The 56,849-nt window shown below is 61.0% G+C and carries 47 protein-coding genes and 6 pseudogenes (2 of these 53 running past the window's edge); 24 read left to right on the top strand and 29 right to left on the bottom strand.

The genetic code is table 11. The annotated features are described in order from the left end of the window. The 4 genes in view from D8767_RS16295 to D8767_RS16280 are tightly spaced (each overlapping or abutting the next) and all read right to left on the bottom strand, a layout consistent with a single transcriptional unit that may run on beyond the window. Positions 1 to 901, bottom strand: the 5' portion of a protein-coding gene (locus tag D8767_RS16295; protein ID WP_016714217.1) for a lysylphosphatidylglycerol synthase domain-containing protein. It extends 59 nt beyond the left edge of the window; only the first 901 of its 960 coding nucleotides appear in the window; its start codon is at positions 899 to 901; its stop codon lies off the left edge, out of view. Beyond that, the gene (gene clsB / locus D8767_RS16290; protein ID WP_122048341.1) at positions 901 to 2,103 is read right to left on the bottom strand and encodes a cardiolipin synthase ClsB; all 1,203 of its coding nucleotides are present in this window, start codon (positions 2,101 to 2,103) and stop codon (positions 901 to 903) included. The genes D8767_RS16295 and clsB overlap by 1 nt, the downstream gene beginning before the upstream one ends. Next, on the bottom strand, positions 2,100 to 2,873 hold the full coding sequence (locus D8767_RS16285; protein WP_016714215.1) for an endonuclease/exonuclease/phosphatase family protein: 774 nt from the start codon (positions 2,871 to 2,873) through the stop codon (positions 2,100 to 2,102). Before D8767_RS16285 ends, clsB begins: the two co-directional genes overlap by 4 nt. Beyond that, positions 2,870 to 3,790, bottom strand: coding sequence for a DUF72 domain-containing protein (locus tag D8767_RS16280; protein ID WP_016714214.1), 921 nt, complete (start codon positions 3,788 to 3,790; stop codon positions 2,870 to 2,872). Before D8767_RS16280 ends, D8767_RS16285 begins: the two co-directional genes overlap by 4 nt. Positions 3,791 to 3,955: 165 nt before the next feature. Between D8767_RS16280 and D8767_RS16275 the strand changes: the two genes are divergently transcribed. Together D8767_RS16275 and D8767_RS16270 are read left to right on the top strand one after the other, a co-directional pair. Continuing rightward, on the top strand, positions 3,956 to 4,336 hold the full coding sequence (locus D8767_RS16275; RefSeq protein ID WP_016714213.1) for a low affinity iron permease family protein: 381 nt from the start codon (positions 3,956 to 3,958) through the stop codon (positions 4,334 to 4,336). 82 nt (positions 4,337 to 4,418) lie between these two features. Next, a complete protein-coding gene (locus D8767_RS16270; protein WP_219857509.1) occupies positions 4,419 to 4,583 on the top strand; it encodes a DUF6021 family protein in 165 nt (54 codons plus the stop codon). 150 nt (positions 4,584 to 4,733) lie between these two features. On the opposite strand, the gene D8767_RS16265 is transcribed toward D8767_RS16270, so the two are convergent. After that, positions 4,734 to 5,273 carry a type 1 glutamine amidotransferase domain-containing protein gene (locus tag D8767_RS16265; protein ID WP_016714211.1) on the bottom strand — a complete coding sequence of 180 codons (540 nt, stop codon included), beginning with the start codon at positions 5,271 to 5,273 and terminating at the stop codon, positions 4,734 to 4,736. A gap of 166 nt (positions 5,274 to 5,439) precedes the next feature. On the opposite strand from D8767_RS16265, the gene D8767_RS16260 reads away from it, so the two are divergent. Together D8767_RS16260 and xth are read left to right on the top strand one after the other, a co-directional pair. Then, a complete protein-coding gene (locus tag D8767_RS16260; protein WP_016714210.1) occupies positions 5,440 to 5,682 on the top strand; it encodes a hypothetical protein in 243 nt (80 codons plus the stop codon). Beyond that, on the top strand, positions 5,679 to 6,476 hold the full coding sequence (gene xth / locus D8767_RS16255; RefSeq protein ID WP_016714209.1) for an exodeoxyribonuclease III: 798 nt from the start codon (positions 5,679 to 5,681) through the stop codon (positions 6,474 to 6,476). The genes D8767_RS16260 and xth overlap by 4 nt, the downstream gene beginning before the upstream one ends. Positions 6,477 to 6,521: 45 nt before the next feature. On the opposite strand, the gene D8767_RS16250 is transcribed toward xth, so the two are convergent. The 4 genes and pseudogenes from D8767_RS16250 to D8767_RS16235 all read right to left on the bottom strand — a co-directional run bounded on the left by D8767_RS16250 (position 6,522) and on the right by D8767_RS16235 (position 9,266). Then, positions 6,522 to 6,770 carry a hypothetical protein gene (locus D8767_RS16250; protein WP_080578119.1) on the bottom strand — a complete coding sequence of 83 codons (249 nt, stop codon included), beginning with the start codon at positions 6,768 to 6,770 and terminating at the stop codon, positions 6,522 to 6,524. A gap of 78 nt (positions 6,771 to 6,848) precedes the next feature. After that, positions 6,849 to 7,313 (bottom strand): hemerythrin domain-containing protein, encoded by a 465-nt coding sequence (locus D8767_RS16245; protein WP_016714208.1) that lies wholly within the window; start codon positions 7,311 to 7,313, stop codon positions 6,849 to 6,851. A gap of 355 nt (positions 7,314 to 7,668) precedes the next feature. Continuing rightward, positions 7,669 to 8,016 (bottom strand): annotated as a pseudogene (locus D8767_RS16240) (short-chain dehydrogenase); the annotation flags it as partial. Further along, a complete protein-coding gene (locus tag D8767_RS16235; RefSeq protein WP_016714206.1) occupies positions 8,013 to 9,266 on the bottom strand; it encodes a zinc-dependent alcohol dehydrogenase in 1,254 nt (417 codons plus the stop codon). The gene D8767_RS16235 and the pseudogene D8767_RS16240, both read right to left, overlap by 4 nt. Before the next feature lie 304 nt (positions 9,267 to 9,570). Here D8767_RS16235 and D8767_RS16230 point away from each other — a divergent pair, with 304 nt between their 5' ends. Beyond that, entirely contained in the window at positions 9,571 to 9,960 is a 390-nt protein-coding gene (locus D8767_RS16230) for an NUDIX domain-containing protein (RefSeq protein WP_050545243.1), read from the top strand. Between the two features lie 15 nt (positions 9,961 to 9,975). Here D8767_RS16230 and D8767_RS16225 read toward each other — a convergent pair whose 3' ends face one another. From D8767_RS16225 to D8767_RS16210, 4 genes and pseudogenes are all read right to left on the bottom strand, one after another. Next, positions 9,976 to 12,174, bottom strand: coding sequence for a xanthine dehydrogenase family protein molybdopterin-binding subunit (locus D8767_RS16225; protein WP_121757654.1), 2,199 nt, complete (start codon positions 12,172 to 12,174; stop codon positions 9,976 to 9,978). After that, positions 12,171 to 13,172, bottom strand: a complete 1,002-nt coding sequence (locus D8767_RS16220) for a xanthine dehydrogenase family protein subunit M (RefSeq protein WP_016714203.1) — start codon at positions 13,170 to 13,172, stop codon at positions 12,171 to 12,173. The genes D8767_RS16225 and D8767_RS16220 overlap by 4 nt, the downstream gene beginning before the upstream one ends. Next, positions 13,169 to 13,696: a (2Fe-2S)-binding protein gene (locus D8767_RS16215; protein WP_016714202.1), complete on the bottom strand. Its 528-nt coding sequence runs from the start codon at positions 13,694 to 13,696 to the stop codon at positions 13,169 to 13,171. The genes D8767_RS16220 and D8767_RS16215 overlap by 4 nt, the downstream gene beginning before the upstream one ends. A 117-nt stretch (positions 13,697 to 13,813) precedes the next feature. Continuing rightward, positions 13,814 to 14,557 (bottom strand): annotated as a pseudogene (locus tag D8767_RS16210) (thiamine pyrophosphate-requiring protein); the annotation flags it as partial. 273 nt (positions 14,558 to 14,830) lie between these two features. Between D8767_RS16210 and D8767_RS16205 the strand changes: the two are divergent. Beyond that, on the top strand, positions 14,831 to 15,328 hold the full coding sequence (locus D8767_RS16205; protein ID WP_016714200.1) for a hypothetical protein: 498 nt from the start codon (positions 14,831 to 14,833) through the stop codon (positions 15,326 to 15,328). A 126-nt stretch (positions 15,329 to 15,454) separates the two neighbouring features. Here the strand turns inward: D8767_RS16205 and D8767_RS16200 are convergent, their stop codons facing one another. The 4 genes from D8767_RS16200 to D8767_RS16185 are packed head-to-tail and all read right to left on the bottom strand — an operon-like array spanning position 15,455 to position 17,922. Next, positions 15,455 to 16,693: an MgtC/SapB family protein gene (locus tag D8767_RS16200; RefSeq protein ID WP_029380304.1), complete on the bottom strand. Its 1,239-nt coding sequence runs from the start codon at positions 16,691 to 16,693 to the stop codon at positions 15,455 to 15,457. Further along, positions 16,678 to 17,499: a helix-turn-helix domain-containing protein gene (locus tag D8767_RS16195; RefSeq protein ID WP_016714198.1), complete on the bottom strand. Its 822-nt coding sequence runs from the start codon at positions 17,497 to 17,499 to the stop codon at positions 16,678 to 16,680. Before D8767_RS16195 ends, D8767_RS16200 begins: the two co-directional genes overlap by 16 nt. A gap of 2 nt (positions 17,500 to 17,501) precedes the next feature. Then, on the bottom strand, positions 17,502 to 17,750 hold the full coding sequence (locus D8767_RS16190) for a hypothetical protein (RefSeq protein ID WP_033724122.1): 249 nt from the start codon (positions 17,748 to 17,750) through the stop codon (positions 17,502 to 17,504). Beyond that, on the bottom strand, positions 17,728 to 17,922 hold the full coding sequence (locus D8767_RS16185; RefSeq protein ID WP_016714197.1) for a hypothetical protein: 195 nt from the start codon (positions 17,920 to 17,922) through the stop codon (positions 17,728 to 17,730). The genes D8767_RS16190 and D8767_RS16185 overlap by 23 nt, the downstream gene beginning before the upstream one ends. 203 nt (positions 17,923 to 18,125) lie before the next feature. Between D8767_RS16185 and D8767_RS16180 the strand changes: the two genes are divergently transcribed. Next, a complete protein-coding gene (locus D8767_RS16180) occupies positions 18,126 to 19,052 on the top strand; it encodes a universal stress protein (RefSeq protein ID WP_016714196.1) in 927 nt (308 codons plus the stop codon). 27 nt (positions 19,053 to 19,079) lie between these two features. Here the strand turns inward: D8767_RS16180 and D8767_RS16175 are convergent, their stop codons facing one another. Then, the gene (locus D8767_RS16175) at positions 19,080 to 19,628 is read right to left on the bottom strand and encodes a GNAT family N-acetyltransferase (RefSeq protein ID WP_016714195.1); all 549 of its coding nucleotides are present in this window, start codon (positions 19,626 to 19,628) and stop codon (positions 19,080 to 19,082) included. A gap of 186 nt (positions 19,629 to 19,814) precedes the next feature. On the opposite strand from D8767_RS16175, the gene D8767_RS16170 reads away from it, so the two are divergent. Genes D8767_RS16170 through D8767_RS16160 form a run of 3 tightly spaced genes read left to right on the top strand, consistent with a single transcriptional unit; the run spans position 19,815 to position 22,763 of the window. After that, a complete protein-coding gene (locus tag D8767_RS16170) occupies positions 19,815 to 20,729 on the top strand; it encodes a universal stress protein (protein ID WP_016714194.1) in 915 nt (304 codons plus the stop codon). 2 nt (positions 20,730 to 20,731) lie between these two features. Beyond that, complete coding sequence (locus D8767_RS16165) at positions 20,732 to 22,099, top strand: MBL fold metallo-hydrolase RNA specificity domain-containing protein (RefSeq protein WP_016714193.1); 1,368 nt, start codon at positions 20,732 to 20,734, stop codon at positions 22,097 to 22,099. Between the two features lie 55 nt (positions 22,100 to 22,154). Further along, entirely contained in the window at positions 22,155 to 22,763 is a 609-nt protein-coding gene (locus D8767_RS16160; protein WP_016714192.1) for a hypothetical protein, read from the top strand. Between the two features lie 176 nt (positions 22,764 to 22,939). Here the strand turns inward: D8767_RS16160 and D8767_RS16155 are convergent, their stop codons facing one another. Further along, complete coding sequence (locus tag D8767_RS16155) at positions 22,940 to 23,509, bottom strand: GNAT family N-acetyltransferase (RefSeq protein WP_016714191.1); 570 nt, start codon at positions 23,507 to 23,509, stop codon at positions 22,940 to 22,942. Positions 23,510 to 23,743: 234 nt separating this feature from the next. Between D8767_RS16155 and fnr the strand changes: the two genes are divergently transcribed. The 3 genes and pseudogenes from fnr to D8767_RS16135 all read left to right on the top strand — a co-directional run. Further along, positions 23,744 to 24,475, top strand: a complete 732-nt coding sequence (gene fnr, locus D8767_RS16150; protein ID WP_033724126.1) for a fumarate/nitrate reduction transcriptional regulator Fnr — start codon at positions 23,744 to 23,746, stop codon at positions 24,473 to 24,475. Positions 24,476 to 25,375: 900 nt separating this feature from the next. Beyond that, entirely contained in the window at positions 25,376 to 25,936 is a 561-nt protein-coding gene (locus D8767_RS16140) for an Hsp20/alpha crystallin family protein (RefSeq protein WP_016714188.1), read from the top strand. Between the two features lie 87 nt (positions 25,937 to 26,023). Continuing rightward, a pseudogene (locus D8767_RS16135) lies at positions 26,024 to 26,356 on the top strand (xylulose-5-phosphate phosphoketolase); the annotation flags it as partial. Between the two features lie 89 nt (positions 26,357 to 26,445). Here D8767_RS16135 and D8767_RS16130 read toward each other — a convergent pair. Together D8767_RS16130 and D8767_RS16125 are read right to left on the bottom strand one after the other, a co-directional pair. Then, entirely contained in the window at positions 26,446 to 26,871 is a 426-nt protein-coding gene (locus tag D8767_RS16130; RefSeq protein ID WP_016714186.1) for a potassium channel family protein, read from the bottom strand. 27 nt (positions 26,872 to 26,898) lie between these two features. Then, positions 26,899 to 27,354: pseudogene (locus D8767_RS16125) on the bottom strand (cell division protein FtsH); the annotation flags it as partial. Positions 27,355 to 27,441: 87 nt separating this feature from the next. Here D8767_RS16125 and D8767_RS16120 point away from each other — a divergent pair. The 4 genes and pseudogenes from D8767_RS16120 (at position 27,442) to D8767_RS16105 (ending at position 31,377) form a co-directional block, all read left to right on the top strand. Next, positions 27,442 to 27,696 (top strand): hypothetical protein, encoded by a 255-nt coding sequence (locus D8767_RS16120; RefSeq protein ID WP_024086880.1) that lies wholly within the window; start codon positions 27,442 to 27,444, stop codon positions 27,694 to 27,696. A 5-nt stretch (positions 27,697 to 27,701) separates the two neighbouring features. Beyond that, positions 27,702 to 29,984, top strand: coding sequence for a heavy metal translocating P-type ATPase (locus D8767_RS16115; protein ID WP_029380302.1), 2,283 nt, complete (start codon positions 27,702 to 27,704; stop codon positions 29,982 to 29,984). A gap of 110 nt (positions 29,985 to 30,094) precedes the next feature. Then, positions 30,095 to 30,364 (top strand): annotated as a pseudogene (locus D8767_RS16110) (TCP-1/cpn60 chaperonin family protein); the annotation flags it as partial. A gap of 122 nt (positions 30,365 to 30,486) precedes the next feature. Next, positions 30,487 to 31,377, top strand: coding sequence for a universal stress protein (locus D8767_RS16105; RefSeq protein ID WP_016714180.1), 891 nt, complete (start codon positions 30,487 to 30,489; stop codon positions 31,375 to 31,377). Positions 31,378 to 31,392: 15 nt separating this feature from the next. Here D8767_RS16105 and D8767_RS16100 read toward each other — a convergent pair whose 3' ends face one another. From D8767_RS16100 to D8767_RS16090, 3 genes are all read right to left on the bottom strand, one after another. Continuing rightward, positions 31,393 to 32,352: a ribose-phosphate pyrophosphokinase gene (locus tag D8767_RS16100; protein ID WP_016714179.1), complete on the bottom strand. Its 960-nt coding sequence runs from the start codon at positions 32,350 to 32,352 to the stop codon at positions 31,393 to 31,395. A 218-nt stretch (positions 32,353 to 32,570) separates the two neighbouring features. Then, positions 32,571 to 33,560, bottom strand: coding sequence for a universal stress protein (locus D8767_RS16095; protein WP_029380301.1), 990 nt, complete (start codon positions 33,558 to 33,560; stop codon positions 32,571 to 32,573). 147 nt (positions 33,561 to 33,707) lie between these two features. Further along, positions 33,708 to 34,283 (bottom strand): bifunctional pyr operon transcriptional regulator/uracil phosphoribosyltransferase, encoded by a 576-nt coding sequence (locus D8767_RS16090; RefSeq protein ID WP_016714177.1) that lies wholly within the window; start codon positions 34,281 to 34,283, stop codon positions 33,708 to 33,710. A gap of 271 nt (positions 34,284 to 34,554) precedes the next feature. Here D8767_RS16090 and D8767_RS16085 point away from each other — a divergent pair, with 271 nt between their 5' ends. Continuing rightward, on the top strand, positions 34,555 to 35,748 hold the full coding sequence (locus tag D8767_RS16085; RefSeq protein WP_016714176.1) for a sodium:proton antiporter: 1,194 nt from the start codon (positions 34,555 to 34,557) through the stop codon (positions 35,746 to 35,748). A 301-nt stretch (positions 35,749 to 36,049) separates the two neighbouring features. Here the strand turns inward: D8767_RS16085 and D8767_RS16080 are convergent, their stop codons facing one another. Further along, positions 36,050 to 36,781, bottom strand: coding sequence for a Crp/Fnr family transcriptional regulator (locus D8767_RS16080; protein WP_063977190.1), 732 nt, complete (start codon positions 36,779 to 36,781; stop codon positions 36,050 to 36,052). Positions 36,782 to 36,872: 91 nt separating this feature from the next. Then, positions 36,873 to 45,506: a GH36-type glycosyl hydrolase domain-containing protein gene (locus D8767_RS16075; protein ID WP_029380299.1), complete on the bottom strand. Its 8,634-nt coding sequence runs from the start codon at positions 45,504 to 45,506 to the stop codon at positions 36,873 to 36,875. A 198-nt stretch (positions 45,507 to 45,704) separates the two neighbouring features. On the opposite strand from D8767_RS16075, the gene D8767_RS16070 reads away from it, so the two are divergent. The 3 genes from D8767_RS16070 to D8767_RS28770 all read left to right on the top strand — a co-directional run bounded on the left by D8767_RS16070 (position 45,705) and on the right by D8767_RS28770 (position 47,730). Beyond that, positions 45,705 to 46,928 carry a PAS domain-containing sensor histidine kinase gene (locus D8767_RS16070; RefSeq protein WP_016714173.1) on the top strand — a complete coding sequence of 408 codons (1,224 nt, stop codon included), beginning with the start codon at positions 45,705 to 45,707 and terminating at the stop codon, positions 46,926 to 46,928. 364 nt (positions 46,929 to 47,292) lie between these two features. Further along, positions 47,293 to 47,493: a hypothetical protein gene (locus D8767_RS16065; RefSeq protein ID WP_100213984.1), complete on the top strand. Its 201-nt coding sequence runs from the start codon at positions 47,293 to 47,295 to the stop codon at positions 47,491 to 47,493. 75 nt (positions 47,494 to 47,568) lie between these two features. Then, complete coding sequence (locus D8767_RS28770) at positions 47,569 to 47,730, top strand: hypothetical protein (protein ID WP_155738407.1); 162 nt, start codon at positions 47,569 to 47,571, stop codon at positions 47,728 to 47,730. A gap of 1,034 nt (positions 47,731 to 48,764) precedes the next feature. Here D8767_RS28770 and D8767_RS16055 read toward each other — a convergent pair. Continuing rightward, positions 48,765 to 49,679, bottom strand: coding sequence for a LysR family transcriptional regulator (locus D8767_RS16055; RefSeq protein ID WP_003253946.1), 915 nt, complete (start codon positions 49,677 to 49,679; stop codon positions 48,765 to 48,767). A 206-nt stretch (positions 49,680 to 49,885) separates the two neighbouring features. Between D8767_RS16055 and D8767_RS16050 the strand changes: the two genes are divergently transcribed. The 3 genes from D8767_RS16050 to D8767_RS16035 all read left to right on the top strand — a co-directional run bounded on the left by D8767_RS16050 (position 49,886) and on the right by D8767_RS16035 (position 54,156). Continuing rightward, the gene (locus tag D8767_RS16050) at positions 49,886 to 50,908 is read left to right on the top strand and encodes a zinc-dependent alcohol dehydrogenase family protein (RefSeq protein ID WP_016714170.1); all 1,023 of its coding nucleotides are present in this window, start codon (positions 49,886 to 49,888) and stop codon (positions 50,906 to 50,908) included. 516 nt (positions 50,909 to 51,424) lie between these two features. Beyond that, on the top strand, positions 51,425 to 52,804 hold the full coding sequence (locus tag D8767_RS16040; protein ID WP_016714169.1) for a hypothetical protein: 1,380 nt from the start codon (positions 51,425 to 51,427) through the stop codon (positions 52,802 to 52,804). Beyond that, positions 52,804 to 54,156 carry a GntR family transcriptional regulator gene (locus D8767_RS16035; RefSeq protein ID WP_028698755.1) on the top strand — a complete coding sequence of 451 codons (1,353 nt, stop codon included), beginning with the start codon at positions 52,804 to 52,806 and terminating at the stop codon, positions 54,154 to 54,156. Before D8767_RS16040 ends, D8767_RS16035 begins: the two co-directional genes overlap by 1 nt. Positions 54,157 to 54,220: 64 nt before the next feature. On the opposite strand, the pseudogene D8767_RS16030 reads toward D8767_RS16035, so the two are convergent. Both D8767_RS16030 and D8767_RS16025 read right to left on the bottom strand, forming a co-directional pair. Then, a pseudogene (locus D8767_RS16030) lies at positions 54,221 to 55,523 on the bottom strand (MFS transporter). A gap of 66 nt (positions 55,524 to 55,589) precedes the next feature. Then, a protein-coding gene (locus D8767_RS16025) for an L-fuconate dehydratase (protein ID WP_016714166.1) crosses the window boundary here: on the bottom strand, positions 55,590 to 56,849 show its 3' portion. The gene runs 54 nt beyond the window's last position; only the last 1,260 of its 1,314 coding nucleotides appear in the window; the start codon falls outside the window, past its right edge; the stop codon is at positions 55,590 to 55,592.

Raw genomic sequence — 56,849 nt, 5'->3', positions numbered from 1 at the left:
GGATCAAGTAGGTCACCACCGCCAATAGCAGCGGGATCAGGTAGTACAACGTCCGATAGCCGAGCAGTGCGGCAACCAGGGTGCCTTGCCCTAGCTGGCCATGGAGCAGCGCCAGGAATACGGCTTCCAGTACGCCGAGCCCGGCGGGAATGTGAGCGACCACCCCGGCGACGCAACTGATCAGCAACACACCCAGCACCGAGGGATAGAACAGCTCGGGCGGCAACAGCAGGTCAATCAGCGCTGCCATCAGCGCCCAGTTGCTAGCGCCCAGTGCCACCTGGCAGAGCGCCATACGCAGGCTCGGCAGGGTGACTTCGTGCCCGCGCAGCGCCCACGTGCGCCGCGTGGCGAAGGCACAGGCGCACAGGTAAGCCAACGCTACCGCCACCATCAATACGCCGATCAGGCGCAAGCCGCTGGCACCCACCGCCCAGCTTTCCGGCAGTTTGACAAAGCCCAGGGCGAATACCGTGCCGGCCAGCAGCAGGTAGCCCATCCAGTTGGTCAACAGCCCCAAGGTGAGGATGCGGGTGATGGTTGGGGTATCCAGGCCCAGCCGGCTGTACAGGCGATAACGCAGGGCAACGCCACCGACCCAGGTGGTGAAATTAAGGTTGAATGCATAGCAGACGAACGCTACCGGCAGCACCTGCCGGGCCGGCAGGCGGTGGCCGGTGTAGGCGCGGGCGAGCAGGTCGTAACTGGCGAATACCAGGTAGCTGCACAGGGCCAGCAGCAACCCCAAGGCCAGGGTCGAGGGCCGGTACGCCAGCAGCGACTGGCGGACTTCGTTCCAGTCCAGGTTACGCGCCAGGGTGAACAGCAGCGCGGGTATCAATACCAGGAACAGCACGGTCAGCAAGCGTTTGCCCCAGGTCTTCCAGCGTGAAGTGGCCATCAGGTCTTGCCCCCGTGGTAGTCGGCGGGGGCCTCGCCGTCGGCTTGCAGCGACTGCAGGCGCTGCCGGTGTGCCGGAAACCAGCCGGCGATCTGCGGGAAATAGCGCGTGATGTGGAAGCCCAGAAAGATCAGCGGGGCACGCCACCAGTAGCCGCGCACCATGCGCTCCAGCGTCACGGTCTTGCAGTGCTCCCGGCTCAGTTCGGTCAAGTGCTGGTACAGTTGTTCGTTGAACGCGGGGTCTTGAATCAGCAGGTTGGCCTCAAGGTTGAACGACAGGCTCAGTGGGTCGAGGTTGCTTGAGCCCACGGTGGTCCAGTGGCTGTCCACCAACGCAACCTTGCCATGAAGCGGCCGCTGGCAGTACTCATGGATGCGCACGTCGTCGCGCAACAGGTAGTTGTAGAGCAGCCGCGAGAGCGCACGCACCCAGCGCATGTCCGGTTGCCCCTGGAGGATCAGCGTCACCTCGACCCCGCGCCTGGCGGCGTTGCGCAGTTCGCGCAGCAAGCGGTAGCCCGGGAAGAAGTAGGCGTTGGCTACGACGATACGATGCCTTGCTTCACGGAAAGCCTGCAGGTAGCAGGCTTCGATATCGTTGCGATGGCACTGGTTGTCGCGCTCCACCAGCACGGCGCTGGCCGGGCCTGAAGCGATGCCGCCCGCCTGAACCCCGCTGGCGGCATCCAGCACCGGTGCGAGCATGCGGCAGGAAGAAGCATGCACCTGGGCCACCACCGGGCCGACGACCTCCACCGCGTAATCCTGCTTGGCCTGTGGGCCGAAGTCACCCAGGTGGTCGGCACTGTAATTGATGCCGCCGATGAAGGCGCGTTGCCCGTCGATCACCAGGATCTTGCGGTGCAAGCGGCGAAACAGGTTGGTGCGCATGCCTACCAGCCGTGGTTGCGGATCGAACGAATGGAAACGCACCCCGGCCTCGGTCATCGACGAGATGAAATCGTCAGGCAGGTCGGCGGTGCCGTAGCCGTCCACCGCCACCTCGACCCGCACCCCGCGCCGCGCGGCATCGATCAGGGCGTGGCGCAAGGGTTGGCCGACTTTGTCATCGTAGATGATGAAGGTTTCCAGGAGGATTTCCTCGCGTGCCTGGGCCATGGCCTCGAATACGCGGGGGTAATACTGCTCGCCGTTTATCAGCAACTCGACGCGGTTGCCGTCGCACCAAGGCAGCTTCATAGTGTCACCTGCGCCACCAGCGGGGCATGATCGGAGAGGTGGGACCACGGGTATCTGGACAAAACCCGTGCTTCGCAAGCTTGTGCGTTACGCAGGTAGATGCGGTCCAGCCGCAGCATTGGCAAGCGCGCGGGAAAGCTGCGTGCCGGTTTGCCGAAAGCCTCCGCCAGGTGGCCCGACAGCCTCGCATCTGCTTTCAGGCGCCAGTCGTTGAAGTCGCCGGCGACGATGACCGGCTCATCCGGCGGCAGGCTGTCCAGCAATGCCAGGAGCAGGCCGACCTGACGCTGACGATGCGCTTCACGCAGGCCCAGGTGTACGCAGACTGTATGCACCTGTTCATGGCCCGGCACTTCCAGCTGGCAATGCAGCAGGCCCCGTTCTTCGTTGCCATGGACCGAAACATCCAGGTTGTCATGGGCACGGATGGGGAACTTGGACAGCAGGGCGTTGCCATGGTCGCCATGGGGGTAGACCGCATTGCGGCCATAGGCGAACTGCGGCCACATGCTGTCGGCGAGGAATTCGTACTGAGGTGTCTGTGGCCACTTGGGATGGCGCTCGGCATGGTGTTGATGACTGCCATGCACCTCCTGAAGAAACACCAGGTCGGCGCCGGTCGAGCGTACCGCCTCGCGCAGCTCCGGCAAAATGAAGCGGCGGTTGAACAGGGTGAAGCCTTTGTGCACGTTGAGGGTCAGTACCGTCAGGTGATGTACGGTGGTCACCTTGTCGATGATGCAGCGGGGGGCGGGCAGTGTCGGGTTCATAGCGGCTCCTGCGGCTCGACGCCTGGTTCGGTCACCAGCTCGCCGTCAAGGCCTAGCTTGTCCAGCAGGCGGCGGGCATCGTAGGGGGCGTGGACTTTCTGGTCGTTGTCGAAGTAGCAGTAGACATCACGGGAAGTGCGTTTTGCCGGGGCGCGGCGCACCACACGCTGAGCATCCTCAGGCTGGCTGCCCGCCGCCCAGGCCTGGATGCGCAGGCGCCAGCGGCGCAGCGCCCTGGCCGTGTAGCCGCTGCTGTACAGTTCGACATCGCCATGCAGGCGCAGGTACACGAAATCGGCCGTGAGCTCTTCGACATAGGGCCATTTGCCGGCGCTGTCGGCGACCACCAGGGCAACCTTGTGCTTGCGTAGCAGGTTGATGAAGGTGTCGCAGAGGAAGCTGGGGTGGCGGATTTCCACGGCGTGGCGAAGGCGCGCATTACCCGGCACGGCAGTGCCGCCGTTGCCTTGCAGGCGTTCGGCGGCGTGTCGCGCAAGGCTGCGGGCGGCTTTGCGGTCGCGTGGCAGCTTGGCCAGAAAGTCGCTGAAGCGCTGCGCGTCGAATTTCAGGTTCGGGGGAAACTGCCACAGGAAGGGGCCCAGCTTGTCACCCAGCAGCAAGGGGCCCGATGCGAAGAAGTTGGCAAGCGCCTCGTCGATTTCGCGGAGCCTGCGTACGTGGGTGATGTAGCGCGGCGCCTTGACCGAGAATACGAACCCCTCCGGTGTCTCGTCACGCCACTTGCCATAGCGCTCGGGCGTTTGCAGTGCGTAGAACGAACCGTTGATTTCGATGCTGTTGACTGCCCGCGAGGCAAACGCCAGCTCGTCGTCCTGGCGCAGCCCCTCGGGGTAGAAGTCCTTGCGCCATGGGCCATAGCGCCATCCGGAAATTCCGATGCGAATCTCGCTCACCATAAGTCCCTGCGCTCCTGTACGTAACAGTAGCGACAGGTACCGGGACCGGATTGTTCAGTGGGATTGACGAGTGGATGGCCATGCAAAAAGGGAACTTTACCGGTATTGCAATCCTCCACCGGATGCGTGGGTTTCACTGAGGTACACCCTGAAGGAGGCTCAGCCATGAAGTTTGATCGGTTTGCACAATGGCTAGCCAAACATAGCGGGCGGCCGTTGACCTTCATTATTGCCTTGATGCTGATCATTGCCTGGGGTGTAAGCGGGCCCTTGTTTCATTTCAACGACACGTGGCAGTTGGTCATCAATACGTCGACCACGATCATCACGTTCCTGATGGTGTTCCTGATCCAGAACACCCAAAACCGTGAGAGCGACGAATTGCACATCAAACTTGACGAACTGTTGCGCACTACCCAACGGGCGCACAAGGCGTTGCTCGACCTTGAAGACATGGGGCCAGCTGAACTCCATGCGCTTCGAAAGCGATACCAGCAACTGGGGGAGCACGACGAAGCGGGGCCAGACTGGGAGGACTCTCATTGACGCGTTCAAGCACACGCCATGGGGTTGTTCAGAAAGGGGCAAGACCATGACGGTGAAAAACTCACACTTCGCAGACCAGTTGATGAACAAACCCGACGATCAGCAGCAGAAAGGCCCCCATTCTTCCGATCATGCAACAACTGATCAGGACTTGGGTTTCGACCCGGACTCTCCGGATCTGGACGACCCTCAAGTGGACCCCCAAGGCCCCGCGAAACCACCCAGAGACGTGGAAAAGAAAGCGTAAGCCTGACTACCGTGGACGAAGGCCTGCCGCACGCATCCATCTGTTGCCCGGCGCGTCTTCCACAGCTCGACATGCCTGCCATGCCGGCGCAAACGGCGCTGGTTTGTTGAACTGGCAAACCAGGTGTTTGCCAGTTCACGGGTCAGGCAGCTAGCCAGCAAGGGCTTTGATCAGTTGCTCGCTGAAGGCGGGGATATCATCCGGCTTGCGGCTGGTGATCAGGTTGCCGTCCACCACTACCTCTTCATCTACCCAGTGGCCACCTGCATTGCGAATGTCATCCTGCAACGTCTTGTAACTGGTCATCCGTTTGCCCTTGGCCAGTCCACTCGATACCAGCAGCCAGGCGCCGTGGCAGATTACCGCCAGCGGCTTGCTGGCCGAGTTGTGGCTTTTGACCAGTTTCTGGGCGCCCGGTATCAGCCGGATGGTGTCGGAATTCTGGACCCCACCCGGTAGCACGATGGCATCGTAGAGGTCGAGGTGGGCGCTGTCGAACGTCGCGTCCACCGCAAACTCGTCGGCCGGCTTGTCATGGTTCCAGCCGCGGACAGTGCCTTCCTTGTCACTCAGTATATCGGTCACGGCCCCATTTTCCTGCAAGGCTTCACGAGGTCCGGTCAACTCCACTTGCTCGAAGCCATCGGTGACCAGAAAGGCTATGCGCTTGCCACTCAGTTTTGCAGTCATCGTTCAATCTCCGTTTTCGTCAGGTGTGAATGTGGGACGTCTCGGAAGGGGTGAGAAGTTCCAACGCACTGCTTCAGCGGTAGGGAGGCTGACCGGCTGACCGTTGCAGTTGAACATTGCGCGGGGCTTGAGCTCTCACTAGCAGAGATAGAACGAGGCGGCCGTCATGAGCATCGAACGCAGCATTCCTGAACTTGAAGCCTGGTACGCGCAGTACGACGACATCAGCTACCGGCGCGAATCGCCGGACGCCTACTACCATGAACTGGTTCGCACCGCCGAGGCGCTGCGGGACGATGGTGCCATTGACTGGGATGACTGGTTGGCGCTGAAGGCACTGGCCGACGAGGCACATATTCGGGCACTGGAAGATGCCGTGCAGGCTCACGTGAGTGACCCTGACGCATGAAAGCGCTGAAGATCGCCACCTTCAATATCAATGGCATCCGCAGCCGCCTGCCCGCGCTGTTGGCCTGGCTGGAGCGGGAGCAGCCGGACATTGCGTGTTTGCAGGAACTAAAGGCGGCCGATCAGCAATTTCCTCGCCAAGCCATCGAAGCGGCAGGTTATGGCTGCCTGTATCAGGGGCAACCCTCCTGGAATGGCGTGGCGATCCTGGCGCGCGATAGTGAGCCGCTGGAGGTACGGCGCGGGCTGCCCGGCATGCAGGACGATGAGCAGAGCCGCTATCTGGAAGCTGCGGTGCACGGTGTACTGGTGAGCTGCCTTTACCTGCCCAATGGCAACCCGCAACCCGGCCCCAAGTTCGATTACAAACTGCGCTGGTTCCAGTGCCTGATCAAGCATGCCCAAACACTGCAGGGCAGCCACCATCCTGCGGTGTTGGCGGGCGATTTCAATGTGGTGCCCACCGATCTGGACATCTATAACCCGCGCTCATGGCTCAAGGACGCGCTGCTGCAACCTGAATCGCGGGCGTGTTTCGAACAATTGCTGGCGCAGGGCTGGGTCGATGCTGTGCGTCACCTGTATCCCGAGCAGCGCATCTACACATTCTGGGACTATTTTCGCAATCATTGGGCGCGCAATGCCGGGCTGCGCATTGATCATCTGCTGCTCAACCCCAGTCTCAGCCCTTACTTGAAGCGGGCGGGCGTGGATGCCTGGGTGCGCAACGAAGCCAAGGCCAGTGATCATGCGCCGGTCTGGATCCAGTTGAGCGGGCGTCGAAAGCAATGCTAGAGGGGCACGACCTTCCGCTTATCCCTGCCCATAACATAAGTGTGGTCACGCCGTCGCTTCCAGTTGTGTATTTTTTCGCCACCCTCGCAGATTCATGGCGCAGAGACAGAATTGAAGGATGATCAATGCCCACGCTTCTGCTTGCCAGCCCCACACGGCCCACAATACGTTGCTTGCAATAAAGCAGCAGAAACCTGCCTTCCTCCGCCCCGGACGGCGCGAACCGATGCACCACGCTGCCAGCACGGTCATCAACATCGCAGGCCATTCAAGTAACCCAATCCAATAATCCATGACACCTTCCGACTGATGGTGGGGTATGTGAAGCTGATTACCTGCCAGCGGCCTGAGCGCTGGCAGGTGATCGCTTGACTAAGCTGCGTGCTGCTCGCTCTTGAGCATCTTTTTCTGCATTTCCATGGTTTGCCCAAGCTCCTCGAGGGTGTCCTTGCTGAGCAGCTTCTTCGCGGTAGGGAAGAGCTCGCCTTCCTCTTCCTCGATGTGATGCTCCAGCAACTCTTTCATGACCTTGACCCGCCCCGCGAATTCGACGGTACCTGTGTCGGTATGCAGGAGGTCGGGTAAGACGAGGGCGTCGACAGTGCGGTGTTCTTCCTTGGCCTCGTAGTACATCTTCGCTTCTTCCTTGCCACCCGCTTGCTTGATGGCCGGGTAGAGTATTTCTTCCTCGAGCGCGGTGTGGATCTGCAACTCTTGCTCGATCCTGTGGAGTAACTCGGCCCGTTTCTTCACTGCGCGCTCGGTAGTGGTCGACAGCTCTTCGAGCAGCTTCTTCACGAGCTTGTGGTCCTGGATCAGTAAGTCGATAGCGTTCATGGCGTTCCTCGTCACGGATTAAATCAAGAACCTGCTCGTGGTGGAGTACACGCAGAAAGAAACGGTTCAATGCTTAAGATGGCTGGCATCCCCCTCAGGCGCGCTCGCCGAAGAAGCGAACGTGACCTCGCAATGAGACCACGCTCATTCCTCGGTACGCAGACCTCCTCTAGCTATCCCTGCGTCGTGAATGTGTGAGTGTGAAACCCACAAGGATTCCCAGCGCTGCTGCGCCGATCAGCAGTGGCGTTATGTTTTTTGGCTTCCTCCAGCCTCCGTCGATACCCCTCCTGCCATTCGAAGGCTCAAAGAGGGCCCCCGATGATTCTTTGGCTTTGGGACTGCGATTTATCCAAGCGCCACTATCAGGCACTTCTCGTTCCGTACCCGATGCACCGGGGGCAACTGGGACAATGGTGTCACTGGCCTCGATCCGTGATAGCTCAAGCGTGGTGCCATCGACCAGAGTCAACGTCAGCCCTTCGACCGTGCCTGCCTCCCGGTTTGGAAAAACGGGTTCACCTGCGGCATCCAGGCTGTCGTAGATGAAGCGGGTACCTTCAAGCCAGCCCACGGCGGTGAGAAGCTCAGGGCCGAGATAATACTTCCCGTCCTGGAAGAAGCCTGGAAACTGATGAGCGCGCTCCACGTTTTCCACGCGATAGCGTTCGCCTGATTTCATGCCTGTCGCTTGATCGATCATGTTGAAAACCCCTGTAAGTGGCGCTCAGAACTGTCAGCCTTTGCTGTATTCGTCGGAAGTGGGCCCTGAGTGCCGGGTGCAGCGCCTGGCACGAGGATGACCTTGCGGCAGTTTTCCTGCTTCTGATCGAACATCTTGTAGCCCATGGCTGCTTCTTCGAGGGCCAGGCGGTGAGTGACGATCAATTCCGGTTGTAGACGTCCTGCTTCGATGTGTTCCAGCAGTTCAGGTAGGTATTTCTGAACATGGGTCTGGCCCATCTTGAAGGTAAGGCCCTTGTCGAACGCGTCGCCGAACATGAACCCGTGAATGAAGCCCGCGTACACACCGGGCACACTCACGACGCCGCCACGCCGCACGGCAGCAATGCTCTGGCGCAATGCTTTGCCACTGCTGCCTTCAATCTTCAGGGCCGTCATTACCGTTTCGGCAGTGCTGCCCTTGGCCTCGAAACCGACCGCGTCGATCACCGCATCGACTCCGCGCATGCCTGGCGTCTGCCGGATGATGCTGTCGGCTGGATCGTCGTCCTGCTCGAAATTGATCGGTATGACCCCGTAAGCTTCGCGGGCGTAGACCAAGCGGTAATCGTTGTCATCGACCATGAAGATGGTCTGAGCGCCGAGCATTCGCGCACAGGCGGCGCTCAGCAAACCCACCGGCCCGGCGCCGTAGATCGCCACCGACGACCCTTGGCCTATTTCGGCATTGATGACGGCCTGCCAAGCGGTCGGCAGGATGTCAGAGAGAAACAGTACCTTGTCATCGGCCAGCTCGGTGGGCACTTTGAACGGGCCAATGTTGCCCTTGGGCACCCTGACGTAGTCCGCTTGGCCGCCTGGGATACCGCCATAGAGATGGCTGTATCCGAACAGCGCTGCGCCCGGGGGAATGCGCTTCTTGTTGATGATCGCGCCCCGCCCCGTGTTGGTGGTTTCGCAGGCAGCAAACAGGTCGTGCTGGCAGAAGAAGCAACTGCCGCAAGCGATTACGAAAGGAATCACTACGCGGTCGCCGACCTGGAGATTGGTGACTGCATTTCCAGTGTCCTCTACGATGCCCATGAATTCATGGCCGAAGATATCGCCAGCTTCGGTTTCAGGAATTTTGCCTCGGTAGAGGTGTAGGTCGGAGCCGCAAATGGCTGTGGCGGTGACCCTGAGGATGATGTCGTCGTCTTGCTCGATGATGGGATCAGGAACGTTGTCGACCCTGACGTCGTTTGCTCCGTGGTAAGTCAGTGCTCTCATGAAAGTCAGCTCCTGCAGCCGCGTATTTCCGTTCTCGGTATGCAGGGGAAGCCACGGCGGACAGTAAAGTTCAGACCAACACGTCAGGCGGTACTGGTTTGCTGCGTACCCGAAAACAACGCGCGACGACAGAACCGCTAGAGAAGTCCGGCCCGGGTTGTCCCGAACCGGCGCCACGCAGGCGTTTATCGGGATTTAACTTGAACATTGCCACCGTTATGTCGGTCATCTAACGGACACACGGGCGATTTACGCTCGGCAAGGACCCTGCCGGATCCAGACCGGCCAACTTCAAGGGCAGCGCATGAAGGCAATGGACACTGCAACAGCGAAACGCAAAGGCATCAAGCTGCGCGCCACCATCATCTACCGCAAGGATGGTGAGGTTTTGTTCGTTCGCAAGCGCAAGGCCAAGTGGAACCTGCCGGGTGGCCGTGTCGAGCGAGACGAAACGCCGCTTGAGGCGGCTATGCGGGAGATGGCCGAGGAAACTGGCCTCGCGTTCGACGAGCTTCGTTACCTCACTATGTTCCGGGAGGACAAGGTCATCCATTATCTGTTCGAAGCCCGAAAGGCCGACGATAAGCCACGCCCTCGAAACGAGATCGAGGCTTGCCGTTGGATCAAGGCCAGGGATGTGGCGAAGCGCCGAGTAAGGCGCCCGATCAAGACCCTCCTGAAACGCTGCGCCTGATCATCCCAAGCCGTATCACATCACTTTGTCGAGCGTGATCGGGAATTCCCTCACCCGTTTGCCTGTGGCATGGTAGACCGCGTTGGCCACCGCAGCGGCCACCCCGACGACGCCGATTTCGCCCACGCCCTTGGACCCCAGATCATTGACAATGTCATCGTGCTCTTCAACGAAGATCACTTCGATATCCCCGCAGTCTGCATTGACCGGGATGTGGTACTCCGCCAGGTTGTGATTGACGATGCGGCCCAACCGGTGGTCGGTCAACGCTGCTTCGTGCAGGGCCATGCCCACCCCCCAGACCACGCCCCCCAGGATCTGGCTGCGTGCGGTTTTGGGGTTTATCACACGGCCTGCCGCTACAGCGCTGACCACTCGGGCTACCTTGATCGTGCCAAGGTCCCCGTCGACGTGGACTTCCACGAATACCGCCGAATGGGTGGCGGTGGAGAACGGTTGGCGCCTGGCGCCGGGCTCTGCGTTGATCTGCACTTCGAACGCACCGTCGGGGGCGCTGGCGACGATGTCTGCCATGGCCAGGCGATGACTGCCCGCGTGCAAATAGCCATCGGCGAAAACGAACTGCTGCCGGGGTGTGCTGGCCACTTGGGGGTACATGTTGCGCGCATGTTCCAGCACCTTGGTGCGCAGAACATGGCAGGCCTGGCGCACGGCCGAGCCCACCGAAGACACCGTGAACGAGCCGCCCTGAAGCGGTGCGGTGGGCAGTGAGGAGTCACCCAGCATGAAGGTGACGTCCTGCACCCTCGCGCCGGCAGCGTCGGCGGCGATCTGAGTCATGACGGTATAGGTGCCGGTCCCGATATCGGTGGTGGCACTGCTGACGGTAAGGTGGCCCCGGGCATCGATGCGCGCCTTGGCACTGGCCTTCATCTGCATGGCTTCCCAGACGCCGCCAGCCATCCCCCAGCCGACTAACTGGTTGCCACTGCGCATGCTGCGCGGTTGCGGATTGCGACCATGCCAGCCAAAGCGTTCGGCACCTTGCTGATAGCACGCCAGCAATTCCTTGCTGGAGTAGGGCTTGCCTTCGTTGGCATTGTTGTCGGTGAAATTGCGCCGGCGCAGGTCAAGCGGGTCAACCCGGGCTGCACAGGCGAGCTCATCCATGGCGCACTCCAGCGCAATCATCCCGGACGCGGCCCCAGGTGCCCGCATGTCCAGCGGGGTGTACACATCGAGCGAGGCCAGGCGGTAACTGAGCGCAACGTTATCGCACTGGTAAAGCATGCCGCTCCATTCGACCAGGTGTTCGGTGAAGTCCTCGAAGCGGGAGGTCTGGCCAAGCGCATCATGAGCGATCGCCAGCAAGCGCCCGTTTGCGTCTGCACCCAGGCGCATGCGTTGCTCGGTGCGGGGCCGGTAGCCAAAGGTGAACATCTGCTGGCGGGTCAGGGTGACGCGCACCGAGCGCTTCAGGTGCAACGCCGCCATCACTGCCAGCGGCAACTGGTACTGCGGGCGCAAGCCCGAGCCGAAGGCGCCGCCGACGAACGCCGCGCGCACACGAATGTTTGCCATGGGCAGGCCGAACACCTTGTGCAGGTAGTCCTGGCAGTTCTGCGTACCTTGGGTCTTGTCGTGGATTTCCAGAGTGCCGTCGGCCTTGTAGTGCACGGTCGAGGCATGGGGCTCCATTGGGTTGTGGTGCTCGTTGGCCGTCAGGTAGGTGGCATCCACCTGCAGAGGCGCCCCGGCAAACTGCCCGGCGAAGTCGCCACGCGGCGCCGGTGTTTCGGCGGGTGCCGCATGCGATTGATGGCATGCGCCCAGGTCTGTCTGGTGAGCCTCCTGGGCATAGTCGATTTTGATCAGCGAGCCTGCATAGCGGGCCAGTTCGAGGGTTTCGGCGATCACCAGCGCCAACGGTTGCCCGCTGTAGAGCACTCGATCATTGAACAAGGGCCGAAACGGCGAGCCCTCGGCAGGGTCGGCATCGCTGTAGTCGTCGTCATAACTGGAGATAGGCGGACGATGGCCATGGTCGAGCACGGCGATAACCCCGGGCACGCGCATGGCCTGCGAGCTGTCGATTTCGAGAACCCGACCGCGGGCGATGGTACTGGACACGACGCTGCCGTGCAGCAGGCCCGTCTCGGGGTATTCGCCCGCATAGCGGGCCTGCCCGGTGACCTTCGCCACACCGTCCACGCGGTCCAGGGGCGTGCCGACTACGGGTGTGCTTGTGATCATGGTCGTGCCCCCCCGTTAGCGGCGCCGCGCGCCGCGTCATCCAATGCCCGCACGATTGCTCGCTGAGCGAGCTTCACCTTGAAACCGTTGTGGCTCAGGGGTTGTGCACCTTGCAGCAACGTTTGCGCGGCGCGGTTGAAGAGCGCTTTTGAAGGCACCTGGCCGGCCAGCAGGCGCTCCACAACCGGGTCCCGCCAGGGTTTGTGGGCAACGCCGCCCAGCGCCAGGCGCGCCTGCTGGATCACTTCGCCATCGAAGGTCAAGGCTGCAGCGACTGACACCAGCGCGAACGCGTAGGAGGCGCGGTCGCGTATTTTCAGGTAACGGTAATGGTGTTCGAACACCGGGGGTGGCAGCTCGATGCCTGTCACGAGCTCATCGAATGCCAGGTTATTGTCGCGCTCGGGGGTGTTTGCGGGCAGGCGATGGAAATCCGCGAAGGGTATCTGCCGTTCACCGGACGGCCCCTGTACGTGCACCACGGCTTCGAGCGCAGCCAATGCCACGCACATGTCCGAGGGATGGGTCGCGACACAGGCATCGCTGGCACCGAGAATGGCATGGATGCGGTTCATGCCTGTACGCGCAGGGCATCCGCTGCCAGGTTCACGTTTGTTGCAGGGGGTGCCGGTGTCGTAGAAGTAGTAGCAGCGGGTACGTTGTAGCAAGTTGCCACCGGTGCTGGCCATGTTCCTCAACTGCGGCGATGCCCCCGCCAGGACCGCGTCTGACAACAGTGGATAATGCCGCTCGATCAGCGGGTGCCATGCCAGGTCGGCATTGCTCACCCTTGCACCGATCAGTACGCCGCCGCCAGGGGTAGCGTGAATACCGTTCAGCCCAAGGCCGGAGATGTCGATCAGGCGCGCGGGGCGAACCACGTTTTCCTTCATCAGGTCGACCAGGTTAGTGCCCCCGGCGATGAAGTGCGAGCAGGCGTCAGCCAGGTTCACCGCTTCGCTGACTGAGGCGGGCTTGTGGTAGCTGAAGGGCGTCATGGGTGCTGCCCTCGTTGTGTCTTGGCCCCATTCGTCATCAACGGTAAGGCTTCTTCCACGGCTGCGACGATGTTGCCGTAGGCGCCGCATCGGCAAAGATTGCCGCTCATCTGCTCGCGAATGGCCTCGCGGGTGTCGGCACGTCCCTCGTGAACCAGCCCGACCGCAGAGCAGATCTGCCCTGGGGTGCAGTAACCGCACTGGAATGCATCGTGGGTGATGAAGGCGCGCTGCATGGGGTGCAGGACGTCGCCACTGGCCAGCCCTTCGATGGTTACCAGGTCGGCCCCGTCGCACATGATGGCCAAGGTCAGGCAGGCATTGACGCGCTTGCCATCGCGCAGCACCGTGCAGGCGCCGCATTGGCCATGGTCGCAGCCTTTCTTGGTGCCGACCAGATCCAATTGCTCACGCAGCAGGTCGAGCAAGGTGACCCAAGGATGTACCTGCAGTGTTCGGGGCTGACCATTGAGGGTCAGACAGATGGGGTGCTCCGCAGCCCCGTTTGAAGCGATCGCGGTCATGGTAGGTCCTCACGGTCAGGGTTCGCGCACTTTGCTGCGTCTCTTTTGTGCGACCGGGCCGGCAGATCAAACGTTCAGCCGGATCGCCGGGGTGCCGATCACTTCTTGCTTGACCAGCGCGCGCCAGGTTTCTACCTTGTCGCGCCAGCGCCGGTCGGTCTTGTGCTCAAGCAACGGCAACAGTGCGCGCAATGTTTCGCTGGCGTCGCCGACCAGGTTGACCTCCATCGGGCAGCGCAGGCTGAGCATGTCGGGTTGCAGGTCGATCTGCACGCCTCGCGCCTGGCCTTCCCTCGGCAAAAACTCGGAATAGGGAAAGCCGGAGCCGATCATCAGCAAGGTGTCGCAGTCGCTCATCAGCTGATAACTGGGTTCGGTGCCGAGGAGGCCGATCGACCCGGTGACCCATGGGAGGTCGTCCGGCAGCACAGCCTTGCCCAGTAGCGCTTTGGCCACCCCGGCGCCGAGTTTTTCGGCAATTGCAATGACCTGCTCTGTCGCCTGCAGTGCGCCGGCACCCACCAGTATCGCCACCTTGTGCCCGGCATTGAGCACCTCGGCGGCGCGCTGCAGGTCTTCGTCGAACGGCAGCACCCTGGGCTTGCTGTAGCCGATGCCGGAATGCACCGTACCGTGGGCCCTCGGAGGTTCGTTGTAGGGGAGGTCCTGCAGGTCGTTGGGCAGGATGACGGCGGTGACGCGGCGTTCGCCGACGGCCGTACGCACCGCACGGTCGAGCAGGTGGCGCACCTGCTCGGCGGGCGATGCCTGCTGAACGAACGCACCGGCAACGTCCTTGAACATCGACAGCAGGTCCAGCTCCTGCTGGTAGTGCCCACCCAATGCCGCCCGGGCCTGACGGGGCCTTGCTCAAGCACGTATCTATACGCGTTTCATACAGAGCCCGGACGTTCACTACTCGGCTTTTTGATCCTGATCAAGTGTGGCAAAGCTGCCAGTGCTAGTGTCCAGCTTAGTTTCGCCACGGGTTGTGCAGATGATCTGGCTCTAAAACCATCAAAGTAGGTTGCTACACATTACCCTGGTGCTATTGGTGCTGGTCTTCGGGGTTGCGGCAGGTCATGGCTGTTCTACCCAGTGCATGACTCCGCAGTAGCCCATAAGGATGTCGCTATGAGTCTGGAGGAGCATGCACACCCGTTTAAACATCTGGAGATCGCCATGTACATCACTACCAGAACGCTTGTCGCCGCACTGCTGATCGGCAGCCCGCTTCTTGCCGTGGCTGTCGATGAACACCACCCCGATCAGGCTCCGGCGGGCGCCCAAAGCCAGTCGGCGTCAGCCCAGGGCCAGGAAAAGGTCATGGCCGAACAGGTACAAAGGATGCAGGCCATTCACGACAGGATCGCTGCCGCCAAGACCCCGGAGGAGCGCCAGGCGGCCATGCATGACGGCATGCAGGCGATGAAGGATGGACTGGGCATGATGCAAAACGGTTGTGCCGGAAAGGGCATGGGTATGCACATGAAGATGATGGACCCAAAGATGATGGAAATGATGATGAAAATGCTGGATCAGCAGGCCGGCATGATGAGTTCGCCATCCAACATGAAAGACATGCCCATGCAGCGCTCCATGGAGCCGCCAGCCCCGAAGCCAGCCCAATAATCATCCGCCGCGGTTCCGGTTCCGGCCTTGCCCTGCGGAGCGCAAGCGTTCCTGGCAAGGCCTCTCAATATGATGATTATGTTGTTAGGCAATAATGTCATTGGTAGAGGGCCTGCTGATACAACCTCAAATCACAAGCCCCAGCCACATTGCTCCGAGGATGATCAGTTGGCCGGGAACAAGGTATCGCGCAAAACTGAAGCCGCCGTTGGTCAGGGCCAATATACATTTGGTCAACGTGTTGCCGGACAACGCCAGCAAGCCTGGTATTACCAGACTCTCCACACTTAGCCTGCCGACAATGACCAGTGAGGCCACCGAGGCAATTGCTGCATGAGCATCGCCCATACCGCTGACGAAGGCCGCGATATTCACGCCATTGGGGCCAAGATGCTGAAGAAGAAATGCCGAGAACAAGGCGATGCAGGTCAGGGCGACGGTAATGATTAGAGCTGTCCAGAGGCTGAAGGCCCCGTCACCCCGATGTGCTGGCGAGCCTCCGGAGGTGGCACGCCAGGGGGCCAGCAGCAATACACCATAAACCACGGTGATCAAGGCGCCGAGCCCGATCGATGGTGCGAATGGTTTCAGCAGGCGTCGGTCGACGATAGCCAGCACCAGGGCGAATTGCGTGATGCTGGCGAGGTTGGACAGCACCGCTGCCGAGGCGAAGGATCTGGCAGCCGCCTGCTGTCGTCGAGCCTCGTGTGCCAACAGAGCGATAGTGGCAGAGCTTGAGGCAAAGCCTGACGCGATTGCGCTCATCGGCAAGCCATAACGCGGGCCCATCAGGCGCATGGCAATATGGCCTAATGCCCCAACGGTCATCAGCAAGACCACCAGGGTACAGATCGTGCGAGGGTTTAGCACACCGTAAGGTCCCAGGAAACGGTTCGGTGTCAATGGCAGTACCACCAGTGCTATCGTCAACAGCATCAAACCATCGCGCACTTCTTCTTCGCTTAGTTGTTGCAGCACGAAATGATGTAATTCACGCTGCAGTGCCAGCAGCACGGTCAGCACCACGCCTACCGCCGTAGTAAGTTCGGGGTCGCTCAAGCTCAGCGCGCCCAGTGTCAGCACCAGTAGCAGGGCGATTTCGCTGGTGACTTCGGGGTCTTTGTCGGCATGTTTGCGGTAATGCATGCACAGCATCAGCACTAGGCCAATGCTGGCGACCCCGACCAGCACCGGCCCGGCCAGCAACATGCTGACGTAGCCCAGCAGGGCGGTGATGGCGAACGTCCTCAGGCCGGCGGCGGCATGGTCTTCATTGCGGCCTTTCTTGCGCTCGCGCTCAAGCCCCACCAGCATGCCGACGCCTAGCGCCACAGCGCCGTGGCTGACATTCATCGTGTCGAGCATGGCGCCTTCGGAGTGTCCTTGGGCGCGACTTCCGCGCCGCCTTGCTCTAGGGCTATCAAGGCTGGCAGATCGAGTATCTCGACAAGCCTGCCACGCATACTGATGATGCTTAGCGCACGCAAGCGGGCGACCGAACGACACACGGTCTCAAGACGAAGTCCCAGGTACGAAGCCATGTCCTCCCGGGACATGCGCAGCATGAAGCCGTGGGCAGAATAGCCCCGGCTGACGAAGCGCCGTGACAACCCCACCAGGAAGCTGGCCAGGCGCTGTTCGGCGGTAAGGTTGCACAGCATCAGCACCCGCTCATGCTCGCGTACGATTTCTCGGCTCATCAAACGGTTCAGGCTTTGCTGCAGGACGGGAAAGTCGCGTGCCAGTGCCTGCAACCGGCGATAGGGGACAGGGCAAACTTCGCTGTCTTCCAGAGCAATGGCGTCGCATACGTGATGCTCGGTTGCGATGGCGTCGAGCCCAAGCACATCGCCCGCCATCCAGAAGTTGATCACCACGCCCTGGCCTTCGGCGCTGTTCAGGCTGGTCTTGAAGCTGCCACAGCGCACGGCATAAAGCGTCGTCAGCGGATCGTTGGCGTTGAACAGCGCGGCGCCTTTGCGAATGCGCATGCGTGGTCCGATCAGTGCACCCAGGCAACTGTTGTCATACACGGGCAGACCGGTGGGCAAGCACAGCCCGCTGACACGGCACTCTGTGCACAGGGTTGCTAGCGGCTTGAGATGAATCGGGGTTGCCGGGCTCGACGCTGCAGGTTGGTCGAGCAAGGTCACTTTCAGTAGACCAGTCATTTTCAGGCCTCCTTCGCGCATCGTAGACGTGCCTGGGCAGCCATCCGTGCATTGGCTTTGCCAACGTTGCCCATATCTGGGCGTGGTGACCAGTCGGCGAGCATGTCCCGTGAATGGGGCGCGTTGAGGCGCGCATTCAACCGATCGACGAAAGCTTGCGCTTCGTTGTGCGTATTGAAGCTCACCCGGCAGTCGTCCATGCGGACCCACCAGCGATCCTGTTCAGGATTATTTTCGACGTAGATGTTCATGAAAGCCTCCAAAGAGCATGCATGCGCAAACCAACTGCAAATCCATGCGTAACGAAGGCATCCCTGCCGGCAACAGGGGGTGGGGTAGGGGCGTGATGGCCATTTTCATCACGCCATCGCGCTGGTTGGCGAATGTCTTATGGGCGACTTCGATGGTTTTCATGTGCGCCATGACACGCCTCCGGGGCATTCGATGATTGTTGTTGGTGTGGGGTCAGATTGCGCCGTTAACGGCCAGAAGCTTTGACCAGCATCAAATTTCCGCGCAGTCGGCGTTGCCGTCTGTCCGCCCAGTAATTCAGTTGATAAACATCAAATCCGCCAGGTGCGGGTGATGGATGATCCAGCAACACTCACCAACCGCTGAGGTGTGCCATGGACAACCCGCAAAGACTCCTGCTGATCGCCTCGCCCCTGATGCGGCGCACCCCGGTCTACGACCGTGCGGCTGCGCTGGCCAAGGCCAAGGGCATGGCCCTGCATATCGTTGCTTTTGACTTTCTCGAAGGCCTTGCCACAGCGGGCTTGGTCAATGACCAGGCACTGGCTGTGATGCGTGAAGGTTATGTTCAGCAACACCGTGCATGGCTGGAAACCCAAGCGCTTTCGATGCGCCGTAACGGGGTCACGGTCACCACCGAAGTGGTATGGGTGCAGCATCCGCTGGACGAGATCCTCGTCCATCTGCGCGAGCAGCCATTCGCCCTGCTGATCAAGGCCTTCGAGCATGAACCCTGGTGGGTGCGGGCGATGTTCACCTCGCTCGACATTCAGTTGCTGCGCGAAACCCGCATTCCCCTGCATCTGGTGCATCAGGCCAGCCACGCGCTGCCGCGCAAGATTCTGGCTGCCGTGGACCTGTCCCGCCCCGAGGACCAGTTCGAGGGGTTCAACGACCAGATCATCAGCGAAGCGCTGAAACTGGCATTACAGTGCAACGCCCAGATCGAACTGCTATATGCCTACGATCTAGGGTCCATGTACCTGGACTCAAGCGGCAGCCGCGAGCATTCGTTTCTGTTCGATTCCAACCTCGCCCAAACACTGCACGAGGCGCAAAGCGAGGCCTTCCAGGCACTTGCCGAACGCAACGGTATCGCCCCCGAACACCGCCACCTGCGCCTGGGAGACCCGGCCAAGGTGCTGGCGCTGTTCATGGAGAACAATGATATCGATGTACTGGTCATGGGCAGCTACCACCATCACGGCATTGGCTGGTTCATCGGTACCACTACAGAGCGGGTGTTGCATCGGTTGTCCAGCAGCATGCTGGTGATTTCACCAGAGCATTCCCAAGGCTGAGAGACAAGGCCCGAGAGGGCCTTGTTTTCAGGTGCGAAGATCGAGTTCGTGGATGATTTCGCTGACATCGCCACCCAGGTAGCGTGAGGCCCACCCCAGGGCCTTGGTCAGCCGGTGCATGGCGTAGTTGTTCGCCAGGTCCCTGGAGATCATGAAGTGAAAGCCATTGCGCTTTGCGGCTGCGATCAGGTGCTGCATCAGCAGCCGGCCCAGCCCCTTGCGTTGCCACTCTTCATTTACGGCTACGGCGCATTCGCACAGGAGGCTGCCGGGAACGCTGGCATACCGACTGACCCCGATCTGGCGCAACTGCCCATCTGCATGGACCAGGGCAACGTAGGCCTCACGCTGGTGATGATCCACTGGCATATGCTGCGCATCCAGGCTCGGGGCACCGCCGCTGAGCCCGGCGATGAAGCGCAAACGCCGGGTCTCGAAGGCGATCGTGCTGAGAAAACGGCGGTCCCTTTCCCGGTCTTCCTCGCGCAGGGGGCGGATCAGCACAGCAGTGCCGTCAGAAAGCTTTTCGATCCAATGCTCGCATGCGTCTGGCTTTTCAGTCTGCTGCCTGTTCATGTCGCCTCCCGCTTATCTGGTCGATGCTTGCCAGAGCTTTTGTACCGTGCTGGGCGGCGCCGGTTCTGACAATCGTCAAGTTCAGGCTCGGCTGGTGGTTTTCTGATCTGCATCAAGCGCGAACAGGCCTGCTTTCGGACAATCGCCTACATCATCACGCCAGACGCGCAAGCCCGGAGGTTCGCCATGGGTCAATATCGACAACTGCTGGTGCTGCTCACCGAGCTCGACCCGCATTCGGCCGCGCTACGCCGGGCCCTGGCCCTGGCGCATGTCAGTGGTGCCAGTGTGCATGTACTGGGCTTGTTCGAACCGACGCAGGAGCACCTGCTGCGCGAAGAGCGATTGAACGAGGCCGATATCCAGCGTCAGTTCGACCACTACCGTGTGCGGCTGGCTGGGTTGGTCGAGCGTCACCGTGGCAGCGGCATCGCTTTGACGGTTGACAGCTTGCAGGCAGAGGACATCCGCAGCCAGGCCATCGACTACATCAGCGAACTGCAGCCTGATATGGTCATCAAGGACAGCGAAGCGACGCCAACCATGGTGCGCCTGTTCAGCACGCCCCTGGATTGCGCGTTGATGCGGGGCTTGAAGGGCATCATGCACTTCGTACCGGCGGCAGCAGCGTCACTGCCCCAACGCGTGCTGGTCGCCGTTGACACTTCCTTCAGCGAAACGCCCGAGGTCCAGGCGTCCTTCAACCGTGGCCTGATCCGCGCCGCGCAGGCGCTTGCACTGCAATGCGATGCGCAGTTGCACCTGCTCTCGGCCTACAACCTTACGGGCGTGTTTGCTTCGGACATGAACGTCACCCAGGCGTGGATCGATGAGATGCGCAGTGCCCTGAAGGAGCCGTTCGACACCCTGGCAGACGCCGAGGGGGTCGCGGCGGAACGCCGCCACTTCATGGAAGGAGGCCCGGTTCAGGTGATTCGCGAGCAGGTCGCTGTGCTGGATATCGACGCGGTGGTCATGGGCGTCGTGCAGCCAAAGGGCCTGGAAAAACTGCTCGGCGACACCACCGAACGCATCGTCAGCCGCCCGCCGTGCAGCGTGCTGGCGGTTCACCCTCAAGCGGCCGAAACCCTGGAGCCCTAGCCATGCAACTGACCTTCCTCGGCGGTACCGGGACCGTGACCGGCAGCAAGTTCCTGCTGACCCGCGACAGCAGCCGCGTGCTGATCGACTGCGGGCTGTTCCAAGGCTACAAGCAACTGCGCCTGCGCAACTGGGAACCGCTATCGGCGGCGCTGCGCGCGCTCGATGCCGTGGTGCTGACCCACGCCCACCTCGACCACAGCGGTTATCTTCCGGTGCTCGCGAAGGAAGGCTATACCGGGCCGATCTACGCTACGCCGGCCACCTGTGCCTTGGCCGAGATCCTGTTGCTCGATAGCGCCCGGCTGCAGGAAGAGCAGGCCGAGCATGCCAACCGGCACGGCTATTCCAAGCATTCACCGGCACGCCCGCTTTACACCGCACAGGATGCAAAGCGCGCCTTGGCATTGTTGCGCCCTGTGGAGTTGCATCACCCGACCGTGATTGCGCCGGGGATGGAGCTGCTGTTGCGCACGGCTGGGCACATACTCGGCGCGGCGACGGTACAGATCAAGGTAGACGGCCAGACCGTGGTCTTCTCTGGCGACCTGGGCCGGCCACAAGACCCGATCATGCGCGCGCCGGAACTGATCAGGACGGCAGACGTGCTGCTGGTGGAGTCCACCTACGGCGATCGCCAGCATCCAACCGAGTCGACCGAGCAATTCCTGGCCCAGGTCATCAACCAGACCCTCCTGCGCCATGGCATAACCTTGGTGCCGTCGTTCGCCGTTGGCCGTGCCCAGTTGCTGATGTACTACCTGTACAAGCTCAAACGCGATGGCCTGATACCCGACATCCCTGTCTACCTCAACAGCCCTATGGCTACCGACGCAACCACCCTGTACCAACAGTTCAGGAGCGAGCATCGCTTGACGCCAGCGCAATGCGCTGCAATGTGCAGGGGCACGCATATCATCCGTACCGTCGATGAATCCCGGCATCTGGATCAGTTGCGTGAACCTGCGGTCATTATCGCCGCCAGTGGCATGGCGACCGGTGGACGGGTTTTGCACCATCTCAAGGCGCTGGCGCCCAACCCACGTAACAGCATCCTGTTCTCGGGTTTCCAGGCCGGTGGTACGCGCGGCGCCGATATCGTCGCGGGGGCGCGCAGTGTCCGCCTGCATGGCGAAGACGTGCCCATCCGGGCCCAGGTGCATGCCATGGAGAACCTGTCTGCGCATGCCGATGCCGACGAGATCATGGAGTGGCTGCGCGGATTCGCCCGCCCCCCTCGCCAGACCTACGTTATCCATGGTGAGCCGCACGCCGCCGACACGTTGCGGCGGCGGATCAGCATCGAACTCGGTTGGCAGGTGTACGTGCCCGAGTATCAGGAAACCGTTGCCATTGACCCAGTGCGCTAGCCTGGGCCGGGAGGTTGTCATGGAAACACAAGCAAGGTCGAAAATCCGGGCCTGGATGCATCGGCCACGGGGGAGCCTGGGTTTGATCGTGGCCATCTTCGCGGTGCTCGCCGTGTTCGCTGCCTACCGGGCGTTGAGCCCGAACTGGCGCCTGCCGATGCAACATCCACTTGTGGTGCTGGCTTTGCTCGCCTTGTGCGTGGCGTTAGGGTGGGTGGTGCAGCGTGGCGTGAAACGCACGGTAGCCAAGACCATATTCAATGGCCACGCCACGGGCTGGCAGGCTCGGCTTGCCTTCCTGCGCTCGGTCACCCAGGAGTCGAACGTGCTTTTGGGCTTGTTGCTGTTCCTGGCGTTGCTCGCTGGCGGCACGCTTTGGCTGGCGGGGCGCTCGGTGGACCGTATCGTGGAGAATTGCACAGACAGCCTGCAGGCCCGGGTGAACACCCTTGAGGATGAAAAGCTCACGGCATTGGTCGGCAAGCCGGTGTGTACCTGCCTGGCGCAAACGTTTCTCGACCGCAATGGGGTGATACGCCTGGCCTTGTTCGAAACGCCGATGCGGGAAGTGAGCGCATACAAGGCGTTGACGGCAGACGATGAACAGCGTTGCCTCGAACAGTTCGACCTGCTGCCTGAAGAGGCCCGGGTGACGGTGCCTTGAATGGTAGTAGTGCTTGCCAGTAGCTGAAACGACCGGCGCCCGACGCGGCGAACGCACAGCGAAGGCGGGGGAATCCGGGGCGGGCAACTCGTGCGGATGGGTATGGCCGGAGGTCGTGTGGCTTGAAGCGGACGGGGCAGCACGGTGGCTGCCCCAGGCACTGGCGCAACGGCGCTTCAGGTCAGGTTGAGGCGATGGATGACCTGGGCCGGATCATCCGGATCGGTGCTGGTGGTGAATCCTGCCGCCTTGGCCAGGTCGCGCATCGCCAGGTTGGCGGCTGAGTCGATCGAGTACATCTGCCGCATGCCCTTTGCCCGGGCATGATCGGTCAGGTGCTTGAGCAACAGGCGGCCCAGTCCATGGTGCTGCCAGCTGTCAAGCACCGTCACGGCGCATTCGCATTCATCCTTGCCGGCAATGGCGGCATAACGCGATATGCCCACCTCCTGCAGTTCGCCGTCCACATGGGCGAGGGCGACATAGGCGGCTTGTCGGCCCTGGTCGACCGCCATCAACTGGTCGAGCATTGCCTCACCGGGCTCCTTGATCTGGCACAGGAAGCGAAAATGCCGCGATTGCGGTGACAGCCGTTCGATGAAGGCCCTTTCGCGCTCCCGGTCCTTGGCTTGCAGCGGCCTGATCAGTACGTGGGTGCCATTGTCGAGGGCTTCGATCCAATGCTCGCCCGCAGGCTTGGGAAACGAGGGGGCGGTGTATTGACGGGAGGGTTCTGTAGGAGCCATGGCAATGATCCTCGTGGGTCGGGAATGAACAATGGAGGTTCAGTTTCGACGCTCGACCCTTCGTGGACTTGATAGTTGTCAATTGCCCCGGTCGCCGGCCGCTGTCATCTGTCAGGCGGGGAACAACAGCGGATCATCCGGGCTGGCGCAACCCTTTGTCGGACAGCCAGAAGAGGCCAGGTGAACCAGCTAACTTGTATTAATACCCGCATGTAGAACAGCGGAGGCATGATCATGTCAGGCCCTCTGGATATGGGGGCAAGGCCCCATGTGAAGTGCCTTGCGTGTTCGTTGAGTCGGCTATGCCTACCCGCCAGCCTTAGTACCGAAGAAGTGGACAAGCTGGAGCGAATCGTGCGCCGTAACCGGCCTTTGAAGAAGGGCGAATATCTGTTCAAGGCCGATGAGCCCATGGAGCATGTGTACGCCCTGCGTTCAGGGGCCATCAAGAGTTTCCTGCTCGATGCCGGGGGCAACGAGCGGGTTACCGGCTTCGTCCTGCCGGGGGAGATGCTTGGGCTGGACGCTATCGGTGCCTGGCATTATCGAAGCTATGCACTGGCGCTGGAGGTTTCGCTGGTGTGTTCCATCAGGCTGGATCAGCTCGTCAACCTGTCGGGGCAGATCCCTGGCTTGCGCTACCAGCTGTTGCATATGCTGAGCCTGGGGATTCAGAGTAAGGACGAACACTTGCGTTGCTGCCATGGGCGAGCCGAGCAGCGGCTTTCGATTTTCCTGCTCGGCATGTCGGAGCGCTATCACGAACGCGGTCTGCGCGCAGACGTCTTCAACCTGCCGATGTCCCGAGGTGATATCGCCAACTACCTGGACCTTACCCTGGAAACCGTCAGCCGGTTGTTCAGCCGTTTCACCCAGGCAGGGTTCGTGAAGTGCGTCGGGAGGGAAGTTCGATTGGTCGACTTGCAAGGCCTACTGAACCTCAGCCGGCTGGAGGAGTCCACTTGAGCGCAGCCAGAACCCTGTCGTAGCGTTGGACCGGCCCATCCAGAGGGAGTTGATCCCCCCAGGTTGGCCGAGGCATATGATCGGACCGCAGCCAGATGCGCTGGGGCGAAACTCCTTTTTGCCAACACATGCGCGCCGCCTGCCGGGCCACCTGAGCCGGCGCGCAACCATAGACCGTATCTGGCTGGAACTCTTGCAATTGATGTGTCAGTTGCCGCCATCCGCTGGAGCTGTCGCGCGGCGCTTTCGCTTGCTTGTGAAGCCACGCCCGGCATTCGTTGGGCAGGCGCTCCAGCGGCAAGCCGTCGTGCAGTAACCGCACCTGCACCCAAGGCAGCCAGCAGCGGATTTCATCCAGCATGCACAGTAACGCCAATATTCCTTCACCACGTGTGATCGCCAGAAGCCGTGCGCTCTGCAAGGGCACTGGCCAGGCACTACCCAAAGGGCCTGAATACCCCAGAAGCTCGCCTGGCTGCCCCAGAGGGTGTGCGCTACGGGTGGTCACCAGAAACCGCCCATCCACCCCGGGCAGGCTGACGTAGCTGCAAGGCCAGTGCTCGGTACGATTGGCCAGCAGGCAATACTGACCTGGCATCGCCTCGCTGAACTGCGCGCTGCACAGTGCAAGGCGCAGGCACTGTTGAATGCCCGGGCCCGGTAGGGTTTCAAGCAAGCGGACACTTCTGCTGTCGTCCCGCTCCATAGTCGCCTCGATCTTGTCTGGCTGTGTCGCGCAGTTTTCAGGCTAACCGCATGTCAGAGCGGGACTTTGATCAGTATCAAATCGATAAACGATGGTGGCAGCCAGCTGATTGATAAAGGTCAAACGCAAGGTTGACTGCCAGCGCAATATCGAGGCGTCTCCCAGGGAGGCATTACTCATTAGAGGAGGGCGCCATGTCCGAAGCAGCGAAGAAAGTACCTGTCACTTCCGCAACCACCCAACCTGCCAAGGTTACGCCGCCAAGTACCGAAACATCGGACTTGTGGCGCCCATTCCAGCAGTTGCGGCGTCAGATCGACAGCCTGTTCGACGATTTCGGTCGCCGGCCATTGCGCATGCCGTTCAGCCATACCCCGTTCGATGTCGAGCCATTCTGGCGTCGTGAACTGTTCAGCCATTGCATGCCGGCGATGGATATCAGCGAACTGGCCGATGAGTTTCGCATCAGCGCCGAACTGCCTGGTGTGGACGACAAGGACATCGAGATCAAGCTGGTCAATGGCAACGTTGTGATCCGCGGCGAGAAGCAGGAAGCGGTTGACGAAAAGCGCAAGGAGTACCACCTGTCAGAGCGGCACTACGGCAGCTTCGAGCGGGTCTTCCAGCTACCCCGTGAAGTAGACGTGGAAAAGATTAATGCACAGTTCGCGAAGGGCGTGCTGCTGGTGCATCTGCCCAAGCGTGCAGAAGCGATTCACCCCGAAAAAGTGATTCCTATCAAAAGCAGCAAGTGATTGACCCGACCGATTTCAGGAGCAGGGATGCTCCGTCTTCGCATCCGAACCCATACGCGGGCGCGCCATCGACAAGAGGGGGCGATCATGAACGATTTTCCAGGTACCGAGGAACTCGAAGGATTGGATGCCTGCTGGCGTGCCGCGAACTACCTTACCGTTGGCCAGATCTATCTGCAGAGCAACCCCGTGCTGGCCACCCCGCTGAAGTTGGCCGACATCAAGCCCAGGTTGCTGGGGCACTGGGGCACATCACCGGGGTTGAACCTGATCTACACCCATCTGAACCGGCTGATCCGCCATTACGATCTCAACATGCTCTTCGTCACCGGCCCTGGCCATGGCGGCCCGGCCATGGTTGCCCAGGCGTACCTGGATGGCACCTATACCGAGCTGAACCCTGCGATAGAACGCAATGCGCAGAAAGCTGTACCTGATCGAGCATGGCGAAGACATGCCTGAGGTTGCAAAATGGCACTGGACGCCGCACCCAGACGACTGAGCAGGCGCTATTTGGCTTTCCAGTATTTCTGCATTTCGAGGAACAGGAACGACGCGGTCCAGGTGATCAGCACCAGGCCTGTCAATGCTTGCAGGCCGGTGAGGTACTTGAGATGGCCGGTAGGGGCGATGTCGCCAAAGCCTATCGTGGTGTAGGTGGTGAAGGAAAAGTACACGCAATCCAAGAAGCTGCCGTCGAAGTTGCCACTGAGCGAGCCCCAGCCTTCGGCGTGAGTCATTAGGTAATACACCAGGGCGAAACACCAGACCTCCAGTGCATGGGCCAGCAGCGCGCCGAATACGCCTGCAACGATCCGGAATCGGCTCCACAGTTTCAGCCGCGGTAGCCAGTCGTTCAGGCGCAGCAGGCATTCGTAGTGGATGATCACCACTAGGATCACCACCAGCATGTTGATCAATGTGACGGTGAGCATGGTCGCTACTCGGACTGGAACGGCGTGTCATTTGGCCGCATCGACCAGATTATAGATGGCAGGCTCCTTGGCCTGCGGCAGCAGTGCCGGGAATTCTTCCGGGGTGATGGTTTCCTTGGCCAACAACAGGCGTGCCCCAGTGTCCAGGTCGGCGCATCGTTGCTCGAGCAAGGCCCGGGCACGGGCGTAGGCGTCTTCCACCAGGCCACGAATACCCAGGTCGATTTCGCGTGCAGTCTGCTCTGACTAGTCCTTGCGCTCCTGGCGCAACAACGATTCGCCCAGGTAACTGGCCTGCTGCCGCTCCAGCACTGCCTGGCCCAGTTCCGTGCTCATGCCGAATCGGGTGATCAGCTGGCGAGCAATGTCGGTGGCGCGCCCCAGATCGTCGGCGGCCCCGGTGGACACCTGACCGAATACCAGGCTTTCAGCGGCTCGCCCGGCCATCAGTACGACAATCCGGTCGCGGAGCATTTGCGCGGCACGCTGAGGGAGATTGATAAATGTCAGGCTACGGTGGACGGCGATGCCGATACTGGGGGTGTCTTGAGCATGCGCGAGGGCACCAACATGCAACGCTATCTGCTTGCCGGATTGTCCAGCCTGCTGCTGGCATCGGCATCGGGCTGTACCCCTTGGCACGCTGAAGAATACGACGCGCGCCTGGAGTCGGCCGAGAACAATGCGGCTACCGCCCGGTTGCGGGCCGATCAGGTGTGCTACCGCATAGACCTGGTCGAGCAGACCGCCAACGAGGCGCTGCGCAGAGCGACCCAGGCACAGGAACAGGTCCAGCAGTTGCTCCAGCAGGCCAAACGCAAGTGACCGCCATGTCACGGCGATGGCTGGATCCAAGCTTGTTGATGGTCTGCGTTCTGGCCTTGCTGCTCGGAGGGCTGGCCTATGCGGCGCAACAGCCGACCTGGGCTGCGCTGATCTGGGCCGCCGGCAGCGCGATCATGGCAGCGGTGCTGGCGGTGGAAATGGCCCAGCGTCTGGCCAGGCGTGAGGCGGGCATTGACCTGATCGCGCTGATGTCGATTGGCGCGGCCCTGGCCCTTGAGCAGATGCTGGTAGGCGCAGTGGTTGCACTGATGCTTGCCACGGGCCGTGAATTGGAGACTCTCAGCTTGCGTCACGCCGAGCGCGAGTTGCGGGCACTGATCGACCGGGCCCCTCAGCGGGCCTGGATTCAAGAGCAGGATGGCTTGCGTGAGGTACCGGTGGACGAAGTCCGCGCTGGGCAGAGTGTACTGGTGCGCCTGGGTGAGATCGTGCCGGTGGATGGGTGGTTGCAATCCGAGCAGGCAACCCTGGACGAAGCTGCGCTGACTGGCGAATCGTTACCCGTCACCCGCCATGCCGGTGAGCCGGTGGCCAGTGGGGTGACCAACTCCGGTGCGCCGCTGCTGTTGCTGGCCACGCATACCGCGGCGCAAAGTACCTACGCTGGCATCGTGCGTCTGGCCGAAGCGGCACGTCAGTCACGGGCACCCTTTATGCGCCTGGCCGACCGCTATGCGCTGGCGCTGATCCCGCTGACATTGCTCATTGCTGCGCTGGCGTGGTGGGCCAGTGGCGATGTGCAGCGAGTGCTTGCCGTGCTGGTGGTCGCCACGCCTTGCCCGCTGATACTGGCAGTACCGATTGCCATCATCTCAGGTATTTCGAGGGCTGCACGGCGCAACATACTCGTGCGTGACGGCGAGGTGCTTGAAGCCTTGGCCGGCATCCGCCAGGTGTTCCTCGACAAGACCGGTACCTTGACCAGTGGTCATGCCCAGTTGCAATCGATCGAACTGAAGGGGCAAGGCGTACCCTTGCAGATGCTGCAGTTGGCCGCTTCGTTGGCCCAGTCATCGACCCACCCGATTGCCCAGTCCATCGTTCATGCTGCCCGCCTGCGCAACCTGACGCTGACCGCTCCCGAGCAGGTGCAGGAAAGCCCCGGCCAGGGGCTTGCCGGGATTGTTCAAGGCAAGGCCGTACGCTTGGGCGCCCTGACCTACGTGCAGAACGAGAAGGACGATGGCCGGTGGGCACAGGCGCGTTTGCAGCAACTGGACTACCTGGCCAACAGTGGCAGTTTCGTGGCGGTTGACGGTGAGTTGAAAGCGGTACTGCGGCTGGCAGATGACCTGCGTCGGGAAACCCCCCAGACATTGCGCCGCCTGCGGGCGCGCGGGATCGAAAAGATCGTCATGCTCACCGGTGACCGCCCGGAAACGGCGGAAATGGTTGCGCTGGCGGCGGGTATCGACGAGCTTCGCTCGGGGCTCTCTCCAGAAGACAAGATTCGCCTGGTGCAAGACGGCTGCCGCATGACACCCTCGCTGATGGTCGGCGATGGCATCAACGATGCGCCAGCATTGGCGGCGGCCGATGTCGGGGTTGCCATGGGCGCTTCTGGCGTCACGGCGTCTGCCCAGGCGGCCGGTGTGGTGTTGCTGGTCGATCGCCTCGATCGATTGGTCGATGCCTTGGATATCGCTCGGCACGCCGTGTACATCGCCCGGCAGGGGGTATGGGTGGGCATGAGCCTGTCGTTGCTGGCCATGCTGGTTGCAGCCGCCGGTTACCTGCCCGCGCTAATGGGGGCGGTTTTGCAGGAAGCTATCGACCTGTTGATCATCGTCAACGCCTTGCGTGCGCTGGGCCCCTTGACGGCCAGGCGTCGCAGTGGGCTTGCCATCGAGGACCTGGATCGGTTGCAGGATGAGCATCGGCAACTGGACGGGTTGCTGACGGAGCTGAGCCAGATGGCCTGCGACTTCGCCAAACGCCCCATCGAGCAGGCGCGGGACGACCTGGGCAAACTGGTCACCGGGCTGCATGACCTTCTGGAACGCCACGAGCACGATGACGAGCGTCGTTTGTATCCGCTGCTGAGCCGCTTCATGCCCGGCGAAGATCCACTGTCGGCGATGAGCCATACCCACCGGGAAATCTTCCGACTCATCCATCTTCTTTCTTGCATGAGCCAAGATTTCAGCCGGGCGGCAGCGAGCCCGAGCCCTGATGAAATCCAGCACCAGCTGATACGCCTGGACACCTTGGCCAAGTTGCATTTCGACCAGGAAGAAGCCCTGTACCGGTACCTGGATCAACGCTGAGCGCGGTGTTCAGCGCCCTGTAGGATTGATAAAAATCAAGCACCCAACACGGTGCGGCGGGATGCTGACAACAGTTGTTTTCTGCCCTGGCCTGAACGGGAGGCAATACCATGCCCCACAGCAAAATCCTGTTTCGCTCCGCAGCGCGGGAGAAAATCCTCAGTGGTGCCACCCAGCTCGCCGATGCCGTGCGCGTTACGCTAGGGCCCAAATCGAAATCGGTACTGATGCAAAGCAGTTGGGGTAAACCGACTGTCTGCAACGATGGCGTGACCATCGCCAAGCGCGTCTATCTACAGGATCCAGAGGAAAACCTCGGCGCGCAGATGCTGCGCCAGGCGGCCGAGCGCACTAGTGAAGCGGTGGGTGATGGCACCAGTTTCGGTCGCCAGCATCCTGCTGCTGACCGAGGCAACCATGACCGATATCCCGGAAAAGCCAGCACCTTTGATGCAACCCCCAATCCCTGAGTGATCGGGCGAACTGATCATCGGAGGCTACCATGAGCCACTATCAACGCCTGTTGCTGATCCTGCGCCCAGCATTGTGCCAGTCCTGTGCCTTGGAACAGGCTGCCGCCCTGGCCAGGTCAAGTTCGGCCAGCCTGCACATCGTGGGTTTGCTGGAGTCGCTGGACAACCTCAGGTTCCTGGAGACAGGTGACACTCAGAGCGAGCGGCAGGCTTACCTGCAATCCCAGCAGGACCAGCTCGAGGCCCAGGCCAAGGTGCTGCGAGCCTCGGGTGTGCAAGTGACGACGGAAGTCGCCTGGAGCAGCGATCTGCAGGCGGATATTCTCGAACACGCCCTGGAGATGCAGCCGGATGTACTGCTCAAGCAGGTCGAGCACGAACCGGCGCTCAAGCGGGCCTTCTTTACCCCGTTGGACTGGCAGTTGCTGCGCCATTGCCCGATCCCGGTCTACCTGTTGGGCGCCGCCAGACCGGCCTTGCCTCGTCAGATCGTCGCGGCGGTGGACGTGGCCGATCCATCGCCTGAGGGCCAGGCGCGCAATAACAGCATCATCCAGCAGGCCAATGCGCTGGCCTTGCAGACTGGCGCGCAACTAGACCTGCTGTGCGCCTGTGACCTGACCATGGCCTACATGGGCGACATGGGATATGGCGCCTGGGCCATTGGCGACGTCGGCGAGTCCTTGCGCCACGCCCTGGAGGACGATTTCAAGGCGCTGGCCGACCGCTACGGTGCGCCGGCCGAACGCAGGCACTGCCTGCTGGGCCGCCCGGTCGCGGTGCTGAGTGAGTATGTCGAAACCCACCCGGTGGACGTGATCGTCATGGGCAGGCCGCTTGCCCGGGGGTTGGACCGACTGTTCGGCAGCACCACGGAGCATGTGTTGTACCAGATACCCTGCAATATCCTGGCGGTGTAGGGCCATGCGTCGGGGTTATGCGCCCCAGCCCCGGCGGTTGGCAAGCAACTCGGCGACCAGCGCGCTGGTATCGACGATATCCAGCTGCTGCAGGTATCGCACGGGCAGGCGAAAGGGCGCGATGCTGTCGGCCACCAGTACCCGTTCGAATACACCGCTGTCGAATAGCTCGCCACCAGTGGTGAACAGGCCATGGGTGGCAGCGGCCAGCATGCGGCTGGCTCCGGCCTGCCGGCAGGCCTGGGCTGCGCGCAGCAGCGTCTGCCCCGTGCTGATCAGGTCGTCGAACACGATGACAGTGCTGCCTGCCACGTCACCCACCAGATGTTCGCCGGTCAGGCCCGCCTGCTGGCGATGCTTTTCCATCATGGCCATAGATACCGGGCGCCCCAGCAGGTCCGCCAGAACCTGGCGAAACTGCTCGGCGCGTTTGATGCCGCCGATATCCGGCGACACGACCGTGACTGTCTGCTCACCGAGCAGGGGGGCTAGGTGTTGGGCGAATAGCTCGGTGCATTGCAGGTTCCAGCTCGGGATTCGGTAGGCGTTGTCGAAGGCGCTGGGGTTGTGTACGTCCAGTGCCACCACGCGGTCGACGCCGCAGTTTTCCATCAGGCAAGCTACATGGCGGGTGATGGTCGCATCCTGAAACTCCACCTTGCGGTCCTTGCGGCCATAACACAGGTAAGGCGTGACAGCCGTCACCTGGCTGGCACCGGCGTCCTTGAGCGCACCACAGAAGAACAGCAACCGGCACAGCTTGTCGTGTGCGCTGTGGTGCGCGTCGCCATAGAGCGAGTGAAAGACGATGACCGATCGACCGTCGACCGATTCGCCAGGCCAGCATTTGTGTTCTCCGTCCTCGTAGTCGCGCTCTTCATGTGCTGACAGTTTCCAGCCCAGGCGTTGCGCCACGGCATTCCCATAGGCCTGGCTGCCTCGCAGGGCGAACAGTAACGGCGGTGTGTCATTCATACCCTGAGCTCCAGAGGTCGTTCATAGCAACATAAGCTGCATGGGGCTGTGCGGTTTGACGTTTATCAAATCGGACATAGCCAGCAGACAGACACTCGGCAGGTAAGAGCATGCCAAGGCCTGCGCCCCTGTACCCTGCATGGAGAGTACGCCAATGGACAAACACCAGAAAAGCCACAAGGACAAACTGGATGGCGTGAAACCAGGCGGGTGATCGTTCAACCGTGGATTGCCAGAATGCTGGATTGAACCTTGTACAGGGTTTGCTCTGTAGTACTGCCAACGACCTTGCTCACCCCCTCGTGGTAGAGCGTACCCATCACCACCACATCGAAGCCATGCTTGTTCGCGTAGTCGCTGACCACGTTACGGGCAGCGCCTCGCACCAGGTGCAGGTGATCTGGCTTGATGCCGTAGCGGCCGCCGAACGTCGCCATGCGCTCGCGCGCGCGACCAGATATTTCCTCTACCAGCTTGTCAGTCCAGGCCACGGGTGCGGCGGCATAGGCAACGAAGCTGGTGCTGGGTTCATAGGCCTGCAGCAGATGCAGTTGCGCCTTGCATCGCTGTGCCAGTGCCTGCGCCGATTGCAGGATGTGGTCGTTGAGTTTGTCGATCACCGGGTCGTGCTCGACAAGATCCACGGCGACAAGTATGCGCGCTGGCAGCTTGGTTTCAGCCTGGGCCACCAGGTGCATCGGGATCGGGCAACGGCGCAGCAACTGCCAGTCCAAGGGGGTGAGCAGGGCACGGCTCAAGGCGGTTTCGTGCCTGATGTCCTTGATCACCATCTCCACCCGGTGCAGTTGGGCAAGCCGGATCAAGTCCGTGAGCGGGTCTTCATCGTCCAGTGTTTCGGCGTAGGCGGTAATGCCCAGTTCGCCCAGCGCCTTCACCTGGTCGGCGAGCCAAACCTTGCGGTGCTCGGCGTCCTGCTTGCGGGCATTGCTGCGCAGCACTTGGTCCAGTGTGGCCAGGCGTGAGGGCAGTTGACTGAGCACCACCAGGTGCAAGGTGGCTCCTGTCGTACTGGCCAGCGCCTGAGCACGCGTCAGGGCAGGCGAGGGGTGTAGGTCTGGATGGCAGATCAGTAGCAGTCGCGAGTAAGCGTTCATGATGGCCTCCACGGCGATGGCAGCCTCGATGAAGGCCCACCGGTATAGGCCAAGGGTGACGCACTGAGACTTGATGGCCTTGATATTTATCAAGTGCCGCGATGCATCGGGCCATGGCATTGGCTCAAGCGTCAGGTGCCTCCTTGCACGTACTGAGCATCCACACCCCCACTGAGCCAGGCCTGCCCGAGCCAGGGCAGCAAGCTTCACAACCTTCAAGGCCCCCGTCAGCAAATTGATTCAGACGGTATCGCCGGCTCGGCCATGGCGAATCAATTCCACGCTGAAATCTGCTTCGAAAGGCGGCACATGACATTCGACGATGTCCTGTTCGGCAACTTGCAGGTGTATACCCACGAAGTGTGCATGCACGGGTTGGCGGCAGGCGTGACGGTCAACGAGCACCGCGCTGAGTACCCGTCGCGCCCCAAGCTCAGCCAGGTAAGCACAGGTGCGCAGCAGGGAGTGCCCTTCGTACAGCACGTCATCGATCACCAGCAGGGTGGTATCCGCCAGTTTCAGGTTGGCCAACTCAGGGTTTTCGGTGAGCTGTGTATGGGCATGCAGGAGGCTGAGGTCGTCGGCGTAGCGTTTGACCTTGATCGGGTAGAGCGGCAGTGGCGCGGCACCACCGGTCAGTTGCTGCAAGTGCAGTTGCAGACGACGCGCCAAAGGCTCACCTCGGCGTTGAATCCCTACCAGTACCAAGGGCTGCGCAGGTATGAACGCCAGGGCCTGATGCGCCATTTTACGCAGCACGCTATTGAGATCTTGTTCGTCATACAGGCGAACGCGTGAGGAAGCGGGGCGGTTCATGATTTCTGTCCGAAGCCGGCCAATGGTCATTGGCAACTTACGCCGCCACCGCCAGTTCGACTTGATAAAAGCCAAGCACAGGTCAATTCCACGACGATGCTCGCGGGCGATGTCGAGTGCATTGAGGCTGGCACCGCCCGATGCGTAGCGGTCTTGCAGGTTAATTACTTCAACTGTTGACCTAAGATAACTTCTGCCGCCTTTGGGATCGCCGCGCCACGGACGCAGTGGTAGCGTTTTTAGACAGTCGTGTCGATCACGGTGGGTTGTCATGTATCAGAATCTGGCTGTCCTGGCTGCCTTGCTGGTGCTTTACGCCAACCTGGCCGGCGCGCTCGAATCCAGACCCGTCAACGGGCCCCTGTTGTTCCTGCTGGCGGGCCTGGTGACCGGCCCGGCTGGGCTCGGGTTGCTTAACCTTTCCTTGGATCGTCATGATCTTCGGCTACTGGCCGAGCTTACCCTGGCGATCGTGTTGTTCAGCGATGCTGCCCAGGCTGATCTGGCTCAGTTACGCCGCAACCGCAGCCTGCCGCTGCGCCTGCTGACGATCGGCTTGCCGCTGACCCTGGTCGCCGGTTGGCTAGCTGCGTGGCTGATGTTTCCACGCATGCCCTGGCTGGAAATGGCCCTGTTGTCGACGATCCTGGCCCCCACTGATGCCGCCCTTGGCAAGGCAGTGGTGACCAACCCCCTCGTGCCAGCCAATGTGCGTGAAAGCCTGAATGTCGAAAGCGGGTTGAACGATGGCATTTGCGTGCCGGTGCTGCTCTTGTTTCTGGCATTGTTGATGGAAAGCAGCTCGACGATGCCCTTTGCCCTGGGGGGATACTTCTTGATTGAGGAGTTGGGTATTGGCGCACTGACGGGGGCTGTGCTGGCGCTGATGGTGGGAGGGTTGTTGCGTCTTTCGCAGCGCCGCTGCCTGCAGGTGGAATCATGGCAACAACTGGTAATGCCCGCCCTTGCGTTGCTGAGTTTCGCCAGTGCCCAGGCAATGGGCGGAAGCGGTTTTATCGCAGCATTCTGCGCAGGATTGCTTACGGGCTATCTGTTCAATCGGGAAACGCAACTGCTGCTCAAGACCGGCGAATCCTGCGGTGAAGCGCTTTCGCTGCTGACCTGGGTGGTGTTCGGTGCCTACGTTGCGCCCAAGGCCTCGCAAATCCTGTCGCCCTCGGTATGGTTCTACGCGCTGCTGAGTCTGTCGCTGGTGCGTATGGTGCCTGTCTGGGTCAGCCTTGCCGGGAGCGAATTGACTGCCGATAGCCGTCTGTTCATTGGCTGGTTCGGGCCGCGTGGTCTAGCGTCTATCGTTTTCGCTGTGCTGGTACTCGATGCACCGTTGCAAGAGGGCAGCACGATCATCGCCACGACTATCGCTTGCGTCGTGCTCAGCGTGGTATTGCACGGCATAAGCGCTTCACCTGGGGCCCGTCGGCTGGGACGCAGCGTTCGAAAGTGAGGTGTGGCATACCAGCGATCGGTTCTTCGACAGGCTTTCGCGAAGGTTGCAGCCATGCGTGATAAAGCAAAGAAAATGGGCCTGGTCGGCCTGACGACACTGGTCACGGTAAACATGATGGGGGCCGGCATCTAGTTGGCGGGGATGGTGATGACTGGTGTTTCCGGCGCGACGTCCCTATGGGAATGTTTCCCGCCGAACACCAGGCCTGCCTTAATGACTTTGGGAAACACCAGCACGGTCTTTCTAACGACAGGCTTCGGCTACTGATGCTCTCAAGCGCGATGTGACTTTTGTACAGTCAAATGGCAGGGGGCTCGGGCGACAGGTAGGGCAGCAGCCGTTCAGTTTCTTTCTTCACCACGGCATAGCATTCGCAACTGAGCCGCTCCAGGTGTGCTCTGTCCAGCACCCTGATGTTTCCCCGGCTGTACTCGATCACACCTAGGCGCTGCAATTTGCCCGCAGCATCGGTCACCCCTTCACGGCGTACGCCTAGCATGTTGGCGATGAGTTCCTGGGTCATGCACAGGCGGTCTCCCGGCAGGCGATCTAGCGACAGCAGCAGCCAGCGGCACAGTTGCTGGTCGATGGAATGATGGCGGTTGCACACCGCTGTTTGAGCCATCTGGGTAATCAGTGCCTGGGTGTAGCGCAGCATAAGCACCATAAGTTCGCCATGGCGATTGAACTCGTCCTTGAGCCGCTGCCCCGGCAGGCGATAGGCATACCCTGCGCTTTGCACGATCGCTCGGCTGGGCGTGCTTTCACCGCCCATGAACACCGCAATCCCGACTAGGCCTTCATTGCCCACTACCGAGATTTCGGCCGAGGAGCCGTTCTCCATGACATAAAGTAAAGAGACAATCGAGTCGGTAGGAAAGTAGACATGGCGCATTGCGTCGCCAGATTCGTAGATTGCCTTGCCCAGTGGCAGTTTCACCCGTTCCAAATGAGGCTCCAGCCGGCTGAGCGTCTGCACTGATAATGCAGCCAGCAGATGATTCTGTTGGGGGGGGGGCGAGGGTTGCATGTTCGGGACCGTCGAGGGCAGGTTTTGTCAAAACAAGATTAGCCCAGCAGGACTGCAGTTTCCCACCCAAGTTCGCGCGCTGTCGAACGGTTCAGTTCGTAGGCAAGAGGCAGCTTTGGCACTGGGCGATTACCTGATGCAGCTTTCCATCATCCTTCAGTTGCAGTGTGGCATGGGCAAGCAACTGGCCATCCAGGCGGAGGGTCCGTTCGGCGCTGGCGCTGTTGCGCACTTCAATGCGGTAGTAGGTATTTCCATAACGGTAGTGCAGTACACAACCTGGCCAGCCTGCCGGTAACAGCGGGCGTAGCCGCAGGGTGTCACCGCTACGTTGCAGGCCCAGCAGGCTTTCGGTTATTAGGCGATACATCCAGCCCGCGGAGCCCGTGTACCAGCTCCAGCCTCCCCGCCCTGCGTGGGGGGTTATGGCGTAGACGTCGGCGGCCATGACATAGGGTTCTACTTTGTAGGTATCGATCAGTGCGCTACAACCCTGGCGTATTGGGTTAATCAAGCGCAATAGCTCCCAGGCCCTGTCTGCGTCTCCTAGGTGGGCATATGCCATGCTCGCCCAGATCGCCGCATGGGTGTATTGTCCGCCATTCTCACGCACGCCAGGCAGGTAGCCCTTGATGTAGCCAGGGTCCAGATCGCCCTGGTCGAAGGGAGGATCGAGCAGTTTCACGATACCGATATCGCGTATTACCAGGTGGTGATCCAGCGCCCCCATGGCGGCGCGTGCGCGCTCGGCCGACGCGACCCCGGACAGCACCGCCCAACTTTGTGCGAGCGAGTCTATACGGCACTCCTGATTGCTTGCCGATCCCAGTGCCTGGCCATCGTCGAACCATGCGCGGCGGTACCAACCGCCATCCCAAGCGTGCTGCTCAAGGTTTTCGGCAAGGACGGCGGCTTGCCTGGTGCAGTGCACTGCGAAGCCAGTGTCACCATGGCGTAGAGCGAGGTCGCCGAACGCCCGCAACACCTCATGACCGAAGAAGCCCAACCATACACTTTCGCCCCGACCTTGTTCGCCGATGCGGTTCATACCGTCATTCCAGTCGCCGCTGCCTATCAACGGCAGGCCATGGACTCCACACTGTAGGGCGTGCCCGAGGGCACGCTGGCAATGCTGGTACAGGCTCTCGACCAGGTGCGAGTGGGCTGGCAGGTCGTAATAGGATTCTTCGCCGACATTGAGTTCACGCCCTTCCAGGTAGCCGACCGGCTCGTCCAGTACCGCTTGGTCTCCCGTGATCTCCACGTAGCGGCTGGTCGCCAGCGGCAGCCAGAGCAGGTCGTCCGAGCAGCGGGTACGGACACCGCGCTGCATGGGTGGGTGCCACCAGTGCTGGACATCGCCTTCGACATACTGATGCGCGGCACACGCAAGGAGGTGCTCGCGCGCGGCCGCCGGGGCAGCGTGCAGCATTGCCATACTGTCCTGTAACTGGTCGCGAAAACCGATGGCACCACCGGACTGGTAGAAGCCGCTGCGCGCCCAGAAACGGCAGGCAATTACCTGGTACATCAACCAGCCGTTGGCCAAGACATCCAACGAGGGTTCGGGGGTTTCGATCCGCAGGGCGCCCAGGGTCTGGCGCCAGTAGATCTGAACCTTGTCGAACGCTTCCATGGCTGCCCGTAGGCCGCGGTATTGCTGCACACACCGGGTAGCGGTCTTGGCATCCTGCTCGGCCCCCAGGCGGAACACCACCTCACGGCTTTCGCCGGCCTCCAGCAGCACGCTGACCCGCAGCGCCGCGCAGGGATCCAACCCTGCGCCCGTGCGCCCCGACAACCGCGCCTGGCGCATGCCGGCCGGCGCTTGAGAATCGCCGTTGCGACCGAGGAACTCGCTGCGATCGCAGGTGATGCTATCAAAAGGCAGGTCGCAGTCGAGAAACGCCACATGTCCGCAAAACTCTACGGCATAGGTATTACGGGCGAACAAGGCACCGCTGACCGGGTCGGTCTCGCTGACCACATGCATAGCAGACTTGCTGCGCAGGTCGCCAAGAACCCACTCGGCGAAGCAGGTCACAGATAACCGTCGTACTCGCCTAGAGTGGTTGTGCAATTTGAGTCGGCTGAACTTGACCGGGGCATCCAGCGCTACATGCACCCAAAGCTCACTGCGCAGGTCATCCTCGGTATACTCGAACACGCTGTAGCCAAAGCCATGCCGGGTGCAATAACGGCCAGGGCCAGGACAGGGCTGCGGAGTCGGCGACCAGTAGTGCCCGCTGTCCTCGTCACGCAGGTACAAGGTTTCGCCGCTGGGGTCGGTGACGGGGTCATTGTGCCAGGGCGTCAACCGATACTCGTGTGCGTTCTCGTACCTGCTGTAGGCGCTGCCAGCCTCCGAGACCACGCTGCCGAACCGTGGGTTGGCCAGGATATTGACCCACGGTGCCGGTGGCGGCTTGTCGGGGATCAGAGGGATGACGTACTCGCGACCATCGGCACTGAACCCCCCGTAGGGGTTGGCAAGCATCAGCGCGAGCTGGCCCGTTGGCAGGTGGTTGGCGGGCTCGGGTCGGGTGTAGGCCGGGTTCGGCTGGAAGGCGGGTGGTACAGGAGGCTGACGGCGCCGATGCAGTTGCTCGGCCAGCGTGCCATGGCTGTCGTTGAGCACCAGCCGCGCTACCGAAAGCGTCAGGATCCTGTCCTCTTCGGACAACTGTTGTGCAGGGCGTACGAATATCCCACCGGGGCGATCGAGCAGGGCTGCCTCGCTGCCGGAGGCGACAATACCCATGATCAGCTCCTGCAACTGCTGACGGTAGCCGGCCTGGTCTTCGTTCCAGATCACCAGGTCGAGTGTCAGGCCCTTCTGACGCCAGTAGGCATGGGCAAGCACCATCTGCTTGACCAATTGAAGGTTGGCGAGGTCGCCAATCTGTACCAGCACGATTGGTAGATCACCCGACAGTCCCTGGCTCCACAGGCCGGACTGGTTGCGCCGGTTGCTGGCCAGCAGGGCCCCGCTAGCGCGTAGGCCGGCATTGGGGTAGATCACCGATGCGGCCATTTGCTCGAACAGTCGGGCATCGGCCACCGAACCATTGAGCTGGCGCAACAGGACCTGGCTATGCGGCCAGGCGAGGTCGAACACCCGGTCGGCCAGGTGGCGGTCGCGGTACTTGGCGACTTGCTGAAGGCAGGCGTCGCGGCTGTCGGCGACGCCAGTGACCAAGTCGACTGTTACTGTCTGGCCTGGCGTCAGGGTTATGCGGCAGCGGATCGCCACGATCGGATCGAGCACCGCCCCCGCACTGCCGGATAACGTCTCAGTGTCATAGTCCAGTGCTGCCGGTGCCACGAGGGTACGGCCGCGGCCTATGAAGCGGGCCCGATCTGTCTCATAGGACACGGCATCGATATCGGCGCCATGCACGGCCAGAACATGACACATCCACGGCACGGCGTCCTGCAGCGAGCGGGGCCGCCGGGTGCAGAGGATGGCCTGCAACGGCTGAATCAGTTCGGTCTGGATGAACAACTTGCTGAAGGCCGGGTGCAACGCATCGCTCAGTGCCGGCGCCAGCACCACTTCGGCATAACTGGTCAGTTCCAGGATGCGGCGCTCGTCGCCATGGTTGGTCAGGTGCAGGCGACGTAATTCGATGTCGTCTTCGGGGGAGACGGCAATTTCAGTATGGCAATCGAAGTTTCGTTCGCGAATGCGGAATTCCGCCCGGCCGTCGCTGAAAATTGCCTCCTGGTTTCTGGTTCGGTGGTGGGTCGGCTGGTAGGTGTTGGACCAGTACGCGCCGCTGGCGACGTCGCGCAGATAGCAGAAGTTTCCTAAGTCGTCGTGGCTGGCGTCCTCGCGCCAACGGGTGACCGCCAGGTCGTTACGCCGACTGTAGCCACTACCCACGTGATTGACCATTACGTGGTAGTGGCCATTGGAGAGCAGTTGGACGGCGGGGTGTTGCCGGTTCGGTTCGCTGAATAGGCGCAGTCGTGTTTCGGCGGTGCGCTCTGCGGCCTCCACGGCCGATGCCTGAAGTGAATGAAGGTACGGGGCTGCCGTTTTCGGGACTCGCTCTTGCAACAGCAGCATGCTGGCCTGGAACTGTGGGTCCGAGGCGAAGCGCCGTTGCATGGGCTTGCCAAGTAGTAGGGAGGTCAGGGCGAGAAAGCTCATGCCTTGGTGATGGGCCATGAACGAGCGGATCACCACAGAGTCCTGCCCGAGGGGTAGCCGTGTCTTGCTGTAGTCCACCGCCTCGTACAGCCCGAAACGTCCGGCAAGTCCGAGCCTGCCAAGGCGCTGCAGGTTATGGCAGGCGGCAGTGGGCGCCACCATCAAGGCGAGCGCGCTGGCGTAAGGGGCAACCACGTGCTCCTCGCCCAGACCGCGCTTCAGGCCAAGGCCGGGAACACCGAATGCACGGTATTGGTAGTTGAAGTGAGCATCCAGCGCATTGTAGGCCGACTCTGAAACCCCCCAAGGAATGCCCAACAGGTTGCCATGTTTGATTTGCCGGTCGACGGCGGCCTTGCAGGTTTGGTCGAGCAAGGTCCCCTCATAGCTGGGCATCACCAGCAGAGGCATCAGATACTCGAACATCGAACCGGACCAGGACAGCAGAACCGGTACGCCAGAATTGCTGGTGAGTAGTCGGCCAAGGGCGAACCAACTGTCCTGGGGTACCTGTCCCTGGGCGATGATCACGAAATTGGTCAAGCGCATCTCCGACGCCAGCAGGTCGTAGAATGCTGAATCCAGTCGATGCTCATCGGCGTTGTAGCCGATGGCGAAAAGATCCCGGTGGGTGTCGTAGAGAAAGGTGAAGTCCATGGTGGCCAAGGTTGTAATGCGCCTTGCCAAGGCTTGCGCTTGAGCGATGCGCTGGCGGGCCAGCGCTCGAACGTTGCTCACTGCCAGCCGCTCGGAGAGCGGCCATTGGCCCGGTTCGAGCTCTGCCAATTGTCGCCAACTCAACGGTGTCTGGGGCGCTAGGTCGTTGCCAGGGGGTAATTGGAAACCCTGCAACTCCGTGCACAGGTCGAGGCACTGCGTATGCAGGGCCTGCAACCAGAACACACAGTCATCGGTTTCCTCGGCCCCAGGTGATGGGGGAGTCAAACCTGGCAGTTGCTCGGCCAGCAGCGACATCTGGGTGACTGGCAGGTTGCCTGATCGCTCATGGGCTTGCTGCACCTGTTCACGCAAAGCTTCTATCTCCCTTGCGTCACGGCCTGAGCGGCTGAAGGCGTCGAGCAGGGTGTCGAAGGTGTCGAGCAGCCCCAGGGTCAGGCGCTGGTCCAGCATGGGGGTATCTGCCATTTCCAGAAGCCCGGGTCTCAGCGTCAGGAGCAGAGCGGCCAGGTTGCCGCTGTCCACCGCCGAAACATACTGTGGTGACAGTGGTTTGAGGGTCTGGGTGTCGTACCAGTTGTAGAAATGCCCCCTGTAGCGCTCCAGGCGGCTCATGCTGTCGAGTATCTGCGCCAGGCGTTCGAACAGGCGGCCGGCACTCAGATAACCGAAGTCATGGGCCGCCAGGTGTGAGAGCAGGGCCATGCCCATGTTGGTCGGCGACGTGCGGTGAGCGATGCTGGCGAAGGGCGGCTCCTGGAGGTTATCGGGCGGCAACCAGTTATCCTCAGGGCCGACATGACGGTCGAAGAACGCCCAGTTGCTGCGGGCCAGCCGATGCAGAAAGCGCAGATCCTCAGCCAACGGTGTGAACGTGACCTGACCACGCGGACGGCTGAGCCACCAGGCCAGTGCCGGCCCGAGCAGCCAGAGGGCGAGGATGGGTGATGCAAGCAGCAACACCCTAGGCTGCATCGACAACACGCTGGCCAGCACCAGTACCAGGGCTGGTTGCATCCATTGCTCGCGATAAACCGCCTGGAGCGTATCGGCGCTTGTGCGCTCCTCCTCCCGCGAGGGGTTCCATTGAAGCAGTCGATGTTTGCTGACGACCAACCGCCAAAGGGTGCGCAGGATGGCATCCAGGCTGTAGTTGGTCTCGAACGGTAACCAGGCCAGTGACAGACCGGCACGAACGAAGAAGGTGCCCGAGGTGCGCAGGGCCGCAAGCAAGTGTTCGGAAAATGGTACATCGGTAGTTTTGCGCAACAGCTCGAGCAATGAATCCAGCAGTGGGCGAGTCAGCAGCAACCCCAGCAGTGCAAGCGTCCAGGGCAATGCCGAGGCGCTGGCCAGCCAGCCCCACAGCAGCACCGTTAACAGGGCTGCCGGCTCCAGGCTGCGGCGCAGATTGTCGAGGATTTTCCAGCGCGACAGTGCGTTTAGCGGACTTTGCGCGAGACCGTGGGTGCCTGTGCGCAGCCACGGTACAAGCCACGGCAGCAGTTGCCAGTCCCCCCGTATCCAGCGGTGGCGGCGCTTGATATCGACGCTGTAGCGCGCCGGATATGCTTCGAATAACTGCACGTCGCTGAGCAGGCCGGAGTGGGCATAGCAGCCTTCGATCAGGTCATGGCTGAGCACGCGATTGTCGGCAAAGCGGCCATCCAGTGCCTGTTCGAAGGCATCCACCGCGTAGATGCCTTTGCCGATGAAGGAACCGCTCAAGAACAGGTCTTGGTAGACGTCAGAAACGGCCTGGGTATAGGGATCGACACCGGCCTCGCTGCCGAACAGCCGAGCGTAGGTCGAGCGCGACACACTGGGTAGGCTGATGCCTACCCGCGGTTGCAGGATCGCGTACCCAGAGCGCACGCGACCGGTCTGTGCGTCGAAGCGTGCGCGGTTCAATGGATGCTGCATGGCCCCGACGAGCTTCTGGGCTACACCGCGCGGCAACTGGGTGTCAGTGTCCAAGGTGATGACATAGCGCACGCGCTCGAGCTTTTGCAGATCGCCGACGATGCGCATGAAGCACCCGTCCCCGTGGCCACGCAGGAGGGCATTGAGTTCGGCAAGTTTGCCGCGCTTGCGCTCACGCCCCATCCAGCATTGTTCGGTTCCGTTCCACGCGCGTGGCCGATGCAACAGAAAGAAGCGTTCGCAGCCTGGGCTTGGGTATTTGTGGTTCAGCGCCCGGATACCTTCGCTGGCCAGGTCGAGTAGGGCCATGTCTTCAGGGCATGTCTGTTCAGGGGCATCCATGAAATCGCTCAACAGCGCGAAATGCAGGTGCTCATCACGGTTTGCCAGAAAGCGCACTTCCAGCCCCTCGACCAGTTCTTCTGCATCGCTGGCAGTGGCTAGCATGGTGGGCACCACGACCAATGTCTTGGCGTCAGCAGGAATCCCGGACGAGTAGTCCAGCCGTGGCAGGAAGGAAGGTTTCACGGTCAGGGTCACCAGCCAGTTAACAAGGCCAATGGCCAGGCGGCTGGTCGTCAGCACTATCGGTAGGGCCATGACCGTGAGTACCCATGCGGGCCAGCCCTCAACGTCAATGGACCGTATGAAGCCCCAGGCCAACAGGCACGACAGCAGAATCACAGGCACCAGGTAGAATACCAGCGGCGCTCGGTGCAACAGGCGTTGCCACCGCTCGGCAAGTGGAATACGGGCCGCGAGCCGTCGCTCCAGCGATGGCAGGCCGCCCCCTGCCAGGTAGAAACCAACATGCTCGGTCTGGTCTCCAGGCCGGGGGGCTGCGGCCTGAGCGAGCTCGATAGCCGCCTGCGCCACTTCTTTCTCATTGAATGCGCTATGGCGTGCCACCTGTTCGACCACATGCCGATAGTGATCACGACTGGCAAAGTCCATCGCTGGGTATACCGAGGCCGGGTCCTGACGCAGGATCTGTTCGACATGACTCAGGTTTTCGACGAACAGCTTCCAATCGATGGTCGACAATAGCCGCAAGCTTCCAATGCTGTTGCTGATGGACACTTGGTCGATAGCCTGCTGCTGGGCATCGAGTTGTACATTGCGTTCGATGCTGAGCGCTGACTCGCTGAGCATCTGTTCGACCCAGGCAAGCGGTTGCGTCAGTAGAGTGCTGTGGCCTTGAAGACGCCTTGCCAGTTCGGCAACAAAGGCGGGGGGCATCGGTGGTTCCGAGCGGGCCATGTCCGCCACCACCAGCACTACGCTCTTGGCATCGCGCTCGGCGGTTTCCCCAAGCTGGTCGGCCCAGGCATTGGCCAGATCGCGGTCAGCCCAGTTGGCCATGACCCGTGCTGCCACCCGGCGCAGATTTTCGATCAGCGCCAGCCGTAACATAATCGGGATTGCCCAGAGTTCTCCAAGGGTCAGTGTCCCGACCTGCTGATAGGCCTCGACAAAAAGGCTGAGGCTCTCGGCGTCGACCCGGCCATCGCCGTGGGAGATGGTTTCCAGCGCGATGTCGTAGACCCGTGGCAGGCCGGCCGAGGGGCCGTTGTCCAGCCGCGGCAGTTGCAGGCTGTAGTCTGTCGGCAGATGACGTTTGGCGATGCGGATATGGGTCTCGACCAGGTAGAAGTTGTCGAGCAACCATTGCGCCGCTGGCAGCGCTGGGCGCGAGCTGGGCAGAGCGCCAGCAAGGGAGGTACAACAGGTGGAGAGCATCCGCTCGTTGTCAGCCAGACGGTCGAGCAGCGAATCATCTGCGGGCAGTTGGCTCAAACGATGCTGGCTAGCAAGCCAGGTGCCGTGTTCCGCCATTTGCTTGGCGCTATACAGCTCAGACCGGAGCAGGCTCTCGTAGGTGAACGAATGGCGGGGCGATCGCCAGGGTCGCGCATGGCCAGGCAGGCGTTTAACGAAGGCGAGCGCGCGAAGCCAAGGATTGTCCATGGTGTCCTGGAGTACCGAGATCTGGCCGGTCAGCACTCAGTTTGAGGGGAGGCGCAAAGGAGGTCTGTTCGGTAGCGAACAGACCTGTCATGGCATCGCGCTCATCCTGCTCCTATGCACCGCTCCAAAACCTGGAAGGGTGCTATCACCCCTCCATATCCGGCTGGGGCGTGGTGTTTGATCGCAGGAGCTTGAGTCTTGAACACTCTTTGGAGCCCTACCGCTACATCGACCTGCAGAAAGAACCCTGACCTTGCTTCGCAAATAGATTTGGACGAATCCGATCATGGCGTGCTGTTGACGGCAGAAAGCGGGCGCATTGAGAGCGCCAACCCTACGTTTTGTCGGTGGATCGGTTACACATTCGAAGAACTCCACGGTATGCGAATTCAGCAACTGTTGAGTGTGGAGGCCAGGACCTTTCATCAGATGTACTGGCAACCCTTGATGGCGCTCCAGGGTGCGGTGGCGAATGTCAAGTTCGATCTCGTGCACCATGCGGGCTTCATACTGCCGATGATGTCGAGTGCCATTACCTGCACGCATTCAAAGGCCATCGTTCATGAGCTGACCTTGTTCAACACCGAGGAGCAAAGGTACACACGTGAGCTGCTCACTGCCCGGCTGCTGGCCGAGCGGTGCCTGGCGAAAAATTTGAAGGCACAGCGTGCACTGCTTTCCCGAAGCCGTGTTTATATCGTTCAGACTCCTGCGGACAAGCAGGCCATGCTCTCCAAACAGATGCTTGGTATCGTGAGTCATGACCTACGTACACCACTTTTAGCAATAAGCATGGCGGCAGAGCTTCTGGGGCGCCACCCGCACTCTACTGAAACGCTCAAGTTGCTCGGGCATATCAGCCATTCTGTGGCGCGAGCTCAGCGACTGGTGGCTGACGTTCTGGATTTCACGCTTATCCAGTCTGGGCGAGGTGTTCCCATTCACCCTACAGTCTCGGATCTACCGAGCGCCGTGGAAGGATGCCTGGAAGAATTACGTTTGGCATTTCCCCGTCATCAATTAACATACAATCACGTTGGCCAGCGTCTCGCCCTGTTCGATAAGGACCGCCTTTTCCAAGTCATTGGAAACCTTGTCGCCAACGCCATTGCGTATGGCGACCCACAGTCACCGGTGACTGTGAAATCTTGTAACCAAGATAAGATCGTCGTCATCACCGTCCACAATATGGGCGCTCCAATTCCCGCTGAACTTTTAGAGCGTTTATTCGAACCTCTGGTACGTGGGCAGAAACAGCCTGTTGAAATGCGTCATGCAGGGCTTGGGTTATTCATAGTCAGCCAAATAGCAAAGGCCCACGCGGGACGCGTATCAGTCATTTCGACACAACAGGATGGCACCACTTTCAGTGTGACATTTTCTCAAATCTATGCAGGCACGAACCCAGATCACCCTCTATGAAACACCTTTGCTTGCGCTTTGGACTTTCTGAAGGCGCAAGCGTGACCGACCAGCTAGGCCTATCGACGCTCAGCTACCTTCTCGAAGGCCAGATGATTCACCGCGACTCGGCGTGGTGGGCTCGATCTCACATGCCCAGAACCTCGTCCTAGCCTGTGCTACAGATGCCCAGTACTACGCAGGTGTTGGCGTAGATGCCGAGCCGATAGCCTTGTATCCGGAGTTATGGGGGATGGCCGAGCAGATCATGACGAGCCACGAACGGGCATGCCTGGAGGGCGTGTTAATCACAATTTGCATGGCTATTTGCAATTAACGAGCGTAATGATGCGGCTCACCCCATACTGGGGCTGGAGAAAAACCCTTGAATACCGAACCGACCAATCAAGAAGTCGCTGCAGCAGTTGGAATTGGCGAGGCTCAAGTTGAGCGGTACCGAAGGGAAACGGTTCGACTTAACGAGGGCGCCTGGCTTGTTCACTTTTCCTATGAAATGCCCAGGGAGCTTCGTTATGGCTTTACCGGCAGCTTCACAGCGCTGATAACGGATACAAGTCAGCGCTAAGACGCTAACCCTCGTGGCTAGATTCTTTACCCAGCGTGTGGCGCACGCTTTCTTCATCCTGAATGAGGACGATGAGTGAAATCTCTCTATCGAGCAGCTGACGCGCACCCAATCAAGACTCAGGAGCGCTGGAGGAGAGACATCCTGCGCGCTCTGGAGCTTGAGGTAGAGGCCGCGCTGGTGGAAGCGCAGCACATTCTCGACCATGAAGGCCATTTGGTCGCAAATGCCGATTGACTGCGACTGAACCAATGAGCCAATGTGCGTCCATCCTGTCATTCCTGCGCATATTGAGGCGTGATAAACAGAACCCGGCCAACGAGCCGGTTTTTTTGCCCGAAGAGGGTCTCAAGAGTCCCAACGCTGCGCCAGTCTCATTAAGTGTCCCGGTGGTCTGGTATTTCACCCTATGCCAGACTTAGGGCGCATACTCGATTTAGCTCAGATTTTCTGAGTTATTGAGAGGTACTTATGTCTAGTGACACAACCAAGCCAGATGGATCTCCGGGACTTGAATCGGAAGTTGAATCAGGTACAGAAAAGCGTGAGGGGTTGGACAAAGCTAGCCCAGAGGATAGGGACGATTATATCGATCCCGACGCTACGCCTGAACAAGATCCTGGGCCCCCTGAACGTCAAAAAGCTTCAAATAAGGAAAAGTTCAGTAATCAGCAGGCTGGTTGGACTTATCCTGGGCGTCGTTGGTAGGGGCGCCCAACCAAATACGGCTCTTCCGCCACATACGCGCCTTGAAGCTGATGATCCTCTGGGCTACACCCCAGATGATGACGAGCCAGGCCTTGATAAAGGTCCGGAGAGTGACCGGAGGCAGATGCGTACACATGATGGATCACTCGCTGAGTAATTCATTTATTTGAGCTCGGATAACCGGGCTCATCAGAGGTTTATATGACAGATAAAACATCGCACCAGGGTGAAAGAAATTCTGGCGAACATACACCTCCCCAAGGCCCAAGGACGGAGGGAAGTAAGGGTGCCAACACCGAGCGGGCTTCAAAGGCAGAGCTCTATAGTCGGCACGACAAGGTTGCTGAGAAAGATGTCAAAAATGATCCGCGAAAGTCGTGAGGTAGAACATTTGAGCTGGTTGAAGCGCTCAATGAATTGGCGAGGCGCTAATAAATCACTAGCGAGTCGCCTTCATACCCCCAGTCAAGCTGGAGATGAGTGGGTTCTGACGGATGGCCATGGACAAATAATCTTTCTGACTCCATGTATTTAAAAGATTTATGGCGCTTAGTGGAGCTCAGTCACAGACTATCCGGATCCCCGAAGAACATTTGGATCCTCGACCGCAACCACCGCTCCGCCGGATCATTATCCTGCGCTCCACGCCAGGCCATGTGCAGTTCGAAACTGCGCACGGGTATCGGCAAGTCCTCGGCACGCAACCCCCCCGCCGCAGTCAGTGCATCGGCCGTGTAGTCCGGCACCGTCGCCACGATATCCGTGCCCGCCAGCAAGCTCCCCAGCCCGTTGAACTGCGGCACCGCCAGCACCACATGGCGCTTGCGACCAATTTCTTCCAACGCTTCGTCGATAAACCCGGAAAGGTCACCGGCAAACGACACCAGTGCATGCGGTCGGGCACAGAAGTCGTCCAGGGTGATGCTGCCGGGCACGCTGTCGGCCCGCAGCAGTTTCGGCATGCTGCGGCGCAGTACTTTGCGCTTGGCGTTGGCCGGCAGTTCGCTGGTGTAGCTGACGCCCACCGAAATCTCGCCCGAAGCCAGCAACGTAGGCATCAGCAGGTAATTGACCCGCCGCACCACCAGCACGATACCAGGCGCTTCCGCGCGAATGCGCTTGAGCAACTGTGGCAGCAGGGCGAACTCGGCGTCGTCTGACAGGCCGATGCGGAAGACGGCATTGCTGGTGGCGGGGTCGAACTCGGCTGCGCGGCTGACCGCCGTGGAAATGGAGTCCAGCGCCGGCGACAGCAGGGCGAAGATCTCGTGGGCCCGCGCTGAGGGCTCCATGCTGCGGCCGGTGCGCACGAACAGCGGGTCGTCGAACAGGTTGCGCAGCCGCGACAAGGCCGCACTGATGGCCGGTTGGCCGAGGAACAGTTTTTCTGCGGCACGGGTCACGCTGCGCTCGTGCATCAGCGTTTCGAACACGATCAGCAGGTTGAGGTCTACGCGACGCAGGTCGTTTCGATTCATCGGTGCGCTTCGCCTATAGTGGGGCAGGGGTGAATCTTAAGGCCAAAGGCTGTTACCCTGCACGGGTTTAGGGGGACCAATTGCAGGGAAAGTGAGGTGCCCAATCGATGACAAGCATGTCGACTATTAATGACCGCTGATGGTCTAACCGGTAAAGCCCGGATAGAGTCAGTGGTAATTAGAGGTTCACAAAGGCGAGGTATGCGATGTCCCGCATGATCCGTTTCCACAAGTTCGGCGCTGCCGATGTGCTCCGTTGCGAGGAGCAGGCCGAACCGTCACCCGCTGCCGACGAGGTTCAAATCCGCGTCCAGGCGGTTGGCGTCAGCTGGTATGACGTGCTTTGGCGCCAGAACCTGGCGCCGTCCCAGGCACGGCTGCCTGCGGGGATCGGCCACGAAATGGCCGGGGTGGTGACGGCGGTCGGTGAAGGGGTAGAAGACATTGTCGTCGGTGATCGGGTTGCCAGTTTCCCGGCTACCAGTGCCAACGACCACCCGGTGTATGGCGATGTCATCGTGCTCCCGCGTTCAGCCATTACCCGCTACCCGGATGTACTCACCCCGATCGAGGCCAGCGTGCATTATACGCCGCTGTTGATCGCCTATTTTGCCTACGTCGACCTGGCGCGGGCCAAGGCCGGGCAGACTGCGCTGGTCACCGACGCCAGCCATTGCGCCGGCCCCGCCTTCGTGCAGCTGGGCAAGGCGTTGGGGCTGAAAGTGTTTGCGGCCACCAAGGAAGCGGAACAGCGTGAGTACCTGCTGAGCCTGGGCGCCGACAAAGTGATTGTCACCGAAGAGCAGGACTTGCTGCTGCAGGTTGGCAAGTATACCGAAGGCCGCGGCGTGGACATGGTTCTCGATGGCATGGGCGGCCCGCAGATGTCGCTGCTGGGCGATGTGCTGGCACCGCGTGGCAGCCTGGTGCTGTATGGCCTGCAAGGCGGCAATCAAACGCCGTTCCCGGCGTGCGCAGCTTTCCAGAAGAACATCCAGTTCTATGTGCATTGCATCGGCAACTTCACCGGCAAGCCAGAGCTTGGCATCAGCCAGGACCAGGTGGCATTGCAGCGCGCCTTGCGCGACATCAACCAGTTTACCGCCGACCAGTTGCTGACACCGCAGATCATCAAGGTGTACCCGTTCGAGCAGGTGGTAGAGGCGCATCGCTACATGGACCAATGCCCGTGCGGCGGGCGGGTGGTGCTGGACATGGCACAACACTGACGGTTGCATGCGTTACTGAAAAACCCGGGTGAGCCCCGGGTTTTTTTGTGTCTGCGGGGTGGGTGTGAAACTTTAAAAATAGGAACGTTCCTACAGTTGAATGTGACAAGTACTACATCTAAGCGGGGTGGTTTTTAGTTGTCGGAAATATTCCGCCAAATAATCTGGCTTGAACGCATTCACCATGCGCTTCAATGTGCGCTCGTACTTCTGGTGAATGGTTTTTTTACCGCGATCTGTATCTTCAAATCGCTCTGCATCCCTCGATAATGGCCCGGTAGTAGTTTGCGCAAGGAGCGTGAAATGAGCATGGCTACGCCGAGGCCAGGGCAATGTGTGTTAGCGATAGGTCATCGTGGCGGAGGGCTTTTTTCGATGGCTTGGCCAGAGTGAAGGGTTACGTCATTACTTCCATTTGATTGTAGGCAATTTCTTCTGGGTAAGTTTGGCGCAGGTTCAAGCTCAATGCAGTGGGCTCGGCATGTGTCGGCTGAATGAAGTGGGTGAGGTGATTTCGTGACAGCTATTCACGACCAGGCAATGCATTACGTCTACGAACAAGTGCTTGAACGCTTGCTGAACCACATGTCACAGGCGCAGCGTGCTTCTTTGCAACTATTGATACAACGGCTGCTGGTTGCGGCGGGCGGGCTCGAGTATATCGGTACCTTCCGTTTGCAGGTGTTGCAGGGCAGCGATCGCCACAGTGCCAGGCTGTTGGCGATGCTGCGTGCCGCACAATTGAGTATTGCCCTGCGTGCGCCGGTAACCTTCCAGCTGCGGGTGCTGGTGGTCAGCTTGCCGGTTGCGGACAGCGCCAGGCTGGACGCGCACGAGCTTAGCTTCAGCGCATTGTTCATGCAGGATGACCCCCGGGTGCAGTTGCAGATGATCGAGGGTGGCGCAGTGGTGCCGTTTCGCCGCCAGCCCTCGGCCAGGCCCGAGCGTTGGGCACTGGCGAAAGACGCTTTGTTGATGTTCGGCCACTTGGTCGACGCCAGGCCTGAAGCCTTGCTGGGTAGCCGTCTGCACCTGGAGCTGGCGGGGGCTATAGGTTTTGCGCTGCAGTCACAGGCACCAGCCGATGCATTGGTCACCGCCATACCCGGTGCCCAGCGGCGCCGATACCTGGCATGGGCCCGGCGTAACCTGCGCCTGTCCGGCGAGCACGGCCCGTATGCGATGCACCAGTGCCTGGCGGTGCTGGCCCAAGGTCTGGGCCGGTTGCATGGGGTTGTCGGGGGCGCCCCCAATCGCCAGCCGGCATTGGGCGGCGCATCGGAAAGGGAGATGGTGCGGCTGATTGCCCTTGATGACCTGCTACCGTACGTGGTCGAAGCACAGCCGCTTGATAGCATGCTGGGTTGTAGTATCGAGAACGCCCCGGGTGCCTGGCCACTGTCGGCATTCGTCGATCCGCAAGCCACGGCACAGTTGCACGAACTGCGTGCACGCAGCCTGGACCCCCAGTCCAGCCGCCCCGCGCTGCGTCTGGCCGGGCAGTCGGGCGGTAGCAAGCAACACGAAATACACCAGCCGCAACTCGGCAAAACCTACGGCCTCAATCAGACGCAGCTGGTGTGCTTGCTATTCAGCCCTTTTGCCCGGCAAGGGAAGAACCTCGAACGTTTCCTGCAGTGCCGGCATGCCGATATGTTGGTGGCGTTGCCGTACCTACACAGGGCGTTGCAGGGCAAACCCTGCCCTGATGCGGTGAAAGCCTGGCTGGTGAACACCAGTGGCCTGCCGCTGGTGCAGTTGCGGGCGATTTATAGTGGGCAACTACCGCTGACCGCCTGGCGCCTGCTGAACAACCTCGCCCGCCGCGACGTGCATTTGAGGTTGATGCCTCGGCAGGCGTTGGGGCTGCGGCGCGGCTTTGCGGGGTTGTCCTGATGGGGCGAGTGGCCCCCGGCGAGTTCGCGTATCGCCAGGTATATCGCTACCTGGAAGCCATGATCGATCAGGCGGCAAGCGGTGGCCCATGCCGCTTGCCGTCACTGCGCACACTGTCCCGACGGCTGCGGGTGTCGTTGGCAACGGTGCAGAGCGCCTACAGCCTGCTGGAAGAGGAGGGCCGCGTACGCTGCTTGCCGAGGTCTGGTTATTACGTACAACACGCTTGCAAAGTGCAAGCCGTGACCACGCCCAGTCTGCCACCCCCCGTGCAACCGCTGCTGGAGCGTGCCCTGTTTGGCCACGAACGGCGTTTCGCCCGCCAGCGTGACCGCAGCGTGGAGCCCTGGGGGGCGCTTGGCAGCACCCGCCTGCGCAGTGCATTGGCAGAACGCTATACCCGTTCTTCCAGCCAGTACTGGTGTCGCGATGACGTGCAACTGGCACCTGATGTGCCTGCGTTGCTAGAGACGCTGATGGCGGCGCTGGCCTTGCAGGGCGGTACCGTGCTGGTGCATTCGCCCTGTTGCCGGCAAGTGCTGCTCGCCCTGACGCGTGCAGGCATACGTGTGCTGGAGGTGCCACCGGATGCCCGTGGTAATCCTGACCTGCATACCTTGGCCACGCTGCTGAGGAGCGAGCCTGTAAAGATGCTGGTCATGCCATCGTGCCTGGGCATGCCGCAAGGGCGGCTGGTTTCACCGTATTATCAGCAACAGCTTGGTCTGTTACTAGGCCAGCACCCTGTTTGGTTGTTGGAAAACGATCTGGACAGTGAGCTCTGTTACAACGGGCCACCCAAAAAGCGCCTGCGCGACTGGGTCGACCCGCGCTGGCTGCTGGTGATGGGCGCGTTCGAGTCCACGGTCGGTGCCGAAGCACCGTATGCCTATTTGTTGAGCAAAGACACCGTGCTGACCAAGGCGTTTGCCGAACGCGCGTTTCGGCTTGCGCCACTGCGTCTGCAGGCGCTTGCGCACATGCTCGACAAGGGAGAAATGGACGTACAACTGGCACACCTGCGCACAGACCTGCAAAGGCGCACTCACGGCCTCGCGCATGTGCTTGCGCTGCAATTTGGCCAACAGGTGAGGTTTGAGATGCCGCAAGGTGGGCACATGCTGTGGGTTTGCTTTCGCCAGCCGCTGGTATGGGAGCGTGTCGCCGTAGCCTTGGCAGGTTCAGCGTTGCATGCAGTGCCGGGCGAGCAGTTCTGCCTGCAGGGGCGTTACCCGCAATACCTGGCGTTGATGTGGCCGGGCGGGCTGCCCGACGACCTGCGCCAAGCGGTGGAGCGTTTGGCGCGGGCGCTGGAGCAAGGCTGCCGGCGCCGTGCCCGCCTCTCACATTGAGATCGAAGTGCCTGCAAGTGCAGCACAAGGCTGCGCTTGCAGGCGGTGCAAGCGTGCGTATTGCTCAGTATTGCTCCTGCCCCTGGCGCAGGCGGGTGCTGACCAGTGCCGCCACTACCAGCAACGCAGCAATGATCCACAAACCATTGCGGGTGCTGCCGGTGGTCTGCTCGATGAGCCCCATTACCGAAGGCCCGACGAAGCCGCCAAACAGGCCACAGGTGGTAACGAAGGCCAGGCCGGCCGCCAGCGCATTGCCGCTCAGGCGGCTGGAGGGGAAGACGAAGATGATCGATTGCACCACGAACAGCATCAGCGCCGTCAGGGAGAACCCCGATCAGGCCAACGAACGAGTTGGCCAGCGAGGCCAGCAGCAGCCCGGCCGCCATGGTCAGCAGGCCGGAGAACAGCAAGGTGCGGCAGCGGCGTGGTGAGGTGGCCAGCCGTGGGAAGGTGGCGGCACCGATGGCGGCGGCAACCCATGGCACCGCGGTCAGCAGGCCGACCTGGAAAGGCGATAGCGCAGCGTATGTGCCGATGATGCCCGGCAAGAAGAAAATCACCGTGTAGATGGTGATCTGGTGCACGAAGTACACCACGATCGCCAGCCAGATCTGCCGGTCGCGGAACATCTGCCCCAACTTGCTTTGCTGTGGCGCGGCAGCCCGCTCCGCAGCCAGGCGGCGTTCGATAGCCTTGGCATCGGCGGCCGACAGCCAGGGCGCCGATGCGGGGCCGTCCGGCAACTTCTTCCACACCACCAAGGCCAAGGCCACGGCAGGCAGGCCCTCGAGCACGAACAGCCATTGCCAGCCGTGCCAGCCGAGTACGCCGTCCATTTCCAGCAGGGCACCGCCCAGTGGCCCGCTGAGGATATTTGCCAGGCACACGCCCAGCAGGAAATACCCCGTAGCACGGGCGCGCTGTTCGCGGTCGAACCAATAGGTCAGGTACAACATGACTCCGGGGAACAGGCCCGCTTCGGCTACGCCCAGCAACAGGCGCATGATGTAGAACGAGGTTTCACCCTGGACGAAGGCCATGCCCGCCGAAAGCAAACCCCACGTAATCATGATGCGGGTGATCCAGAAGCGCGCGCCCACCCGATGCATGATCAGGTTGCTGGGCACTTCGGCCAGCGCATAGGTGAGAAAGAACAGGCCGGCACCCAGGCCGTACGCCGCTGCCGACAAGCCCAGGTCGATGCCCATGCTGGCTTTCGCCAAGGCGATGTTGGTGCGGTCAAGAAAGCTCATCACATAGACGACGATGAGCAGCGGCATCAATTTGCGTAACAGCAGGCCGTTCAGGCGCTGCTCTGTGGTGGCGGCAGGGGCCGAAGCCGCTGCACGGGTGAGGGTTGTCATTGTTTTTTTCCCCGTGAAATGTGCTGGTGGCGTGCCGCGTGACCGCGACACGCCAAGGTCTGTGGGTCAGGAGCGGTTGATGTCGAGCCACACGGCGCCGTTGGGGTACTGGTAGCGCTCCAGGGTTTCAGCGTGCATTTCGATGCTGTAGCCCGGGCGTTGTGGCGGCATGTAGCGCCCGCGGCGGATCACCACCGGGTCGATGAAGTGCTCGTGCAGGTGGTCGACGTACTCCAGCACGCGGTTGTGCAGCGAGGCAGACACTGCGATGTAGTCGAACAGGGCGATGTTCTGCACATATTCGCACAGCCCGACGCCACCCCCGTGCGGGCACACCGGTACGTCGTACTTGGCCGCCATCAGCAGCACGATCAGCACCTCGTTCAGGCCGCCCAGGCGGGCAGCGTCCAGCTGGCAGAAGTCCAGCGCACCGGCCTGGAACATTTGCTTGAACATGACACGGTTGTGGCAATGTTCACCGGTGGCCACGCCAATCGGCGCGATGCGTTGGCGAATGGTGGCGTGGCCGAGAATGTCGTCCGGGCTGGTCGGTTCTTCGATCCACAACGGTTCGAAGGCGGCCAGGCGGCGCATGTTGGCGATCGACTCCTCGACCCCCCACACCTGGTTGGCATCCATCATCAGGGTGCGCTCCCAGCCGATTTCGTCGCGCAGGATAGTGGCACGGCGAATGTCTTCTTCCAGGTCGGCGCCGATCTTCTGCTTGATATGGGTCCAGCCATCTTCCACGGCCTCGCGGGCCAGTTTGCGCATTTTTTCTTCGCTGTAGCCCAACCAGCCTGGCGCGGTGGTGTAGCCGGGGTAGCCTTCACGCAGCATCTGTGTCTCGCGCTGGGCTTTGCCTGGCGCCTGGCGTCGCAGCAGGGCAATGGCTTCTTCGGGGGTGAGCACGTCGGTGACATAGCTGAAGTCCAGGCAGCGCACCAGTTGCTCCGGCGTCATGTCGGCCAGCAGTTTCCATACGGGCTTGCCTTCGTGCTTGGCCCACAGGTCCCACACGGCGTTGATGATGGCGGCCGTGGCCAGGTGGATCACGCCCTTTTCCGGGCCCAGCCAGCGCAGCTGGCTGTCGCTGACGGTAAAGCGGTGCCAGAAATCACCCATGTCGGCGGTGATTTCATCGAGGGTGAGGCCGACGATCAAGGGCGCCAGTGACTGCACCGCGGCCGCGCATATCTCGTTGCCGCGGCCGATGGTGAACGTGAGGCCGTGGCCTTCGAGGGCCTCGGCGTCGGTGTGCAGCACCACATAGGCCGCAGAATAGTCGGGGGCGCTGTTCATGGCGTCTGAGCCATCCAGCGACAG

This window comes from Pseudomonas sp. LTGT-11-2Z (assembly GCF_003691445.1).
In the GTDB taxonomy this organism is placed as follows: Bacteria; Pseudomonadota; Gammaproteobacteria; order Pseudomonadales; family Pseudomonadaceae; genus Aquipseudomonas; species Aquipseudomonas monteilii.
This window is presented reverse-complemented; position numbering and strand designations above follow the sequence as displayed.

Excerpts from the sequence above, each read along its gene's own strand:
- D8767_RS16165 (WP_016714193.1), top strand. The coding sequence starts at position 20,732 with ATGCAACTGACCTTCCTCGGCGGTACCGGGACCGTGACCGGCAGCAAG.
- D8767_RS16235 (WP_016714206.1), bottom strand. The coding sequence starts at position 9,266 with ATGAGAGCACTGACTTACCACGGAGCAAACGACGTCAGGGTCGACAAC.
- D8767_RS16075 (WP_029380299.1), bottom strand. The coding sequence starts at position 45,506 with ATGGACAATCCTTGGCTTCGCGCGCTCGCCTTCGTTAAACGCCTGCCT.
- D8767_RS16140 (WP_016714188.1), top strand. The coding sequence starts at position 25,376 with ATGTCCGAAGCAGCGAAGAAAGTACCTGTCACTTCCGCAACCACCCAA.
- D8767_RS16195 (WP_016714198.1), bottom strand. The coding sequence starts at position 17,499 with ATGACTGGTCTACTGAAAGTGACCTTGCTCGACCAACCTGCAGCGTCG.
- D8767_RS16050 (WP_016714170.1), top strand. The coding sequence starts at position 49,886 with ATGTCCCGCATGATCCGTTTCCACAAGTTCGGCGCTGCCGATGTGCTC.
- clsB (WP_122048341.1), bottom strand. The coding sequence starts at position 2,103 with ATGAAGCTGCCTTGGTGCGACGGCAACCGCGTCGAGTTGCTGATAAAC.
- D8767_RS16055 (WP_003253946.1), bottom strand. The coding sequence starts at position 49,679 with ATGAATCGAAACGACCTGCGTCGCGTAGACCTCAACCTGCTGATCGTG.
- D8767_RS16155 (WP_016714191.1), bottom strand. The coding sequence starts at position 23,509 with ATGGCTCCTACAGAACCCTCCCGTCAATACACCGCCCCCTCGTTTCCC.
- D8767_RS16260 (WP_016714210.1), top strand. The coding sequence starts at position 5,440 with ATGAGCATCGAACGCAGCATTCCTGAACTTGAAGCCTGGTACGCGCAG.
- D8767_RS16115 (WP_029380302.1), top strand. The coding sequence starts at position 27,702 with ATGTCACGGCGATGGCTGGATCCAAGCTTGTTGATGGTCTGCGTTCTG.
- D8767_RS16225 (WP_121757654.1), bottom strand. The coding sequence starts at position 12,174 with ATGATCACAAGCACACCCGTAGTCGGCACGCCCCTGGACCGCGTGGAC.
- D8767_RS16245 (WP_016714208.1), bottom strand. The coding sequence starts at position 7,313 with ATGAACGCTATCGACTTACTGATCCAGGACCACAAGCTCGTGAAGAAG.
- D8767_RS16185 (WP_016714197.1), bottom strand. The coding sequence starts at position 17,922 with ATGGCGCACATGAAAACCATCGAAGTCGCCCATAAGACATTCGCCAAC.
- D8767_RS16120 (WP_024086880.1), top strand. The coding sequence starts at position 27,442 with ATGCAACGCTATCTGCTTGCCGGATTGTCCAGCCTGCTGCTGGCATCG.
- xth (WP_016714209.1), top strand. The coding sequence starts at position 5,679 with ATGAAAGCGCTGAAGATCGCCACCTTCAATATCAATGGCATCCGCAGC.
- D8767_RS16160 (WP_016714192.1), top strand. The coding sequence starts at position 22,155 with ATGCATCGGCCACGGGGGAGCCTGGGTTTGATCGTGGCCATCTTCGCG.
- D8767_RS16170 (WP_016714194.1), top strand. The coding sequence starts at position 19,815 with ATGGGTCAATATCGACAACTGCTGGTGCTGCTCACCGAGCTCGACCCG.
- D8767_RS16175 (WP_016714195.1), bottom strand. The coding sequence starts at position 19,628 with ATGAACAGGCAGCAGACTGAAAAGCCAGACGCATGCGAGCATTGGATC.
- D8767_RS16275 (WP_016714213.1), top strand. The coding sequence starts at position 3,956 with ATGAAGTTTGATCGGTTTGCACAATGGCTAGCCAAACATAGCGGGCGG.
- D8767_RS16270 (WP_219857509.1), top strand. The coding sequence starts at position 4,419 with ATGAACAAACCCGACGATCAGCAGCAGAAAGGCCCCCATTCTTCCGAT.
- D8767_RS16230 (WP_050545243.1), top strand. The coding sequence starts at position 9,571 with ATGAAGGCAATGGACACTGCAACAGCGAAACGCAAAGGCATCAAGCTG.
- D8767_RS16215 (WP_016714202.1), bottom strand. The coding sequence starts at position 13,696 with ATGACCGCGATCGCTTCAAACGGGGCTGCGGAGCACCCCATCTGTCTG.
- D8767_RS16180 (WP_016714196.1), top strand. The coding sequence starts at position 18,126 with ATGGACAACCCGCAAAGACTCCTGCTGATCGCCTCGCCCCTGATGCGG.
- D8767_RS16035 (WP_028698755.1), top strand. The coding sequence starts at position 52,804 with ATGGGGCGAGTGGCCCCCGGCGAGTTCGCGTATCGCCAGGTATATCGC.
- D8767_RS16105 (WP_016714180.1), top strand. The coding sequence starts at position 30,487 with ATGAGCCACTATCAACGCCTGTTGCTGATCCTGCGCCCAGCATTGTGC.
- D8767_RS16085 (WP_016714176.1), top strand. The coding sequence starts at position 34,555 with ATGTATCAGAATCTGGCTGTCCTGGCTGCCTTGCTGGTGCTTTACGCC.
- D8767_RS16200 (WP_029380304.1), bottom strand. The coding sequence starts at position 16,693 with ATGCTCGACACGATGAATGTCAGCCACGGCGCTGTGGCGCTAGGCGTC.
- D8767_RS16190 (WP_033724122.1), bottom strand. The coding sequence starts at position 17,750 with ATGAACATCTACGTCGAAAATAATCCTGAACAGGATCGCTGGTGGGTC.
- D8767_RS16220 (WP_016714203.1), bottom strand. The coding sequence starts at position 13,172 with ATGACGCCCTTCAGCTACCACAAGCCCGCCTCAGTCAGCGAAGCGGTG.
- D8767_RS16280 (WP_016714214.1), bottom strand. The coding sequence starts at position 3,790 with ATGGTGAGCGAGATTCGCATCGGAATTTCCGGATGGCGCTATGGCCCA.
- D8767_RS16080 (WP_063977190.1), bottom strand. The coding sequence starts at position 36,781 with ATGCAACCCTCGCCCCCCCCCCAACAGAATCATCTGCTGGCTGCATTA.
- D8767_RS16265 (WP_016714211.1), bottom strand. The coding sequence starts at position 5,273 with ATGACTGCAAAACTGAGTGGCAAGCGCATAGCCTTTCTGGTCACCGAT.
- D8767_RS16130 (WP_016714186.1), bottom strand. The coding sequence starts at position 26,871 with ATGCTCACCGTCACATTGATCAACATGCTGGTGGTGATCCTAGTGGTG.
- D8767_RS16285 (WP_016714215.1), bottom strand. The coding sequence starts at position 2,873 with ATGAACCCGACACTGCCCGCCCCCCGCTGCATCATCGACAAGGTGACC.
- fnr (WP_033724126.1), top strand. The coding sequence starts at position 23,744 with ATGTCAGGCCCTCTGGATATGGGGGCAAGGCCCCATGTGAAGTGCCTT.
- D8767_RS16100 (WP_016714179.1), bottom strand. The coding sequence starts at position 32,352 with ATGAATGACACACCGCCGTTACTGTTCGCCCTGCGAGGCAGCCAGGCC.
- D8767_RS16205 (WP_016714200.1), top strand. The coding sequence starts at position 14,831 with ATGAGTCTGGAGGAGCATGCACACCCGTTTAAACATCTGGAGATCGCC.
- D8767_RS16090 (WP_016714177.1), bottom strand. The coding sequence starts at position 34,283 with ATGAACCGCCCCGCTTCCTCACGCGTTCGCCTGTATGACGAACAAGAT.
- D8767_RS16250 (WP_080578119.1), bottom strand. The coding sequence starts at position 6,770 with ATGGATTATTGGATTGGGTTACTTGAATGGCCTGCGATGTTGATGACC.